Source organism: Citrobacter sp. Cb004 (assembly GCF_030337065.1).
Lineage (GTDB): Bacteria > Pseudomonadota > Gammaproteobacteria > Enterobacterales > Enterobacteriaceae > Citrobacter > Citrobacter braakii.
In genome coordinates, this window is record NZ_JAOWCH010000061.1 from 173,015 (window position 1) to 230,429 (window position 57,415).

At 51.0% G+C, this 57,415-nt stretch carries 56 protein-coding genes and 5 tRNA genes (2 of these 61 cut by a window edge); 29 read left to right on the plus strand and 32 right to left on the minus strand.

Features of this window, described 5'->3' with window-relative positions; genetic code table 11:
• The 4 genes from hutU to hutI form a co-directional block, all read right to left on the minus strand.
• A protein-coding gene (gene hutU, locus OGV65_RS14475; protein ID WP_286455102.1) for a urocanate hydratase crosses the window boundary here: on the minus strand, positions 1-303 show its 5' portion. It extends 1,383 nt beyond the left edge of the window; only the first 303 of its 1,686 coding nucleotides appear in the window; its start codon is at positions 301-303; its stop codon lies off the left edge, out of view.
• A 125-nt stretch (positions 304-428) separates the two neighbouring features.
• The gene (locus OGV65_RS14480) at positions 429-1,148 is read right to left on the minus strand and encodes a histidine utilization repressor (RefSeq protein WP_016152334.1); all 720 of its coding nucleotides are present in this window, start codon (positions 1,146-1,148) and stop codon (positions 429-431) included.
• Between the two features lie 87 nt (positions 1,149-1,235).
• Positions 1,236-2,177 carry a formimidoylglutamase gene (gene hutG, locus OGV65_RS14485; RefSeq protein ID WP_103766055.1) on the minus strand — a complete coding sequence of 314 codons (942 nt, stop codon included), beginning with the start codon at positions 2,175-2,177 and terminating at the stop codon, positions 1,236-1,238.
• Positions 2,174-3,397: an imidazolonepropionase gene (hutI, locus tag OGV65_RS14490; RefSeq protein WP_049269855.1), complete on the minus strand. Its 1,224-nt coding sequence runs from the start codon at positions 3,395-3,397 to the stop codon at positions 2,174-2,176. The genes hutG and hutI overlap by 4 nt, the downstream gene beginning before the upstream one ends.
• A gap of 223 nt (positions 3,398-3,620) precedes the next feature.
• Between hutI and OGV65_RS14495 the strand changes: the two genes are divergently transcribed.
• From OGV65_RS14495 to OGV65_RS14555, 13 genes are all read left to right on the plus strand, one after another.
• Positions 3,621-4,904 (plus strand): putative acyl-CoA thioester hydrolase, encoded by a 1,284-nt coding sequence (locus OGV65_RS14495; protein WP_047502440.1) that lies wholly within the window; start codon positions 3,621-3,623, stop codon positions 4,902-4,904.
• 560 nt (positions 4,905-5,464) lie between these two features.
• The gene (locus OGV65_RS14500) at positions 5,465-6,157 is read left to right on the plus strand and encodes a prepilin-type N-terminal cleavage/methylation domain-containing protein (RefSeq protein ID WP_200107571.1); all 693 of its coding nucleotides are present in this window, start codon (positions 5,465-5,467) and stop codon (positions 6,155-6,157) included.
• Positions 6,158-6,227: 70 nt separating this feature from the next.
• Positions 6,228-8,405 (plus strand): type II secretion system protein, encoded by a 2,178-nt coding sequence (locus tag OGV65_RS14505; protein ID WP_181220645.1) that lies wholly within the window; start codon positions 6,228-6,230, stop codon positions 8,403-8,405.
• A 16-nt stretch (positions 8,406-8,421) separates the two neighbouring features.
• A complete protein-coding gene (locus OGV65_RS14510; protein ID WP_019076325.1) occupies positions 8,422-8,877 on the plus strand; it encodes a TcpQ domain-containing protein in 456 nt (151 codons plus the stop codon).
• Between the two features lie 20 nt (positions 8,878-8,897).
• The gene (locus tag OGV65_RS14515) at positions 8,898-10,340 is read left to right on the plus strand and encodes a type II and III secretion system protein (RefSeq protein ID WP_200046423.1); all 1,443 of its coding nucleotides are present in this window, start codon (positions 8,898-8,900) and stop codon (positions 10,338-10,340) included.
• Positions 10,341-10,347: 7 nt separating this feature from the next.
• A complete protein-coding gene (locus tag OGV65_RS14520; RefSeq protein ID WP_153690590.1) occupies positions 10,348-10,893 on the plus strand; it encodes a hypothetical protein in 546 nt (181 codons plus the stop codon).
• Between the two features lie 4 nt (positions 10,894-10,897).
• Positions 10,898-11,755: a hypothetical protein gene (locus OGV65_RS14525; RefSeq protein WP_153690591.1), complete on the plus strand. Its 858-nt coding sequence runs from the start codon at positions 10,898-10,900 to the stop codon at positions 11,753-11,755.
• Positions 11,737-12,273 carry a hypothetical protein gene (locus OGV65_RS14530; protein WP_103766051.1) on the plus strand — a complete coding sequence of 179 codons (537 nt, stop codon included), beginning with the start codon at positions 11,737-11,739 and terminating at the stop codon, positions 12,271-12,273. The genes OGV65_RS14525 and OGV65_RS14530 overlap by 19 nt, the downstream gene beginning before the upstream one ends.
• Positions 12,270-13,799 (plus strand): ATPase, T2SS/T4P/T4SS family, encoded by a 1,530-nt coding sequence (locus OGV65_RS14535; protein ID WP_407056500.1) that lies wholly within the window; start codon positions 12,270-12,272, stop codon positions 13,797-13,799. The genes OGV65_RS14530 and OGV65_RS14535 overlap by 4 nt, the downstream gene beginning before the upstream one ends.
• Positions 13,783-14,820 carry a type II secretion system F family protein gene (locus tag OGV65_RS14540; protein WP_049282667.1) on the plus strand — a complete coding sequence of 346 codons (1,038 nt, stop codon included), beginning with the start codon at positions 13,783-13,785 and terminating at the stop codon, positions 14,818-14,820. The genes OGV65_RS14535 and OGV65_RS14540 overlap by 17 nt, the downstream gene beginning before the upstream one ends.
• Before the next feature lie 12 nt (positions 14,821-14,832).
• Positions 14,833-15,630 (plus strand): prepilin peptidase, encoded by a 798-nt coding sequence (locus tag OGV65_RS14545; RefSeq protein ID WP_047497801.1) that lies wholly within the window; start codon positions 14,833-14,835, stop codon positions 15,628-15,630.
• Positions 15,631-15,642: 12 nt separating this feature from the next.
• The gene (locus OGV65_RS14550) at positions 15,643-16,419 is read left to right on the plus strand and encodes a M23 family metallopeptidase (RefSeq protein ID WP_286455103.1); all 777 of its coding nucleotides are present in this window, start codon (positions 15,643-15,645) and stop codon (positions 16,417-16,419) included.
• A gap of 14 nt (positions 16,420-16,433) precedes the next feature.
• Positions 16,434-17,819 carry a hypothetical protein gene (locus OGV65_RS14555; protein ID WP_049282665.1) on the plus strand — a complete coding sequence of 462 codons (1,386 nt, stop codon included), beginning with the start codon at positions 16,434-16,436 and terminating at the stop codon, positions 17,817-17,819.
• Between the two features lie 116 nt (positions 17,820-17,935).
• Here the strand turns inward: OGV65_RS14555 and pgl are convergent, their stop codons facing one another.
• Complete coding sequence (gene pgl / locus OGV65_RS14560) at positions 17,936-18,931, minus strand: 6-phosphogluconolactonase (protein ID WP_016156024.1); 996 nt, start codon at positions 18,929-18,931, stop codon at positions 17,936-17,938.
• A gap of 165 nt (positions 18,932-19,096) precedes the next feature.
• On the opposite strand from pgl, the gene OGV65_RS14565 reads away from it, so the two are divergent.
• On the plus strand, positions 19,097-19,915 hold the full coding sequence (locus OGV65_RS14565; RefSeq protein WP_016156023.1) for a pyridoxal phosphatase: 819 nt from the start codon (positions 19,097-19,099) through the stop codon (positions 19,913-19,915).
• Here OGV65_RS14565 and modC read toward each other — a convergent pair whose 3' ends face one another.
• The 4 genes from modC to OGV65_RS14585 all read right to left on the minus strand — a co-directional run bounded on the left by modC (position 19,916) and on the right by OGV65_RS14585 (position 22,790).
• Entirely contained in the window at positions 19,916-20,974 is a 1,059-nt protein-coding gene (gene modC / locus OGV65_RS14570) for a molybdenum ABC transporter ATP-binding protein ModC (protein ID WP_016152328.1), read from the minus strand.
• Between the two features lie 2 nt (positions 20,975-20,976).
• Positions 20,977-21,666, minus strand: coding sequence for a molybdate ABC transporter permease subunit (gene modB, locus OGV65_RS14575; protein WP_286455104.1), 690 nt, complete (start codon positions 21,664-21,666; stop codon positions 20,977-20,979).
• Positions 21,666-22,439 carry a molybdate ABC transporter substrate-binding protein gene (gene modA, locus OGV65_RS14580; protein WP_016152326.1) on the minus strand — a complete coding sequence of 258 codons (774 nt, stop codon included), beginning with the start codon at positions 22,437-22,439 and terminating at the stop codon, positions 21,666-21,668. Before modA ends, modB begins: the two co-directional genes overlap by 1 nt.
• A 201-nt stretch (positions 22,440-22,640) precedes the next feature.
• A complete protein-coding gene (locus OGV65_RS14585) occupies positions 22,641-22,790 on the minus strand; it encodes an AcrZ family multidrug efflux pump-associated protein (RefSeq protein WP_003023026.1) in 150 nt (49 codons plus the stop codon).
• Positions 22,791-22,920: 130 nt separating this feature from the next.
• Between OGV65_RS14585 and modE the strand changes: the two genes are divergently transcribed.
• From modE to galM, 6 genes are all read left to right on the plus strand, one after another.
• Entirely contained in the window at positions 22,921-23,709 is a 789-nt protein-coding gene (gene modE / locus OGV65_RS14590; protein WP_016152325.1) for a molybdenum-dependent transcriptional regulator, read from the plus strand.
• 67 nt (positions 23,710-23,776) lie between these two features.
• Positions 23,777-25,249: a molybdate ABC transporter ATP-binding protein ModF gene (modF, locus tag OGV65_RS14595; RefSeq protein ID WP_286455105.1), complete on the plus strand. Its 1,473-nt coding sequence runs from the start codon at positions 23,777-23,779 to the stop codon at positions 25,247-25,249.
• A 217-nt stretch (positions 25,250-25,466) separates the two neighbouring features.
• Positions 25,467-26,483 carry a UDP-glucose 4-epimerase GalE gene (galE, locus tag OGV65_RS14600; protein WP_016152323.1) on the plus strand — a complete coding sequence of 339 codons (1,017 nt, stop codon included), beginning with the start codon at positions 25,467-25,469 and terminating at the stop codon, positions 26,481-26,483.
• A 9-nt stretch (positions 26,484-26,492) separates the two neighbouring features.
• The gene (gene galT, locus OGV65_RS14605) at positions 26,493-27,539 is read left to right on the plus strand and encodes a galactose-1-phosphate uridylyltransferase (RefSeq protein ID WP_181626319.1); all 1,047 of its coding nucleotides are present in this window, start codon (positions 26,493-26,495) and stop codon (positions 27,537-27,539) included.
• Positions 27,540-27,542: 3 nt separating this feature from the next.
• Positions 27,543-28,691, plus strand: coding sequence for a galactokinase (gene galK / locus OGV65_RS14610; RefSeq protein WP_286455106.1), 1,149 nt, complete (start codon positions 27,543-27,545; stop codon positions 28,689-28,691).
• Positions 28,685-29,725 (plus strand): galactose-1-epimerase, encoded by a 1,041-nt coding sequence (gene galM, locus OGV65_RS14615; RefSeq protein WP_019076309.1) that lies wholly within the window; start codon positions 28,685-28,687, stop codon positions 29,723-29,725. Before galK ends, galM begins: the two co-directional genes overlap by 7 nt.
• Before the next feature lie 50 nt (positions 29,726-29,775).
• Here the strand turns inward: galM and chbG are convergent, their stop codons facing one another.
• The 4 genes from chbG to chbC form a co-directional block, all read right to left on the minus strand.
• Complete coding sequence (chbG, locus tag OGV65_RS14620; protein ID WP_200051428.1) at positions 29,776-30,534, minus strand: chitin disaccharide deacetylase; 759 nt, start codon at positions 30,532-30,534, stop codon at positions 29,776-29,778.
• Complete coding sequence (locus OGV65_RS14625) at positions 30,512-31,903, minus strand: 6-phospho-beta-glucosidase (RefSeq protein WP_286455108.1); 1,392 nt, start codon at positions 31,901-31,903, stop codon at positions 30,512-30,514. Before OGV65_RS14625 ends, chbG begins: the two co-directional genes overlap by 23 nt.
• 73 nt (positions 31,904-31,976) lie before the next feature.
• Complete coding sequence (gene chbR, locus OGV65_RS14630; protein ID WP_047497788.1) at positions 31,977-32,795, minus strand: transcriptional regulator ChbR; 819 nt, start codon at positions 32,793-32,795, stop codon at positions 31,977-31,979.
• A 12-nt stretch (positions 32,796-32,807) separates the two neighbouring features.
• Positions 32,808-34,166, minus strand: a complete 1,359-nt coding sequence (gene chbC, locus OGV65_RS14635) for a PTS N,N'-diacetylchitobiose transporter subunit IIC (protein WP_141874990.1) — start codon at positions 34,164-34,166, stop codon at positions 32,808-32,810.
• Between the two features lie 407 nt (positions 34,167-34,573).
• Between chbC and gpmA the strand changes: the two genes are divergently transcribed.
• A complete protein-coding gene (gene gpmA, locus OGV65_RS14640) occupies positions 34,574-35,326 on the plus strand; it encodes a 2,3-diphosphoglycerate-dependent phosphoglycerate mutase (protein ID WP_003022999.1) in 753 nt (250 codons plus the stop codon).
• A gap of 155 nt (positions 35,327-35,481) precedes the next feature.
• Here the strand turns inward: gpmA and aroG are convergent, their stop codons facing one another.
• A complete protein-coding gene (gene aroG / locus OGV65_RS14645) occupies positions 35,482-36,534 on the minus strand; it encodes a 3-deoxy-7-phosphoheptulonate synthase AroG (RefSeq protein ID WP_204551576.1) in 1,053 nt (350 codons plus the stop codon).
• A 317-nt stretch (positions 36,535-36,851) separates the two neighbouring features.
• Here aroG and OGV65_RS14650 point away from each other — a divergent pair, with 317 nt between their 5' ends.
• Together OGV65_RS14650 and zitB are read left to right on the plus strand one after the other, a co-directional pair.
• On the plus strand, positions 36,852-37,226 hold the full coding sequence (locus OGV65_RS14650; RefSeq protein WP_016152318.1) for a YbgS-like family protein: 375 nt from the start codon (positions 36,852-36,854) through the stop codon (positions 37,224-37,226).
• Between the two features lie 113 nt (positions 37,227-37,339).
• Positions 37,340-38,281, plus strand: a complete 942-nt coding sequence (gene zitB / locus OGV65_RS14655) for a CDF family zinc transporter ZitB (RefSeq protein WP_019076308.1) — start codon at positions 37,340-37,342, stop codon at positions 38,279-38,281.
• On the opposite strand, the gene pnuC is transcribed toward zitB, so the two are convergent.
• The 18 genes from pnuC to cydA all read right to left on the minus strand — a co-directional run bounded on the left by pnuC (position 38,278) and on the right by cydA (position 50,185).
• The gene (gene pnuC / locus OGV65_RS14660) at positions 38,278-38,997 is read right to left on the minus strand and encodes a nicotinamide riboside transporter PnuC (RefSeq protein WP_047497780.1); all 720 of its coding nucleotides are present in this window, start codon (positions 38,995-38,997) and stop codon (positions 38,278-38,280) included. The genes zitB and pnuC overlap by 4 nt on opposite strands.
• Positions 38,998-39,024: 27 nt before the next feature.
• The gene (gene nadA / locus OGV65_RS14665; RefSeq protein ID WP_016152315.1) at positions 39,025-40,068 is read right to left on the minus strand and encodes a quinolinate synthase NadA; all 1,044 of its coding nucleotides are present in this window, start codon (positions 40,066-40,068) and stop codon (positions 39,025-39,027) included.
• A 269-nt stretch (positions 40,069-40,337) separates the two neighbouring features.
• Positions 40,338-40,413, minus strand: a tRNA-Lys gene (locus OGV65_RS14670).
• A 32-nt stretch (positions 40,414-40,445) separates the two neighbouring features.
• A tRNA-Lys gene (locus tag OGV65_RS14675) sits at positions 40,446-40,521 on the minus strand.
• A 149-nt stretch (positions 40,522-40,670) separates the two neighbouring features.
• Positions 40,671-40,746 (minus strand) — tRNA-Lys (locus tag OGV65_RS14680).
• A gap of 3 nt (positions 40,747-40,749) precedes the next feature.
• Positions 40,750-40,825 (minus strand) — tRNA-Val (locus tag OGV65_RS14685).
• Positions 40,826-40,851: 26 nt separating this feature from the next.
• Positions 40,852-40,927, minus strand: a tRNA-Lys gene (locus OGV65_RS14690).
• A 165-nt stretch (positions 40,928-41,092) separates the two neighbouring features.
• Positions 41,093-41,881 carry a cell division protein CpoB gene (gene cpoB, locus OGV65_RS14695; protein ID WP_016156016.1) on the minus strand — a complete coding sequence of 263 codons (789 nt, stop codon included), beginning with the start codon at positions 41,879-41,881 and terminating at the stop codon, positions 41,093-41,095.
• Between the two features lie 9 nt (positions 41,882-41,890).
• Entirely contained in the window at positions 41,891-42,409 is a 519-nt protein-coding gene (pal, locus tag OGV65_RS14700; RefSeq protein WP_003022983.1) for a peptidoglycan-associated lipoprotein Pal, read from the minus strand.
• A gap of 34 nt (positions 42,410-42,443) precedes the next feature.
• Positions 42,444-43,736, minus strand: a complete 1,293-nt coding sequence (tolB, locus tag OGV65_RS14705) for a Tol-Pal system beta propeller repeat protein TolB (protein WP_003022981.1) — start codon at positions 43,734-43,736, stop codon at positions 42,444-42,446.
• Positions 43,737-43,863: 127 nt separating this feature from the next.
• On the minus strand, positions 43,864-45,120 hold the full coding sequence (gene tolA / locus OGV65_RS14710; RefSeq protein WP_016152313.1) for a cell envelope integrity protein TolA: 1,257 nt from the start codon (positions 45,118-45,120) through the stop codon (positions 43,864-43,866).
• A 64-nt stretch (positions 45,121-45,184) separates the two neighbouring features.
• On the minus strand, positions 45,185-45,613 hold the full coding sequence (gene tolR / locus OGV65_RS14715; RefSeq protein ID WP_003022978.1) for a colicin uptake protein TolR: 429 nt from the start codon (positions 45,611-45,613) through the stop codon (positions 45,185-45,187).
• A gap of 3 nt (positions 45,614-45,616) precedes the next feature.
• On the minus strand, positions 45,617-46,309 hold the full coding sequence (gene tolQ / locus OGV65_RS14720) for a Tol-Pal system protein TolQ (RefSeq protein WP_016152312.1): 693 nt from the start codon (positions 46,307-46,309) through the stop codon (positions 45,617-45,619).
• On the minus strand, positions 46,306-46,710 hold the full coding sequence (gene ybgC / locus OGV65_RS14725) for a tol-pal system-associated acyl-CoA thioesterase (RefSeq protein WP_003831439.1): 405 nt from the start codon (positions 46,708-46,710) through the stop codon (positions 46,306-46,308). The genes tolQ and ybgC overlap by 4 nt, the downstream gene beginning before the upstream one ends.
• Positions 46,711-47,040: 330 nt before the next feature.
• Positions 47,041-47,334: a cyd operon protein YbgE gene (ybgE, locus tag OGV65_RS14730; RefSeq protein WP_016152311.1), complete on the minus strand. Its 294-nt coding sequence runs from the start codon at positions 47,332-47,334 to the stop codon at positions 47,041-47,043.
• The gene (gene cydX / locus OGV65_RS14735) at positions 47,334-47,447 is read right to left on the minus strand and encodes a cytochrome bd-I oxidase subunit CydX (protein ID WP_003022970.1); all 114 of its coding nucleotides are present in this window, start codon (positions 47,445-47,447) and stop codon (positions 47,334-47,336) included. The genes ybgE and cydX overlap by 1 nt, the downstream gene beginning before the upstream one ends.
• Before the next feature lie 14 nt (positions 47,448-47,461).
• Positions 47,462-48,601, minus strand: coding sequence for a cytochrome d ubiquinol oxidase subunit II (gene cydB / locus OGV65_RS14740; protein WP_016152310.1), 1,140 nt, complete (start codon positions 48,599-48,601; stop codon positions 47,462-47,464).
• A gap of 15 nt (positions 48,602-48,616) precedes the next feature.
• On the minus strand, positions 48,617-50,185 hold the full coding sequence (gene cydA / locus OGV65_RS14745; protein ID WP_016152309.1) for a cytochrome ubiquinol oxidase subunit I: 1,569 nt from the start codon (positions 50,183-50,185) through the stop codon (positions 48,617-48,619).
• Between the two features lie 1,218 nt (positions 50,186-51,403).
• On the opposite strand from cydA, the gene glmS reads away from it, so the two are divergent.
• The 6 genes in view from glmS to OGV65_RS14775 are tightly spaced (at most 18 nt apart) and all read left to right on the plus strand, a layout consistent with a single transcriptional unit that may run on beyond the window.
• On the plus strand, positions 51,404-51,853 hold the full coding sequence (gene glmS, locus OGV65_RS14750) for a methylaspartate mutase subunit S (RefSeq protein ID WP_016152308.1): 450 nt from the start codon (positions 51,404-51,406) through the stop codon (positions 51,851-51,853).
• Complete coding sequence (gene glmL, locus OGV65_RS14755; RefSeq protein WP_047497777.1) at positions 51,853-53,241, plus strand: methylaspartate mutase accessory protein GlmL; 1,389 nt, start codon at positions 51,853-51,855, stop codon at positions 53,239-53,241. Before glmS ends, glmL begins: the two co-directional genes overlap by 1 nt.
• 18 nt (positions 53,242-53,259) lie before the next feature.
• A complete protein-coding gene (locus OGV65_RS14760; protein ID WP_016156014.1) occupies positions 53,260-54,705 on the plus strand; it encodes a methylaspartate mutase subunit E in 1,446 nt (481 codons plus the stop codon).
• Entirely contained in the window at positions 54,705-55,946 is a 1,242-nt protein-coding gene (locus OGV65_RS14765; RefSeq protein WP_016152305.1) for a methylaspartate ammonia-lyase, read from the plus strand. The genes OGV65_RS14760 and OGV65_RS14765 overlap by 1 nt, the downstream gene beginning before the upstream one ends.
• 3 nt (positions 55,947-55,949) lie before the next feature.
• On the plus strand, positions 55,950-57,320 hold the full coding sequence (locus OGV65_RS14770; RefSeq protein ID WP_016156013.1) for an acyclic terpene utilization AtuA family protein: 1,371 nt from the start codon (positions 55,950-55,952) through the stop codon (positions 57,318-57,320).
• A protein-coding gene (locus OGV65_RS14775; RefSeq protein ID WP_016152303.1) for a DUF4387 domain-containing protein crosses the window boundary here: on the plus strand, positions 57,317-57,415 show its 5' portion. Its footprint extends 219 nt past the window's final position; 99 of the gene's 318 nt are visible here — the first part of the coding sequence; its start codon is at positions 57,317-57,319; its stop codon lies off the right edge, out of view. Before OGV65_RS14770 ends, OGV65_RS14775 begins: the two co-directional genes overlap by 4 nt.

The following is a 57,415-nucleotide window of genomic DNA, read 5'->3' on the forward strand; positions in this document are numbered from 1 at the left end:
CAGTACGCGCGGCGCATTGTCATGGGTTTTGAAAACGCCAACCGGTTTACCGGACTGGACCAGCAGGGTCTCATCGGTCTCCAGTTTGGTCAGCGCGTTGACGATGGCGTCATAACATTCCCAGTCCCGCGCGGCGCGACCAATCCCGCCGTATACCACCAGCTCATGCGGATTTTCCGCCACATCGGGATCCAGGTTGTTCATTAACATGCGCAGCGGCGCTTCGGTCAGCCAGCTTTTGGCCGTTAACGTGGTGCCGCGTGGGGCACGAATATCCTGCTGACGGTACTTGCTATGAGACATGGTAGAGCACTCCTCGCGAACGATCGGACAGATAAGTAACATATACTTGTCTATACAAGTTGTCGCAAGCGTGCTTTTAACAAAAAAGATACAATTTTATTATACTGCGGCAGCAATCACGCTTTTCAGGACATAAACCGCCCTTGCAGGCGATAGCGGGAACCCGGGAAGAGCAAACGGGCATGAGAGACAATAGATGACGCAGACCAGGTTTTACGGCGGATCAGCAGGCAGGGATCGTGTTCTTTGATATTCAGCAGCGCGCACTCTTCGGCACTGGCGCGGACCGCTTCAACAATATGCTCGCCTTCCGTTAAAGGGGCTATCAGCGACAGATAAGCGTGCGGCGTAGTCTGGCTGTAATCCTGCGCCAGATACGCTGGCACAATTTCGGCATTCACGCAGCGATCTTCAATCTGCACCGGCAGTTCGTTCTCGTAGTGCACCATGACAGAGTGAAAAATGGAGGTGCCTTCTTTGACGTTTAACACCAAAGCCTGCTGCGCGCTTGCCTGGGTTCGTTCCAGCGTGATCACCTCGCAGCGGTGCTGATGCTGACGGGCGTTGATTTCATCCGCGATGCTGCGAATTTCAAACAGCGCAGACTGGCCCTTCGGCTCGGCGACAAACGTCCCTACGCCCTGCAAACGAACCAGTAACCCTTCATCCGTTAACTCACGCAGCGCCCGGTTGATGGTCATGCGGCTGAAACCATACTGCGCCACCAGCTCCGCCTCAGAGGGAATGCGATCGTGAGGTTGCCAGATACCGCTGGCAATCTTTTCGCTGATCTCCTGTTTGACCTTTTCGTAAAAAGGTGCCGGAGCAGAACGGGATGGGAGCATGCGTAAGCCTTCCTTAAGCTGAGAATGTGAGTGGGTACAGTTTACAGGCATTACCCGAACCTGATAAGCGTAACGCCATCAGGTATATCAGTGCCACCAGTGCGCGATTTGCCAACCTAATCGCGCCGCAACGCGCGCCGCTCTGCCATCATCGTCAAAGCGTGGATTAAATTCAACCATATCCACCGCCTGCAGTTTACCGCTACGACACAGGGGTTCAATCAGATTCAGCAGCGTCGCCAACGGTACGCCCAGCGCAGCGGGTGCCGACACGCCGGGCATTTCCCACACCGGCAGCACGTCGAGATCGATAGTCAGATAGATAACATCCAGGTTGGCGACAAACTGCGCTAACTGCGCCTGCGCCGTTGCACAGTACAGATCCTCCACCACGGTCACACCGAGCCGTTGCGCCTCATCCCATAAAGCCTGGGTGTTTGCCGCCCGACTGACACCGATACAGGCATAGTGAAATTCACGCTGCTGTTCATCGCAAAGCTGCGCCAGTTGGCGAAACGGTGTGCCGGAAGTAGCCTGATCGGCATGGCGCAAATCGAGGTGGGCATCGAAGTTGACGATCCCCACTTTCGCCTGCGGGAACGCATCCAGCACGCCTGCGCCGTGCGCAAATGCAGTTTCGTGTCCTCCCCCCAGAACAAAGGTACGCATATTCTCCTGCTGACAGCGCTGCACCGCATTGCGTAGCGCCTGCTGTGCGCCCTCAAGATCGGGGGCCTGGGCCACAATATTTCCCAGATCTACCAGCCGATGATGCCCATCGTGGCTGGCTAAATTCGCCAGCGCCTTGCGCAGCACATCGGGCGCTCCGGCGGCTCCCGTCCGGCCCTGATTACGTTTCACGCCTTCGTCGCAGGCAAACCCAAGCAGCGCTATCTGTTCGCGATACATTTCTGGGCTAAATGTCGGGCTCAGCGTGATCGTCTGAAACAGGCGCAGCGCATTCGGCGATTCGGCGCGGTCATCACGTCCCTGCCACAGCGCAGGTGAAACAGGTTGCCAGTGAGTCATACTATTTGTCCTTTGAATACGCGTTGGTAGAGCGGATTACGCCCCGGTTCATACAGGATCTCGACCGGGAGAGTTGCATCCCACACCACAAAATCGGCCACAAACCCGGCCTTCAATTGACCATGAGTGGCATGACGTCCCAGCGCCCGGGCCGCATGTCGGGTGACGCCCGCCCATGCTTCTTCCGGCGTTAAGCCAAACTGAACGCAGGCCATATTCATCGCCCAGTGCAGGCTGATAAACGGGCTGGTACCTGGGTTAAAATCTGTCGCCACCGCCATCGGTACCTGATACTGACGCAGCAACGCCACCGGCGGACGCTGTTGCTCTTTAAGGAAATAGAATGCGCCGGGCAGCAGCACGCCGACCGTACCGCTTTGGCTCATCGCCGCTACGCCCGCTTCATCGAGATATTCAATATGATCGGCGGATAACCCGTGGTAGCGGCTTACCAGCTGTGCGCCACCCAGCAATGACAGCTGTTCAACATGGCCTTTAATCGGGATGCCCAACGCCTGCGCGGCCTGAAACACCCGCTCGCTCTGCGCCAACGAAAAACCCACGCTTTCACAAAACAGATCCACAGTCTCGAACAGCCCTTGTTCCCACAGCTGCGGCAAAATGGTCTCGCACACCAGCGTAATATAGCCGTCAGGATCATCCCGGTATTCTGCTGGAGTCGCATGGGCAGCCAACAGCGTGGGGCTTATTTCAATGATATTCTCCGCCGCCAGCGCCGCTGCCACGCGCAATATTTTCTCTTCTGTCTGCAAATCCAGGCCGTAACCGGATTTTATTTCCAGCAACGTAACGCCTTCTTTGATCAGCTGTTCCATACGCTGATGCGCTAGATGTAAGAGTTGTTCATCACTGGCGCTGCGGGTCGCTGATACCGTGGCATTGATACCCCCGCCCTGGGCGCTTATCTGCTGGTAGGAGACACCGTTTAGCCGCTGCTCCCATTCACCTGCGCGGTTTCCACCAAAGACCAGATGCGTATGACAGTCAATCAGGCCAGGTGTAATTAGCCTGCCCTGCATATCAAAGGTATTGTCATGTGTGAGATAGAGCGATGACTCCGGGACGATATCGCGAATCTTCCCCTGGCGGACGATCAGCGCATGACCCTCTACCAGCCCATACGGGGTGTTACGTTCGGGATCCATGGTCGCCAGACGAACATTGCGCCAGATAACATCATCAGGGAAGAATTGCTGCATTCGACTCACCACTTGTCATAGGTTGTATAGACATTTATTTTTGATTATACGGATGTTGTCAACCTGAAGGACCGTAATTGTTATGTATTTGTGATATAAGAACTCTCCGCGCCGGGCATTACGGCGATAAAAACAACTTTTTACCTTTTAACCTTCCCGTTTCGCTCAACTTAGTATAAAAAAGCAGGCTTCAATGGATAACTTTCAAAGCCCGGAGCAACCTGTGAACATATCATCAGTTTCCCGTCTGGCGCTGGCAATGGCTTTTGGCGTGACGCTGACCGCCTGTAGCTCTACGCCGCCCGATCAAATTCCTTCCGATCAGACCGCGCCAGGTACCTCTTCGCGCCCGATCTTGTCGGCCAATGAAGCGAAAAACTTCGTTGCTGCGCACTATTTTTCCGCGCTGACGCCAAACACCGCGCCGTGGAGCCCTTCTGCTATTTCTCTGCCTGCACAGCCTGACTTCGTGGTTGGCCCGGCTGGGACTCAGGGCGTCACCCATACCAGCATTCAGGCTGCGGTTGATGCAGCAATCATCAAGCGTACTAACAAACGTCAGTACATCGCGATTATGCCGGGCGAGTATCAGGGCACGGTATATATCCCGGCAGCAACGGGAAGTCTGACGCTGTACGGCATGGGCGAAAAACCGCTGGATGTGAAAATTGGCCAGGCTATTGATGGTGACATGAGCACCGCAGACTGGCGTCGTACGGTGAACCCGGGCGGTAAATACATGCCGGGTAAACCGGCGTGGTATATGTTTGATAATTGCCAGAACAAGCGCGGCACAAATATTGGCGTGATGTGTTCTGCCGTCGTCTGGTCGCAAAATAATGGTCTGCAATTGCAGAACCTGACCATCGAAAACAATCTGGGTGACAGCGTTGATGCGGGTAATCACCCGGCCGTTGCGCTACGTACCGATGGCGATAAAGTGCAGATCAATAAGGTCAACATCCTCGGTCGCCAGAATACGTTTTTCGTGACTAACAGCGGCGTACAAAACCGTCTGGAAAACGATCGTCAACCGCGTACTTTGGTAACCAACAGCTACATTGAAGGCGATGTGGATATTGTTTCCGGTCGCGGCGCCGTGGTGTTCGATAACACCGATTTCCGCGTTGTGAACTCCCGAACTCAGCAGGAAGCCTATGTGTTTGCACCAGCGACGCTGTCAAACATCTACTACGGCTTCCTCGCCACAAATAGCCGCTTCACGGCGAGTGGTGATGGCGTGGCGCAGTTGGGCCGCTCGCTGGATGTCGATTCAAACACTAACGGTCAGGTCGTTATCCGCGACAGCGTGATCAACGAAGGCTTTAACATGGCAAAACCATGGGCTGACAGCGTTATCTCGAAGCGTCCTTTTGCCGGTAATACCGGTGCAGAAGATGACAAAGGTGAAATCCAGCGCAACCTGAACGACACCAACTTCAACCGCATGTGGGAATACAACAACCGCGGTATCGGTAGCAAAGTGGTTGCCGAACCGAAGCAGTAATCACAGCCATCAAACCGCTGGCGGGAACACTCCCGCCAGCCCCCTTCACCGCTTTCAACGTCTTTTCTTCACACAGGTAATATTTTCACCAACGCAGGTTTAAATTGATCGCGTGAATCAATCTATTTATAGCCATAATAATTCGAGTTGTATGAAGGCAAGCCCAGGCGCTTACCTAAGTAAGTTACAGTAACGTTTAACTGGACAAATATTGTTTTGCCGCTAAACTCACTTTTTAACCTAAAATAGATAAAAAGCCAAGCCATATTAATTTTAATATATGAGCATTGTCAATATATATCACTCTCCGGAAAAGGAAGATTACCGTAACTTTTTCTAAAAATAAATCAAAAAACCCGTTACGATATTTTCAATATATAATATATATATTGTGAAATTTTATTCAAAAATAACTCATCAGACCAGTCACCTTTATTCCTAATTATCCCATCACAGCTTTTAGCTTCTGGTGATTTACGAAAAATGCCGCATATAATCTTTTGGCACAGTGAGTGCAGGGTTAATTTTTTACAGCAACTAATATCTAAGGATTTATGGATATGAAAAGCATGATTCATTCATGGAAAAGGAAATCAGCGCAGTATCGTGAGCTGAAAAAGCAGAAAGGCGTAACGCTGCTTGAAATTATCATTGTACTGGGCATTATCGGTATTATCGCCGCAGGTGTGATTATTCTGGCACAGCGTGCGTTTAAAGCGCAGGATATTTCTGGGATTATTGACAATACCAACTCCGTTCGTGTTGCAATGAGTGAAGCGTATAAAGACCAGGCAGAATATCCAGTCCCGACAAATAGTATCACTGGTTTGACGAAAGCAAATATCGCCACTGAAGATAGCGATACCCCAATTTCTACCCTGGTGAAAATGGGTAAAGTTGATGTACCAGAAGCCTTTAACGGAATTTCCAGCGATGCGTTTGAAATTGGTGCGGCAAAAATCGCTAGCACTGGTACAAATAAAGGTTTCTATCTTGTTATTAACGGTCTGGAAGTAGAAGACTGTCGTAACCTTGCATCGCAGATAGGTGCCCAGTGGGATTACGTTGCAAGCAGTACAGCAATCGCAGGCGCAGAAGCTGGTGCTGGTGTTATTGACATGAGTGGAGCCGTTAGTTCGACTGTTCTGAAAACCCTCTCAACGGATAACCTGAATCCGACAAACATTGCGAATGCAGACTTCTGTAACGCTACGCCTGAGGGTGCCAGTGCTTTAATCCTGGGTAGTCGCTAATACGCTTATATTTTATGTAGTACTTGTTCTGCCCCCTGAAGGGGGCAGTTTTGCTAAATGGATTTAATAGATGATAAGTAAGCGCAACGCTAATATTTACGAACGTCAGGCAGGCGTCACCCTTCTTGAAATGATTGTTGTGCTTGCCATTATCGGCATGTGCCTGATGACTTATGCCAATTATAAACTAAAAGAAGCCCAGCAAAGTCACCAACTGATTGTCGCTGATATGATCGCCCGTGATATTTCCGGCGTGATGAGATTTGTGGCACAAGACAAACTGGCTACCACAAATAGCGCACAACAAGCCAACCCACTGTACGGAAAAAATACTCACGTCAATATCGCGAATTATGATAACCGCGTTACTAACAGGACATTACAGGATTCACCCGACACGGATGATAATAATTTTTATTCCGGTTGGTCTGCTGCTGTGTCAACACAAACCGATGTATCGCCCACCCGGGGTTCTCGCTATCTGTTTCTGGGTAGCGAATGTAGAAATGGCAATATTGAGAAAGGGAAACTGCCCTTCAAGCTTACGGAGTCTATGCTGCCGTGTGAACTGCGCCCTGGCGCCGAATCGCTGGAGTTAGTGCTGGAACGCGTGGACTTCGTCAACAACAGTCGCACCAGCGGGTTGGGCATTGAACGTGTCGACTTCTATCTCGTCTACCAGACAGATGCCGAGAACGAAGGTCTCCATTTTGCCGGATTTATTAAGCCGCTGGAAAAAGCGCTGAAAAGTGTCGATCTCGGTTATCTGCAGGCGGTGGTGTTTGAAATCGAGGGTAACGGTAATTTTAACCTGGTAACAACGGCCTCAGGCCAACCGCTGCAGATGGGTGACGTTCCCAATCATATGAGCAGGCTTGATACGAATAAACGTTACGGCATTCGCTTAAGCTTAGACAAAAACAGTGAAGATATTACTGCCGATGGTTCTGTTCCGGCTGCCAAGCTGTGCTGGAACGATGCCAAAGGCGAGGCCGGACCGTGTATTACGGCGATTGATGAAGACCGCCTGCTGATTACCAGCAGCGATGCAACGGGCAAAGATAAAAACGAACCGGCGATGTGCTGGAGCAGAGAGCAAAACAAGAGCACGCTGTGCCTGGCGGCAATGAACAGCAACGGCGTCAATCCGGATGGCAGGCTTAATCCAGACGGCACGCCGTATAATCCGGACGATCGCATTCTGCATCTGCGTACCAGCGCGGATAAAACAGACGGTAGCGAAGTGGATCCTGCTTCGCCGAGCTCGCTCAAAGGCACCACCGGCACGCTGTACGCCAATATCGTGATGGAAAATACCTCGCGCAAGCATCCGGAAAAATGGTATGTGGCTTACAATGGAACTGATGCTGACAGGCTTAAAAACGGTATCCAGGATGATGATGATACCAGTAGCTTACCTAATCAATTTGCAGATGCTTTCCATGGTCAGTATGAGCTGGTGACGCCCACCACCACCTTTTATCAGTCATTCAAAAACGATTACCCGCAGGGTAAAGGTCCGACAGGAGCTGATCCTGTTTATACAGCCGCAAATGATAGTACAAATTACAACAAGCTCTTAAGTGAGCCGGGCGTGATTCGTTTACCGTTGCAAACGTGTCCTAAAGTAACCGGTATCGATAAAGACCGTAAAACCAAGCTGCGTAGCCTCTATCCCCGCCTGTCGGTCGCCATATCATCTGTCGCGGCAGATGAGGATGATGGGGCAAACAAAACCGGTGGCTATTTCGACTATACCCAGCAGGGGGCAACCCGGACGAATAGCTACAAGAGTCAGAACGATCCGAAACCTGTGGGCGCGGTAGCCGCTGTGGCGATCCAGGCCAACATCGTGGTGAACAAAGATATTGTCTCTGCCAACGTCCCGGATAAAGTGAACGTAAACGGAATCTTTGAAGACTGGATCGCGGAGAAATGGTTTAAAGGCACAGGTAATAATCTGGACGAGCCCTTCTGGTTAATCAGCGCCGCGTCGGCAACAATTACCCCAGGTGGCAAAAAAGATGTGAATAAAATAAACCCACAGTCTCTCTCGGTGGTAATTAACCAGTGGTGCAGCACAATCCCGCAGGGGGGAATGATTTCATCCGAAGGTTACGCCTGGACTGAGGCGGAGCCGAATAAGTATGTGCTCCATTCTCTTGTTGCGGAAGATAACGATCTTAAATTTTATAAAGAAAACGGTGATGAACTTAAGATTCCGGACCATGAAAGAAACACCTATTAATCATTGGAAGAGTAAGATGAAAAAAACATGGATAATTGGGGCTGCCGTGTCCGCATTATTAGGCAGCCAGGGAAGTTTTGCCGCCAGCGCGCCAGCCGGGCAAAAAATTGACGCAGGGATGTTAACCACCACGCCAGTGAAAGAAAGTACAACCACGCCGCGAAATCCCTTTTCCGGAGATGATACGGTGAAAAGCGTCGCGCCTGTCAGTGCGCCAGTGGTGGAAATAAAAATTGATTTACTGGAAGAGGAGTTATTAAGCCAGCAACTCTCAAAATGGGCGCAGCAAAATGGCTATAAGTTGCTCTGGAACAGCTCAACTGATTTTGTTATTTACAAGGCAATTCATTTGCAGGGTAAATCAACACAGGATGTGCTGGTTAAGCTTGGACAAGTATTTACGTCAGAAAACTACGGGCTGGTGATAAAAGACTACCAGGCGAATAACGTACTGATCATTGATGAGCAGTAATTAAGCAAGGGAATAATGCTATGAAAATTAAAGTTTCGCTTCTGGCGTTGACGCTGGCTCTTCAGGGTTGTACGTCTATTGATACCAAGTACGATAAAAGTATTGTCCCGCAGGAAACCGGCAACCCGACCACTGCGGATGAAATGAAAACGACCGGTTATATGAAATATAACGAGCCTTATCTGGGCAAAAAGGTTGAATATAACTCCCGTAAACAGGCGCTGCTGCGTAAGCAAGTGAGTATTCAGTCTTACGAGCCTACCGATCTGGCGACAATTCTTGAGGCGGTGACCGCGCAAACCGGTATTAGCTACCGTATTAATACTTCCGTTCCCGGTGGAAAATCGGATGCGGGGGAACCGGAGTTCCGTAGCGTTAAATTCAACGGAACGTTTGAGGAATTTACCCGCTATATTTCCGCGCTGTATGACGTGAATCCGCTGCTGGATAACAACGGCGTACTGGTCGTCTCTTATTTCCAGAACTATGTGCTGAAGCTCGATTTTTACGGCGAAGACAACAAGTTTGAGACCAGTCTCGATCTGTCCGGTAATGAAGCCACTTCCGGCGGCGGTCTGAAAGGCAAAGCCGAAACTAAATTTGAATCCAGCTTCTGGGACGACGTTGAGGATATGGCGGATAAATTCGTCTCCAGCGGCGTTTACAGTATTTTCAAAGACGCCTCGATTCTGACGATCACCGCGCGTCCTTCGGAATATCAGGCGCTGAATGAGTCACTGAAAAAATTTCAGGCGGATAACACCCGTCAGTTTGTCGTGACTTACAAAATATTCACCCTTGATAAGCGCAAAACGAAAGAGCTGGGCGGTGGGGTCAATATGACCTTCAACGATGGGACCTCCTCTTTTGGTATCGACAGCTCAGAAATGCTGATGAAGCTCTCCGGCGGCTTAACCGCAGGCTGGACCAATCAGCATATGAATATCAGCTCTCAGTTGGATGCCCTGTACGAACTCACCGGCAGTAAGGTGATCCAGAGCGGTTCGTTTATTACCCGTAATAACATCCCTATTCCGCTCAACATGACCACGTCGCAATATTATGTCTCCAGCCGTACCAGGGAACAAGATTCCAATACAGGAGACGTCAGTACGGAGGTGGAAACCACGGAACTGGTCACCGGCACCAGCTTTATTCTTACCCCGCGTATCTTAACCGACGGGCGAATTGAAGTGGCCAGCGGCTTTACCAAGCGCTACCTCAACTCAATCGATACCTTTGATGAAGTTCAGTTGCCGTCGGTAAGCACGACGGAAATGTTTAACATTTCCACAATTACGCCGGGTAGCCTGTTGCTGGTCAGCAAATACGAAGCGAAAGAGGATTCTGACGGTCAGGGATGGTCGGTGCTGGCAGGCTCAGTTACCAACAACGAACATGTCGAAACCGTGGTGATGGTAGTCGGTATTGATAATTACCGTGCCCCAACGCAGACCCGATGAGGGCATCATGCTTAAGCACTTATCAGAAAATCGGGTATTAATTGATCTGGTCTGGAGCTACGAGCCCACCTCTCACGAACCTTATTATCTTGACTGGCTGGCACATATACGGCGAACCCATCGCCAGTTAACGATCTTGTCGGATGAAGGGGAAATGGTTACGGGTTTCTGTACTAAACACTCCACCTTATATGAGCCTTTCGCTCTGTGGATGAAAGCCCTGTACGGTAACGGTATTTATTACTATGAGCAGGCGGAAAGCTACTATTTCCTGATTATCTCGCACGGTGCTCCCGTTTCGGGCAGCGATCGTCTGGTCTCCAGACGCTTCTGGATGAAGCTGAAAGAGCAACTGAAAGAATCGCCACAGTATGCGGATCTACCGTTAATTCAGTTAACGGAACAGCACTTTGAGGCGGTGATTGAAGGCTGTACTGAACATCAGCGGCGGCAGAAAAAACGGCGACAGATGATGATCGGCGCTCTGTTAGCAGGCGGCATCGTATTTTTACTGGTGTTTATGACACTGCTGAAATTATTTATAAAAGGATGAGAACGTGGCGGTCTCTGAAAATATCTATTTCTGGAAACGTCGTAATATTATAGGGGGCGGTTCTACCGGGCGAGGAGGTAATATTATCGTCTGGGTCGTTACGCTACTGATTTTATTAGCTGGCGGCGGCGGGGCGGGCTATTACTATTTTATCTGGAAACCGGAGCAGGAACGATTGGCCAGAGTCCAGGCTGAACAGGCTGCCCGCCAGCAAAAAATCAAAGCTATCGAAGATTTTTATCGCAACTCGCTCACGGGCGGCAGCATTTCTGATGCCAGCCTGCTGCTGGAGCAGCTCTTGCTAGCGAATAAAAAACTGTCGCAGGTGGGCTTTGCGCCAAAAAGTATTGAATGTACCAGTACGGGCTGTTCACTCAGCTATGCGCTAAATCCAGGACGGATATTTAGCGTGGCCGATATTAATCTCTGGGGCAAAACCTGGTCGCCCAGTTTTTCAAAAAACACGCTGGACTATACGGGCATTGAGTCCGGGATGAATAAACACCCATGGCTCATCGCGTGGCAGAGTAAAAACACGGTCAATCTGCCGGTCTGTACCGATGTATTAAGTTATATCAGCACCTGGAACTCATTAGGCGGACGAAATACCGAACTGGTATTAACGGGGATGCCCTCCTCTGCCGTCGGGCAAAATGAAAGCGCGCTGAAAAGTGCGGTAACGTCATTCGGCATGCTGTTCGCCGGTTGGACGATCACCTCACCGACCAAAATGGATTTCTCAGGCGTGTCGTTGGTGTTGAATAAACAACCCTTTGCCGACGCGTTTATTATCAAATCAATCGTATTCAATGAAAACTCAACGCTCGTTACCGGAGGACTGGCATGCAAAAAGGGAAATTAATCATTGCGGGAATAGTGTTGACGCTTTCACCTGCTCTTTACGCCGCAGATACGGCAGAAATCATCCCCGCGCAGCAGGTTGTGCAAGCGGAAGGCACGCCGCCGTTAAGCGACGTATCGCCGATGCAGGATCACGTTGTTGAGATGATAGAAAAAGATTTCAACTTCGAGAGCCAGTACCGCGAGCTGGCGAATCAGCTTGCGCTGGAAAAAGTCCGCAGCGAGCTGCGTAAGCTGCGCGGTGAGAAAAAGGCGGATAGCGCAGCGGTTATGCCGATGAGCACCGCCAGCACAATGGATGATATTAGCGCTTCCCCAGGAGCAACGTCAGAATCTGCGCCAGGGCTGCGGCCGCTGCTGATTTCCGAAATCGCGGGTCAAAAACGCGTGGCGATTGCCGGCGCCGACGGCGGCGTGAAGATGGTGCCGCTGAATCAGCGTTTTAGCTACGGCGGTTATGACTATATTGCGCGTCATAACAAAGCAAATGACGTGACGGTCGAGGTTGTGGGTAAGTGATCGATTATATCCAGTTTAACGAGGAGAACATTCATTCTCAGGAGTGGCAATTCCAGGAGTATGACGGCGATATTCTGGTTGCTGAGCATGCGGATGAAGCCTGGTTACTGGTATCCACGCCTTTGATTGATAATCTGGCGCCAATGCAGGCGGTGTGCCACCGCCTGCAGGTTTCCCATAATATTCAGGTTAAGGGAATAGCGCAGGTTACTGAGAAAAATTATTACCTGATCGTTGAACAACTGCTGTCGGCGGGAAGTAAGCTGCTTGAGCAGGAAAGCAGTAATACACAGCTTGCGCTGGAAGAGATGCTGAAAAAGGCCGTGGCGTTAAAGGCCAGCGACCTGCATATCACCCGTAATGATATGGTGGCGAATATTGAGCTGCGCATTAACGGCGTGCTTTGTCCGTTTATACAGATGAAGGCGTCACGCTGCGATGAGCTGGTGTTCGTGCTCTACAACGTTGAGGCAAGCACCCGCGACACCACCTGGAACCGCAATATTGCGCAAAACGCCAATATCCTCTATTCGCTGGCGGGGAAAAGCTACCGCTTCCGCTATGCGCACTATCCGATATTTGGCGAGACCAGCGATTGCTATCACGCGGTATTGCGTATTATTCCATCGGGTCTGGACAGAGCCAGCGTCGCGAGCCTGGATAAGCTTGGCGTTTCCGATGAGGAAATTAGCGACCTCAAAAAGATCCTGAGTAACCCCTACGGCGCATATATTATTGCCGGAACAACCGGTTCGGGAAAATCCACTACCCTGAAAAATCTGATGGAGTGGATGCAGATCAACCGCTATGACAATCGCGGCTGTTTTCTGACCGTAGAAGATCCGGTCGAATATCAGATCTATGGCGCGACGCAAAGTTCGGTATTAAGCGGCGAGTCAGGAGGATTCCATTCGGCGATCAAATCCTCGCTGCGTCGCGACCCGGACGTACTGATGGTGGGGGAAATTCGCGACAATATCTCTTCTAACGCGCTGGCCGGGGCGGTGGAAAGTGGTCACTACTGCTTTACCACCGTGCACGCAGGCAACATCGTTTCGTTATTGCAACGCTTATCCGCGCTCGGTATTACCAGCGATAAGCTTTCAACGCCGGGCTTTATTGCGGGCTTACAGTGCCAGAAGCTAATACCTGTACTGTGCCCGCAGTGTAAAACGTCGTTACGGACCGCCGCCATTAAGGGACGCGAGTTCCAGCTTTATGAAAAAAACGCTGAAGGCTGTCCGGCCTGCAAACACACGGGTATTGGCGGACGCCAGTTGGTGATGGAGTATTTGCTGCCAGTGTATGACGAGCTGGAGGCCATTGCTGAACAGAAGTGGCTTAAAGTTTATACCGTCTGGCGCGCGAAGCGATTAAAACAGACCGGCCTGAGCGAAGGATTCGAAATTAAAGAAAAAACGATGGCGGCGGTACTTCAGGGACGCGTGTGCGCGACCTGGTTTCAAATGGAATTTGGGCAAGTCGTTCAGGAAGAGCTGGAGGTAATAGTTGAAAAAATTCGGTAAGAAACAGCGTATTTATCTTTATCAGTTTTGCGCAGACATGATTAACGCTGAACTTCCGCTATATGACGCGTTGCAAAAATTACGCGCGGAAGGGGAAAAACTGCTCGGCAAAGGATTTGCTAAACGTCTGGAAGAGCTAACTGCGAAAATGGCGAAAACCACCTCCATTGCGATGGTTTTCGAGGGGCTGGTCCCTGAATCTGAACTGAGCGTGATTAACGCGGCGGAGCGCAGCGGCAGCCTGGCCGACGGCTTTATCACCCTGGTAAACGTGATTAATTATAACGACGAGCTGCGCAAGAAAATCGTCGGCGCCATCACCTTCCCGCTCATTATGCTGGTCCTGTCGCTGGTGGTAATAGGCGGTTATGCCTATAAGGTGTTCCCGGCTTTTGAAGGCGTTGTACCGGTTGAAAAATGGCCTGGCGTCACCAGCGCGCTCTATATTTTTGGGATGGCGCTGTGTAAAGGGCTGTGGATATATATCCTCATTGGTTTTATTGCGCTGGTTACCGTGATCAAAATAGCAATGGGCAAAATGACCGGGAATATTCGTAATCAGTTTTTTGATCGAATTATGCCGTTCTCAACGTATAAGCAGTTGACTGCCTCTATTTTTCTCAACAACCTGGCGCTGATGTTAAAAAACGGCATTCCGCTCAATGATGCACTCAGCATTATTAACCTGAACTCCAGCCGCTGGCTGCGCTGGCACCTGGCCGGGATGCAGAAGAAAATGGCGGCGGGCGTCAGCTATGGGGAGGCGCTCAACTCGGGTTTACTGAACACGGAAACGCTGCTTAATATCAGCCTTTACGCCGCGCTACCTTCGTTTAATGAGGTGCTGCTGGCGGTATCGAATAAATCACGTGAACACATTCGGGAATATATCACTAAACTTTCCGGGTTATTAAAAGCGCTCTCCACGCTGATATTAGGCGGTTGCGTAATATGGGTTTTTGCCGCGTTGTTTTCGCTCAGCGACAAGCTGGCGGCGATGGGCGCCAGCGGTTCTTTTTAGGAAAATTAAATCATGGATCTATTAATGCCATGGATGGTGGCTATTTTTATCCCACTTGGATTGCTGTTTGGCAGCTTAGCCAACGTGATTATTTATCGTCTGCCGCTGATGCTTGGCGTAATAGATGAGGATGATTCAGAAGGGGCGGCGGTTAATTTGTGGTGGCCGCCGTCGCACTGCCCTGCCTGTAAATCGGATATTAAGCCCTGGGATAATATTCCGGTTCTCAGTTGGCTGTTACTGAAGGGCAAATGCCGCCAGTGCGGCATTGCGATCCCGGTTATTTATCCGATTTCTGAACTGGCGATGGGGTTGGTATGGGGGGCGCTGGCCTGGTTTTACCTGCCGCAATGGTCTCCTCAGCTCGCGCTGGCATATGCGCTGTTGTTTATGGTGCTCTACAGCGCGGCGGTTATCGATTTTAAACATCTGATTCTGCCGGACGCGCTGGTCTTCACCGTGCTCTGGGGCGGGCTGCTGCTTGCCGCATCGGGCTACTCCATGGTGCGGGTGAAGGACGCAGTTTACGGCGTCGCCGCCGCCTGGCTGCTGCTGTGGGGCGTGATGAAGCTGTGGGAGACGTTGTGCAAACGCGACGGTCTGGGCTACGGCGACGTCAAGCTCTACGCCGCCTGCGGGGCATGGCTTGGCTGGCAGCGCCTGCCGGAATTACTCTGCTTTTCGGCGCTGGCCGGGCTGCTGTTTTACGTCTGCGTGCGGTTCTTTTATACGCAAGAGGATGACAAACATCGCTTTTATATTCCGTTCGGTCCGGCTATCGCGCTGGTCGCGTTTTTACTGCTGCTCTGACGGGGGTCGATCGTGTCGTGTCTGATATGGAGCGTATGGCTAACAATAGCGCCGCTGGCGACGACCAGCTGCGAGCAGGCCTGGCAGCAGGCTTTCGTTCCGTCATTACAGGTGGCGCAAGTGTGGTCAGAAGAGAACCTGCAGATATCGTCCAGCGCTGCGGCGGTGGTTGATGATAACGCGCCGGTACGCTTTATCTGGCCCGTGGCGAAGCGCCAGATCAGCTCAGGATTTGGACAACGCCTGCACCCTGTGCTGGGGCGCATGATGCAGCATAAAGGGATGGATATTCCTGTGCCATTCGGCAGCAGCGTGCATGCAATTGCCGACGGCGAAGTGGTGGAGAGCGGCTACGGTCGCGGCACCGGATACTTTATCACTCTCCGTCATGCGGACGGCTGGCTGAGCCGCTATTTTCATCTCGCCTCTGCGCGGGTGCGTAAGGGCGAAAAGCTGACGGCGGGCGAAGAGATCGCCGCATCCGGCAGCAGCGGTTTTAGCACAGGTCCGCACCTGCATCTGGAAATAGCCTGGCGAGGCGTGGCGCTCGACCCACAGCCCTTGCTGAACAACACCCCGCTGCTGGCGCGCGCCGGGCGTACGTCCACGGAAGAAAAATCCGACGCTCAGCCTCGGGTCGTGCTGGTTTCTCAGGGACCGGGCGGAACACGGATTACCGTCCGGTTTAACAACAAAACGCGCACCGTGGCACCAGGTAGTATGGTGTTTGGCGACTATCAGGTCGTGCTGTTGCGCAGTGGTAAATATCAGATTATTTCCGCTGTATAACAAGGAGCTACACAATGGAAAAAAAGAAAAGGATCGCTTTATCGGCGGGGTTGCTGGCGGCAGCGCTGCTTTTTAACCCTGGTGTGTTGGCAAGTGACGACACTCAGGAGCCAGAGAACAGCAAAGGGCATTTTGGCTTTCTGCCTCCGCAGCCACCGCTGAAACTGCCGGGATCACATTATTTTCTCGTTAAGGTTTCGAGTGATTTTAGCCGCCTGGGACAGACAGCGGGTATTAACTATCAGATCACAGGCGTGAATGTTTACTGGAAAACGAAGGGAATCGATCAGGAGCGGGGGCGTCCGAATGCTTCTTTTATTGGACCAAATCTGCCAAATTGTTCATTTGGAGTCGAAGCCCCATGTGACGTTACTTTGGCTAATGCTGAAGTTGGAAGTGAGGACCGCAGCACTGGTGGAAAACTGGATGAAATGGGATCAACAGAGCATCTGGAAGGGTTAGTATGGGTTTATTCTAACCATTTAGTCAACGATAGCACGATAGGCAAACCCGACCACCTCGACGATAATAGGTGTCCCGATCTAGTGACAAATCCAGATTTAGATCATACTTTTAATGGCAGGAGTACGCGATTTTTTCGGGGTTTTTATTATGGATTCGAAGACTGTGGAAATGGCGTAGAAAACAGCCCAGGAACCACGCGCACACCTCGACCTGATGGCACCTATGATGTTACAGTTAATCCAGATAACGATGTCCACCTTTCTGCTATGTTCAATTCGCAAGATTCAAATATCTGTAATGATGCAGGTCCATTATATTGTGGTGGCTCTGGCAATACCCCCAGCGGCTATATCTATATCCCCAGTAATAATCTGAAGTATATGGTTATTGAGGTAATGGGGTTTGAAGCTCATAGTTACGATATTCATGCTTTTCCCATTATAGCGTTTAAATACACCAACGAAGATCCTGACGATCCTGAAAATTATAAGATGGAATTTGTCTCGACGCAGGACAAGGTGGGGCAAGGGGAACCTGTCAGTTATATGGTACCATTTTATAATAAAGGTTTTAGCTCTTACAAAAACCTAAATCCATTTGAGTCCGACCTCCACTGGAATGAGGAGGAAAACAACATCGACGGGAAAAAAGACACGTTTGTCGGTTACGGCGACTATGGTCCCCTTTTGGATTTCAAAAATATTGACTATCTGGAGGTGAGCATTAAATCTCTCGATCATATGGTGTTAAATGGTCCCTCCGATATGCCAAAGGGTAACGTGCACAATACGCAAGGTGGTGTGGGGGTTAGACTTCACAAATATGACTGGAAATGTTCAGAAGGCCCTGAAGTAGTCCCTGACGGAACAGAGCTTAATGGGGCAACAGAAGAGGAATACCTTAAGGCTAATTGTGCCTACAAGACGCGGTATTAATAGCTGACCGGCGGCGTCTGCGCCGTATAAATAAATTAGTTTCCCCGCGAGGTTCACACGGATGTGAACCTCGCTTTTTATCTTTGAACAGGCTTTTCCTGTTCTGACTGGTGGCGTTAGTACGCGTTCACCACGACCCACATCGGGCCCTGCCCTACCGCATAACGCCCCTTCTCTGCCAGCAGCCCCTGCTCGCCAGCAATCTCATACACCGCGATATGGTGCGATTTTTGCCCGGCGGCAATCAGGTATTTACCGCTGTGATCGATATTAAAACCGCGCGGCTGAACTTCAGTAGGCTGGAAACCCTCTTTGGTCAGCACGCTGCCATCTTCAGACACGCTAAAGATCGTAATCAGGCTGGCGGTGCGGTCACAGGCGTACAGATGACGACCATCCGGTGTAATATGAATATCCGCTGCCCAACGGGTATCAGTGAAATCAGCAGGCATCATATCCAGCGTCTGCACACATTCAATCTTGCCGTACGGATCTTTCAGCGCCCAGACGTCAACGGAGCTGTTCAGCTCATTCACACAGTAGGCAAATTGCTTATTCGGATGGAACGTCATATGACGCGGGCCAGCACCTTCAACGGTGGTCACTTCTGCCGGTTCCTGCGCCACCAGATGTCCATCATCGCTTACCTCAAAGAGACAGATACGATCCTGTTTCAACGCCGGAACCCACAGGATACGGTTATCCGGTGAGATGTTGGCCGAGTGGCAGCCGTCCAGACCTTCAACCACGTCAACCTGTTCCACCGGCAGGCCATCTTCCAGACGCGTGACGCTCACGCTCCCGGCGTTATAAGAGCCGACAAACACGAAACGTCCCTGATGATCGGTAGAAATATGCGTCGGGCTACCCGGCAGCGCAGACTCCGCCGCGAAGGTCAGCGCACCGTCATCAGGCGCAATGCGGTAAGCCAACACGCGAAACTCCGGGCGCACGCCAACATAGAGGTAGCGCTTATCCGGGCTGACGACCATCGGCTGTACCTGACCCGGCACATCAACCACCTGCGTCAGCGTCAAAGAACCATCATGATTCAGGCTCCAGACGTGGATTTGCTGACTTTCAGGGCTGGCGGTATAAACGGTTTGCTTCATGAATACTCCTTTGCTTTTTGGCAGGTGGCTGCAATTGCCTGACACACGCCTAAGGTAGACGCTTTTAACGGTGAATGCTTAATTAAGGCGCAGAATTTTGTCCGGCTCCCGTCTCGGTGTACCATTCCAGCAGACAAAATTCTCAACCTTAATCTGGAAATAACTATGACCGCACGCGTGATTGCCCTGGATTTAGACGGTACCCTGTTGACCCCGAAAAAAACCTTGCTGCCATCCTCTCTTGAAGCGCTCGCGCGCGCCAGAGAAGCAGGATACCAACTTATCATTGTCACAGGTCGCCATCACGTTGCTATTCATCCTTTTTATCAGGCACTGGCGCTGGATACACCTGCAATTTGCTGCAACGGCACCTACTTGTATGATTATCAGGCAAAAAAGGTACTGGAATCCGATCCACTTCCGGTAAACCAGGCATTACAGCTGATCGAAATGCTGGATGAACATCAGATCCACGGGCTGATGTATGTGGATGAGGCCATGCTGTATGAGCGCCCAACCGGGCATGTGGTGCGTACCGCTAACTGGGCGCAAACCCTGCCGCCGGAACAGCGCCCGACCTTCACCCAGGTGCCTTCGCTGGCGCAGGCTGCACATGACGTTAACGCCGTCTGGAAATTTGCCCTCACCGACGAAGATATTCCGAAACTGCAGCAGTTTGGTAAGCATGTTGAACAGCAGTTGGGGCTGGAGTGTGAATGGTCCTGGCACGATCAGGTCGACATTGCCCGTAAAGGCAACAGCAAAGGGCGACGCCTTACCCAGTGGATTGAAGCACAGGGCGGGTCAATGGAAAACGTCATTGCCTTTGGTGACAACTTTAACGATATCAGCATGCTGGAAGCTGCAGGTACCGGCGTGGCGATGGGTAATGCGGACGACGCGGTCAAAGCCCGCGCCAACATCGTAATTGGTGACAACACCACCGACAGCATCGCGAAATTTATTTACTCCCACCTGCTGTAATCACGCGGTAATCGACACGCTCTTAATTTGCGCGTACAGCCACAGGCCAGGTTTGATACCCAGTTCATCCCTGGCCCACGGGCTGATCCTCGCCCACAGCGTTTTACCGCCCACTTCAAGCTGAACCTCCACCTGACCATTATCGTCATAGCACTGCGCGACTTTCGCCCGCAGCACGTTACGAATACTGGTCTGCTGCGGCGGTTGAAGCACCAGCGAAACATCAGATGCCTGAATACGAATACGCAGCGCAGTTTGCAGCGGTTGATCCAGCTTATTGACCCATAGATGCTGATCGCCAAGCGCCAGTGCAGTCATTGCGTAATGTGGATGATGTTCCAGCACGCTGACTTTCAGAATGCTGCTTTGCTGTTCCTTTGGTAGCCACGGGTGCATCACGCTGCTGCCCCAGACATCTTCCAGCGAACCGAACGCTTTGACCTGCCCGTTTTCCAGCACCATCACTTTGTCTGCCAGGTGCAAGATTTCATCGAGCGAGTGGCTGACGTACAGCATCGGAATATTAATTTCACGCGCCAGGCGTTGCAGGTAAGGCAACAGTTCGCGCTTACGCGGGATATCCAGTGAGGCTAACGGCTCATCAAGCAACAACAGTTCCGGCGCGGTAAGCAGCGCCCGACCGATGGCTACGCGCTGTTTTTCACCGCCAGAAAGCCCGCCGGGCAGACGGTCAAGCAGCGATTCAATGCCCAACAGGGCCACCAGCTTATCAAACTGTCCGGCCATACTTTTCGCCATACCGTAACGCAGGTTGCCGCGCACTTTATAATGCGGAAACAGGCGCGCATCCTGGAAAACATAGCCCACCCGGCGTTTTTCGGGCGTTAAACAGATACCGTTCTCGACGTCGTTCAAAACCCGTCCGTTAAGCACGATGCGCCCGGACTGCGGCTGCGTCAGGCCGCTGATGGCGTTAATCAGCGAGGTTTTACCCGCACCGGAAACGCCAAAAATAGCGGTGATCCCACTGGCTGGCAGCGTTTCGTTGAGCGTCAGGCAATGCGTCCCCAGCGTTTGGGAGAAATTAAGTTCCAGCATGATTACCGCCCCGTCCGTTCACGGCTAATACGCGCCAGCCATTCAGAAATCAGCAGTGAAATCAGCGCTAACACAATAGAAATGATACATAACCTTGCCGCCGCGCTTTCGCCGCCAGGGGTCTGGATCAGGGTATACATCGCCGATGGGATAGTGCGGGTTTCGCCAGGAATATTGGAGACAAAGGTAATCGTTGCGCCAAATTCCCCGAGGGAACGCGCGAACGCCAGCACCGTACCGACAATAATGCCGGGCAGCATCAGCGGTAAAGTAATCGTCACAAATACGCGCCAGCGTCCAGCGCCCAGCGTGCGGGCCGCCTGCTCCAGCTTGACATCGACACCTTCCAGCGCCAGACGAATAGCCCGTACCATAAGCGGGAAAGACATCACCGCCGCAGCCAGTACCGCACCGCGCCAGCTAAAGGCAAAGGTGATGCCAAACCAGTCATACAGCCATTCGCCAATGAATCCGCGGCATCCCATGGCGACCAACAGCAGATAGCCCACCACAACCGGCGGCAGTACCAGCGGCAAATGCAGCACGCTGTCGAGCAGCGCTTTGCCCGGGAACTTGCATCGCACAAGCAGCCAGGCAAAGAAGATCCCAAACGGCAGACTAAACAACACAGCCAGGGAAGAAACTTTCAGGCTCAGTATGACGGCCTGCCATTCAGGATCGGTCAGTATCATTACTTGGTCGTAAATCCATAACGTTTAAAGATTTCAGCAGCCTGCGGTCCTTTCAGGTAATCATAGAACGCGCTGACCGTTGCGTTTTTGTGCCCATCAACAATTGCGATAGGGTATTCCACTTTTTTGTGTGAATCTTCCGGGAAAGTCGCAACAACTTTTACGCCCTTGCTGGCGACAGCATCGGAACCATAGACGATCCCCAGCGGCGCTTCGTTACGCTCTACCAGCGCCAGCGCACCGCGCACATCTTCGGCAGGTGCCAGTTTCGGGGCCAGGGTATCCCATGCCCCCAGTTTTTGCAGCGCTTCTTTAGCATAAATGCCCGCCGGAACATGTTCCGGATCGCCAACGGCCAGACGCCCACCATTTAACAAACGGGTCCAGTTGGTTTTGCTGTCGATGGTGAAGTCTTTCTGCGCACTGTCTTTCGGTGCGACAACCACCAGGCTGTTACCCAACAGCGTTTCACGCGTTGCGGTATCAATCGACTTTTTGTCTACTGCGTAATCCATCCATTTCTGATCGGCAGAGATAAACAGATCGGCCGGAGCGCCTGCTTCAATCTGTCGCGCCAGCGTGGAAGAAGACGCAAAAGAAGAGACAACGTCAACGTTCTTCTCTTTTTTGTATTGCGTCGCAATATCCTGCATCGCGTTAGTCAGTGAAGCCGCTGCGAAAACAGTAATTTTTCCTTCATCCGCCAGCGCATGCCCGGCAACAGTAAGAGAAAGTGTTGCCCCGGCAAACAAGCGTAACCATGTACGTGCCATCTGTAACTCCTTTGAGTTTCGTTATGTAGTCGCAAATATAACGAGTAAACCAGGATTTTCCCAGTGGTTATTGATACCAATTTGAGGTTACACGAAGAAAATATCGGCATGGAAAGCAGGATCTTGAGAAACGGTAGACAGAGAAAACGGGTTGGAAGGCGTAAAAAATATAAACGCCCGACTGAGCGGGCGTTTGGGGAATCAATGATTCTGTCTGGACTGGTCTTTTTGACCGATACCGGAGAAAATGTTGAACACTTCACCCAGTCCGTAAATCAGACCCAGAATGATGGCCATTACCACAGGTACCATGATTACGGCGAATACCAGACTTTTCAATAACTCTAACATGGTCAACTCCAGATGTAGTCCTTAGCTGTATTCTAACCACATAACGCAGAAAAGCACTCCCCTTTTGTGCGGTCGACTTTGCTCAGGCACGGTTTTCCGTCACAATACCCTCTTTTGCCAGGAGCTTGTGATGCAGGCCGAAATCCTTCTTACGCTGAAACTTCAGCAAAAACTGTTTGCCGATCCCCGTCGCATTTCTCTGCTTAAGCATATTGCGCTTTCCGGCTCCATCAGTCAGGGCGCGAAGGATGCAGGTATTAGCTACAAAAGCGCCTGGGATGCGATTAACGAAATGAACCAACTCAGCGAGCAAACGCTGGTTGAGCGCGCCACAGGCGGCAAAGGCGGCGGCGGCGCGGTATTAACGCGCTACGGCCAACGCTTAATTCAGTTGTATGATTTGCTGGCGCAGATCCAACAAAAAGCCTTTGATGTTTTGAGCGATGACGATGCGCTACCGCTCAATAGCCTGCTGGCGGCTATCTCTCGATTTTCACTGCAAACCAGCGCCCGTAACCAATGGTTTGGCACAATCACCGCCCGCGACCACGATCAGGTCCAGCAGCATGTCGACGTCCTGCTGGCCGATGGCGAAACGCGCCTGAAAGTGGCGATCACTGCGCAAAGCGGCGAGCGTCTGGGTCTTGAGGAAGGCAAAGAAGTACTGATTCTGCTGAAAGCGCCGTGGGTAGGAATCACTCAGGACGACGCCATCGCTCAGGCCGCCGATAACCAGTTGCAAGGCACGATTAGCCATATTGAACGCGGTGCGGAACAGTGTGAAGTGCTGATGACGTTGCCAGACGGCCAGACGCTGTGCGCCACCGTTCCGGCCCAAGACGCCGCAACGCTGCAAGAAGGCGCTAACGTCACCGCCTGGTTTAATGCTGACAGAGTGATTATCGCCACGCTGTGCTGAGTAGATTGACATCAGCCTGAAGAACACGTATCCCTGTTATTAATCGCTGCAAATAATGGGATACAAAATGTCATCGTTGCAAATTTCGCAAGGCACGTTTCGTCTTAGCGACACAAAAACGCTCCAGTTAGATGCGTTGACGTTAAACGCGGGTGATAGCTGGGCGTTTGTTGGCGCTAACGGGAGCGGGAAATCCGCGCTGGCCCGCGCACTGGCGGGAGAGCTGCCGCTTCTGAAAGGCGAGCGTCACTGTCAGTTCACGCGTATAACCCGACTCTCCTTTGAGCAGCTACAAAAGCTAGTCAGCGACGAGTGGCAGCGAAACAACACCGATCTTCTTAGTCCCGGTGAAGACGACACCGGGCGCACCACCGCCGAAATCATCCAGGATGAGATCAACGATCCCGCCCGCTGCGCTGCGTTGGCGCAGCAGTTTGGCATTTCTTCCCTGCTCAACAGGCGTTTCAAATACCTTTCCACCGGTGAAACACGTAAAACCCTGCTCTGTCAGGCGTTAATGTCCGCGCCGGATTTACTGATCCTTGATGAGCCCTTTGACGGGCTGGACGTGGCGTCACGCCGTCAGTTAGCAGAACTGCTCGCTGAGTTGCATCAGGCCGGCTTTACGCTGGTGCTGGTACTTAACCGCTTTGATGAAATTCCCGAGTTCGTGCAGTTTGCTGGCGTACTTGCCGATTGCACACTGACAGAAACCGGCGCAAAAAACGACCTTCTGCAACAGGCATTAATCGCTCAGCTTGCCCATAGCGAGCGGCTGGAAGGAATTCAGTTACCTGAACCGGACGAGCCTTCGGTGCGCCGTACGTTGTCAGATAATGAGCCGCGAATTGTGCTTAACGATGGCACGGTCTCGTATAACGATCGCCCTATCCTTCACCATTTGAGCTGGCAGGTAAATCCGGGGGAACACTGGCAAATCGTCGGCCCCAACGGAGCGGGAAAATCAACTCTGCTCAGTTTAATCACCGGCGATCACCCCCAGGGCTACAGCAACGACCTGACCCTGTTTGGCCGTCGCCGTGGCAGCGGTGAAACTATCTGGGATATCAAAAAACACATCGGCTACGTCAGCAGCAGTCTGCATCTGGATTATCGGGTGAGTACCACAGTTCGCAACGTTATTCTCTCTGGTTATTTTGATTCAATCGGCATCTATCAGGCCGTTTCCGACAGGCAGCACAAGCTGGTGCAACAGTGGCTGGATATCCTTGGCTTCGATAAACGTACCGCGGATGCGCCATTTCATAGTCTTTCCTGGGGACAGCAGCGGCTGGCACTGATTGTTCGCGCGCTGGTTAAACACCCGACGTTGTTGATCCTTGACGAGCCTTTGCAAGGGTTAGATCCGCTCAATCGCCAACTGATTCGCCGTTTTGTGGATGTGCTAATCGGTGAAGGTGAAACTCAACTGCTGTTCGTCTCTCACCACGCCGAAGATGCCCCAGCCTGCATTACCCATCGACTGGAGTTTGTGCCCGAGAACGACATCTACGCCTATCGACTAACATCTCTGCGTTAGTTTTCATTGCAGGGCGTTTATCACGCCCTTTTTTTCTGCTTTTTTTCAGACAAACGCTGAAATAACAACCCAACATAATGATTTATAATAGAAAAATCATTACAAATGCGTGAAACCCACGGAGTGTAAACGATTCCACTAATTTATTCCATGTCACACTTTTCTCATCTTTGTTATGCTATGGTTATTGCATACCATAGGCTTAACGGAGCGAATTATGAGAGTATTGGTTACAGGTGGTAGCGGTTACATTGGAAGCCACACTTGCGTGCAGTTGTTGAAAAACGGTCACGAGGTGGTGATCCTGGACAATCTCTGCAACAGCAAACGCAGCGTTTTGCCCGTCATTGAGCGTTTAGGTGGCAAGCAGCCGACCTTCGTGGAAGGGGATATCCGTAACGAAGCGCTGATAACCGAAATTCTGCACGATCATGCCATTGACACGGTCATTCATTTTGCGGGTTTAAAAGCCGTTGGAGAATCCGTTGCCAAGCCGTTGGAGTACTATGACAACAACGTCAATGGCACCCTGCGTCTGGTGAATGCAATGCGCGCCGCCAACGTGAAAAACTTCATTTTTAGTTCCTCCGCGACCGTCTATGGCGATCAGCCGCAAATTCCTTACGTTGAAAGCTTCCCCACCGGCACGCCGCAAAGTCCGTACGGCAAAAGCAAGCTGATGGTAGAACAAATCCTGACCGACCTGCAAAAAGCACACCCCGACTGGAGTATCGCCTTACTGCGCTACTTTAACCCGGTTGGTGCTCATCCGTCGGGCGATATGGGGGAAGATCCGCAAGGTATTCCCAACAACCTGATGCCTTACATCGCACAAGTTGCCGTGGGCCGCCGCGAGTCCCTTGCCATATTTGGCAACGACTACCCAACTGAAGATGGCACCGGCGTTCGCGACTACATCCACGTGATGGATCTCGCCGACGGCCACGTCGTCGCAATGGAAAAACTGGCGGGCAAACAGGGTGTGCATATTTACAACCTCGGAGCAGGCATCGGCAGCAGCGTACTGGACGTGGTCAACGCCTTCAGCAAAGCCTGCGGTAAACCCATTAATTACCATTTCGCCCCGCGCCGTGATGGCGATCTTCCAGCTTACTGGGCAGATGCCAGCAAAGCCGATCGCGAGCTTAACTGGCGCGTGACCCGCACACTGGATGAAATGGCACAAGACACCTGGCACTGGCAGTCACGCCACCCGCAAGGATATTCGGATTAAGGACCAATCATGACGCAATTCAATCCTGTCGATCATCCACATCGCCGTTTTAACCCGCTCACCGGGCAGTGGATCCTCGTATCACCGCATCGCGCCAAACGCCCGTGGCAAGGGGCGCAGGAAACCCCGTCTAAGCAGGTACTGCCTGCACATGACCCGGACTGTTTCCTGTGTGCTGGCAATACGCGCGTTACCGGTGATGTAAATCCGGATTACACCGGGACCTATGTTTTTACCAATGATTTTGCGGCGCTGATGTCCGATACCCCGGACGCGCCGGACAGTCACGATCCGTTGATGCGTTGCCAGAGCGCGCGCGGTACCAGCCGCGTAATTTGCTTCTCGCCCGATCACAGCAAAACGCTGCCAGAACTCAGCATCCCTGCGCTGACAGAAATCGTAAAAACGTGGCAGGAGCAGACCGAAGACTTAGGGAAAACCTATCCCTGGGTGCAGGTATTTGAGAATAAAGGCGCGGCGATGGGGTGCTCGAACCCGCACCCGCACGGTCAAATTTGGGCCAACAGCTTTTTGCCCAACGAAGCTGAACGTGAAAATCGCCTACAGAAAGCATACTTCGCCGAACAGGGCGCGCCGATGCTCGTTGATTACGTCCAGCGTGAACTGGCAGACGGCAGCCGTACGGTCGTTGAAACTGAGCACTGGCTGGCGGTTGTCCCTTACTGGGCCGCGTGGCCGTTCGAAACGCTGCTGCTGCCGAAAGCGCATGTGCTGCGTATTACCGATTTGACCAACGAGCAGCGTGCTGACCTGGCGCTGGCGTTGAAAAAACTGACCAGTCGTTACGACAACCTGTTCCAGTGCTCATTCCCCTACTCCATGGGCTGGCACGGTGCGCCGTTTAACGGTGAAGAAAACGAACACTGGCAGTTGCACGCGCACTTTTACCCACCGCTGCTGCGTTCCGCGACCGTGCGTAAATTTATGGTCGGTTATGAAATGCTGGCAGAAACCCAGCGAGATCTGACCGCAGAACAAGCGGCTGAGCGACTGCGTGCGGTCAGCGACATCCATTTTCGCGAATCCGGAGTGTAAATAATGAGTCTGAAAGAAAAAACACAATCTCTGTTTACAGAAACGTTTGGCTACCCTGCCACCCATACTATTCAGGCACCGGGTCGTGTAAACCTGATCGGCGAACATACCGATTATAACGACGGCTTCGTTTTGCCCTGCGCCATCGACTATCAAACCGTCATCAGCTGCGAGGCACGCGACGATCGAAAAGTACGCGTCATCGCCGCTGATTACGACAATCAGGTTGATGAGTTCTCTCTCGATGCGCCGATTATCGCCCACGATAGCCAGCAGTGGTCAAACTACGTGCGTGGCGTGGTAAAACATCTGCAAAAGCGCAATAACGCCTTTGGCGGCGCGGATCTGGTGATCAGCGGTAACGTTCCGCAGGGTGCGGGCTTAAGCTCTTCTGCCTCACTGGAAGTCGCTGTTGGTACGGTATTCCAGCAGCTCTATCATCTGCCGCTCGACGGCGCGCAGATTGCCCTGAATGGCCAGGAAGCTGAAAACCAGTTTGTCGGTTGTAACTGCGGCATCATGGATCAGCTGATCTCCGCACTTGGCAAGAAAGATCATGCGCTGCTGATCGACTGCCGTACGCTGGGCACCAAAGCCGTTTCTATGCCTGAGGGCGTAGCGGTGGTGATCATCAACAGCAACTTTAAACGCACGCTGGTCGGCAGCGAATACAACACCCGTCGCGAACAGTGTGAAACCGGCGCGCGTTTCTTCCAGCAGCCAGCGCTGCGTGATGTCAGCCTCGAAGCGTTTAACGCTGTCGCCCACGAGCTGGATCCGATTGTTGCCAAACGCGTGCGCCACGTCATCACGGAAAATGCGCGTACCGTTGAAGCCGCACAGGCACTGGAAAAAGGCGACCTGCTGCGCATGGGCCAGCTGATGGCGGAATCTCACGCCTCAATGCGCGATGACTTTGAAATCACGGTGCCGCAAATTGATACGCTGGTAGAGATTGTCAAAGCGACCATCGGTGATAAAGGCGGTGTGCGGATGACCGGCGGCGGCTTCGGCGGCTGCATCGTGGCGCTGATCCCGCAAGATTTGGTTCCTGCCGTACAGCAGGCTGTCGCCACACAGTACGAGGCAAAAACCGGTATTAAAGAAACATTCTACGTCTGCAAACCTTCACAAGGAGCCGGACAATGTTAAACGAAATCCCCGTGCAGGCTCCGGACGGTCAACCGTTTCGCCTGCTCACCCTGCGCAATGACGCAGGGATGGTAGTCACGCTCATGGACTGGGGCGCGACCCTGCTCTCTGCGCGTATTCCGCTTAGCGATGGTAGCGTGCGCGAAGCATTACTCGGCTGCGCCAGTCCGGAACAATACCCGGAACAGGCTGCATTTCTGGGGGCTTCGATTGGCCGCTACGCGAACCGTATCGCCAACAGCCGCTATACCTTTGCTGGCGAAACCGTTGAATTACTGCCAAGTCAGGGCAATAACCAACTGCACGGCGGACCAGACGGTTTCGACAAACGTCGCTGGCAGATAGTCAATCAGAATGACCGTCAGGTGCTGTTCGCCTTAACGTCTGACGATGGCGATCAGGGCTTCCCAGGCCATCTTTGCGCCACCGCGCAGTATCGCCTGACGGATGATAATCGTATTTCGATAACTTATCGTGCCACGGTCGATAAACCCTGCCCGGTGAATCTGACGAATCACGTCTATTTTAACCTCGACGGCGATAAAACGGATGTGCGTCAGCATAAGCTGCAAATTCTGGCGGACGAGTACTTACCGGTTGACGAAATGGGTATCCCGCATGATGGACTGAAATCCGTCGCCGGTAGCACGTTCGATTTCCGCACCCCTAAAATCATCAGTAGCGAATTTCTGGCCGATGACGATCAGCGCAAGGTGAAAGGTTACGATCACGCCTTCCTGCTTCAGGCACAGGGCAACGCGCGTACGCCGGTCGCTCAGTTGTGGTCACAGGATGAAAAACTGCAAATGGTGGTCTACACCTCGGCCCCGGCATTGCAGTTTTACTCCGGTAACTTCCTCGGTGGTACGCCTTCCCGCGGGCCAGAGGCCTACGAAGACTGGCAAGGCCTGGCGCTGGAAAGTGAATTTCTGCCGGACAGCCCGAACCACCCTGAGTGGCCACAGGCGGATTGCTTCCTGCGTCCGGGTGAAGAGTATGCCAGCGTGACGGAATATCAGTTTATTCCAGCCTGATGTCGTCCTCAATGTAAAATGCCCGGCGATGTAAACCGCCGGGTAATTCATCACAGATCGCGATAGGTTCCCAGCCGGAATCCCAACTCCACCACTGCACGTTGCAGTGCAGGCGAAGTCAGTACCTCCAGTTCATCCAGTCGCGGAAAACAATAACTGCTGGCCATGCCTGTTTTGTCGATAAAAGCAGGATGACACATCAGCTCGACAGATTGTTCATCACCCAGTGTTGCCCGTCTTAGCGCTTCAAGAACGAAGCGATCAGAGACATTTTCAGCATAAAAATCATTGATAAAGCGTTCAACTCCGCTTACCCCTTGTACCGGGATATTTTGCTGCCGGATCGCCTGCCAGTCGAGGCGTACTGGTACGCCTTTTTTACGTGCAAAATCTGACACATGCTGCCAGACCTGAGGAATAAAATGGACATGATGATGGCTATCAATATGGGTTGGCTGACGCCCAAAAAGCGAGACAAAGCGGTCAAACTGCTGGTGTAATTCAGCCACAATATCCTCATCCGCCAGTGAGCCCTGTTTTGCTACCTCCCACACCCATTTCCCTAAATTACCTTCTCTCACCAGGGAAGGCATCGCGGACAGTGGCCTGCCATAACTGAGAACAAAATGTAAACCAACACCTAGCAAGGGATAATCAGCGCTGATCTCCGCCGCATGTTCGATACCCCCAGCATTCATCATTGCTGTCGTTGAGGTAACTAAGCCATGGCGATGTGCCTCAATAATGCCGTAATTTACCCCCGGGCTTAGTCCAAAATCATCGGCATTAACAATCAATAATTTCATCATGTCGCTGGTCCTTTGGTTGATTGTCTGGTTGCAGGAATAAGTGAAAAGCATCAGCAAACTGGGGCAAATACTGTTGATTAGCCAGCAGCATTTCCCGCGCCAAAACTTCAGCGCCCAGGTCTGAATTCACCAATGGATTAAGATTCAACGCCAGCAAAATGTCGTTAAACTGACCGCTCAGGGATGCATGTGAAGCAGCGATTTCAAACGCTTTTATGGTGTGGATCAACCCCAGTACTTTCTCATCAAAATGCGTAATACGCGGGTGCGGTGTAGCGCCATGCTTACCCAGCAAACAGGTCATTTCTACAGCCCAATCCGCTGGGATATTATCAATATGTCCATGATGCGGTACATTGATATAATGTTCAGTTTGCTTATCGTTATAAATAGCATTAATTACTTCGCAAGCCGCATCTGAATAGTAAGCTCCCCCACGGGCTTCAAGTTCCGCAGGTTTAGTATCCAACTGAGGATTTTTATAGATTTCAAATAGCTGTTTTTCCAACTTCTGAACTATCTGTGCGCGAACGTTACCTTTGTAATACTCACCTATTTCTATCGCCAACATCTCTTTATGTTTGAAATAATAGAGAAGATATGAACACGGTAGTAAATTAAGTGAACGCAACAAACCTTCACTAAACGGTAGACTATAAATATTTTTGACCGAACTGCCGCCAATCGTTCCCGAAGCAACCCGTTCCATTACCTCAGCAAAACGTGATTGCCCATTTACCCAAACATCACGAATGAAAACCAAATGATTCAACCCAAACAGATCAAGAGAAACGTCATCTTGTTTGGTTAACGCCAATAGATCTTCTAACAACATCCGCATTCCTATCGGGACATTGCAGACACCAATAAAACGTTTAAAATCGGTATAGCGATATACAGCTTCTGTTACCATTCCTGCAGGGTTGGTAAAGTTAATAATCCAGGCCTGAGGACAAATATTCTGTACATCTTGCACAATATCTAAAATAACAGGTATTGTACGTAGCCCCTTGAATAGCCCACCGGCACCATTGGTCTCTTGCCCCAGATACCCCTGTGACAACGGTATACGCTCATCCTGTTCACGTGCTTTTAGCTGCCCAACTCGAAATTGTGTAGTAACAAAATCCGCATTATGTAACGCTTCCTGCCGGTTAAGACTTTTATGGATGGTCATCGGCACGCCCGCCTTCGCCACCATACGCTGGCATAACGCGAAAATGATATCGAGTTTGGCTTGACCTTCTTCAACATCCACCAGCCATAACTCGCTGACAGGTAACTCGTGATAGCGCTTAATAAATCCATCGAGCAATTCCGGAGTATAGCTACTGCCTCCCCCAATGGTGACTACTTTTAATTTTTTCATTTCGACTCCTGAAAGCAGTCTCCTGCAATCTGTTGTTATTTACTTAACTCACTAGCGCCTGATACCAAAAGTGCTAATGATTGGTGTTGACCAACTGCCTGCGATAATTACCCGGCGTAAATGATGTCAATTTTTTAAAATTATTAATAAAAATCCCTGGGCTACTGAAACCTGCTTCAAAAGCAATATCCGTCACAGAAAAATTAGTTGTCTCCAACTGCTTCTTACAATAATCAATACGAATATCATTAATTATTTGCCCAGGTGTTTTCTGGTAATAACGATTTGTTGCACGCGTAAGATACGATTGGGTTTTTCCGGAGAGTCTGACCATATTATTTAATGCCTGATCTGCAAACATTGATTTTTTGTGCATTTCTCTTATCAGTTGAGATAACCAGCCGGGCACGGAATCTGACCGTGGATTGTCTTCATAATGCTGTAGCCGATTGACGATATAAAAAGTAAGTAATTTATTGAATTCATCGCACTCGCTCTGATGTACGCCCAACGTTGATAATGTAGATTCTATGCAGGTCAAAAATGCATTTGACATCGTATAACGTTGTGATGCCACAAAACATGAGGGCAGCATATTCAAATAATGTTCATCAAAATAGCACTTACTGACTCCCATATTTAAAATGCGAGTAACACCGTAATCATAAAAAGTTTGATGATATGACCCCACAGGAATAAACACAAAATCACCACGCTCCATTATAACGTGTTTACCATTAATCTCCTGACAACAACTTCCCGTCAGCACAAGGGTAAACTCATAATAATCATGCTGGTGTAATCCACTAATACTCTCCGTTTTATCAAGGATAAAGAAGTAAAAATCCTTACCCTTTAAAAACTGATTTTCATGAACGGTGTTAATTTCCATGGTAGTTCCTCATTAAAACTTCAAAGCATTAGCGATATCTTCCTCGCTCTCTTCCTCATCAATAACGTTTTGCGCTTTATTAGCAATCACAACAAATGGCAGATAAATTATCGTTGCCATGGCAAGATTCACTAATGCCATAATCAAAGCAGCAACACTACCATTTGAATTGAAAAATGCTCCCAGTCCAGGCGGCATCGTCCACGGTGCAAAGTTTGTGGATGGAGGGATAATACCTAATGAATACACCAGCAGGGTGATTCCCGCCAGGATTGGCTGAATAAGCACAAAGGGGATCATCAACACTGGATTCATAATGATTGGCAAGCCAAATAAAATAGGCTCGTTAATATTAAAGAGTCCCGACGGCAGCGCCATTTTGGCCACCTGACGATAATCCGCACGGCGCGAGGCAATAAAAATGGCAACAATCAGACCAAGCGTCGCTCCCGTTCCCCCAAGGTAAACATACGATTCCAGCATTGGGCCTGTCCAAAAGTGGAAGCTTTTACCCGCGGCCAGTGCTGCATCGACAGAACCAAAATGGGTGTAGGTCTCCATGTTTTCCATTCCCCACGGGCCGAGGATACCGCTATTCAGCGCAGTTAGCGCCAGGCCTCCGTGCACGCCGAAAAACCAGAGTAATGAATTAAATATGACATATGCCCATCCCACAATACTGCCAAGTGACGCCAGTGGAGTGGAGATCGAATTAATAATCACCTGGTGGAAATGGGTACCCGCCAGAGAAAGCCCCCATGACATGAGCCCCATAATTAAAAGAATGATGAAACCGGGGAGCAAAGCAGTAAATGAACGAGAGACTGACTCCGGTACGCTATCAGGTAGCTTGATAACCCATTGACGGCGGATAATAAAAGCAAACATCTCAGCAACGACCAAACCTATTACAATCCCTGAGATAATATTCGCGCCGCCAAGCCAGTTTGCGCCAATGGCACTCGCCTGCTCTACGGTAAATGGTGTTACGGTCATAAAAGACGCGATTGATAATAAGCCAGCGGCCAGAGCATCGACTTTACGCTCTTCAGCAAGTGCCATACCAATAAAAAATGGTGTCATTAATGACATTATCCCCAGCGTGCCGTTATAAACGCTGCCACCAATGACTTTTAATTGTTCCAGAGAAACAATTGTTCCTCCATCCAGTCGCACCCCCATTGACCAGAAGAATGATCCTTCACCAAAATTAAGTAGCACATTGTTAATAAGAACAAACATTGCCCCAACCAGCGTTAAAGGCATTAACCTGATAAAGCCATTTTTAATGGCATTGACATGTACCTGTTTTCCCAGTTTTACGGCAACAGGTAAGATCACCCTTTCCAGAGAGCTTATTGCACCTGACATGATAAATATCCTCAAATATGAAATCTGATAAGGAAATGAATTATTGTGAAATTCTTTGACGGAAAATTAATCGTTCGAACATTTACTCAGAAATTATGAATAGCATACTTGAAGACATTCAAAGGCAGTAATGAGTAAGGTACTTGAATTCCGTTTGATTGACTTTTTGGTATGAGGATTTTCACATTTTGAACAATTTTCAGGCTCTGCATTCACTGAAAATCTCGCCCCTTTTCTCTCGGGTGCTCAGTCACTCACCTTGCTCTCCCTAAACAACCTCTCATTTACATGTTTCTTACATTAATGACTAATTTTCGCTATTGTATAAGGATAAGCATTGCCGCTGACGGATTACGGCAATATAATGAGAATTATTATCATTCGATATGATTTATAGGAGTGAATGTATGGCTGTAACTAAGCTGGTTCTGGTACGTCACGGTGAAAGTCAGTGGAACAACGAAAACCGTTTTACCGGTTGGTATGATGTTGATCTGTCCGAGAAAGGCGTGGGCGAAGCAAAAGCGGCAGGAAAACTGCTGAAAGAGGAAGGCTACAGCTTTGATTTTGCTTATACCTCCGTGCTGAAACGTGCCATCCACACCCTGTGGAACGTACTGGACGAACTGGATCAGGCCTGGCTGCCGGTTGAGAAATCCTGGAAACTGAACGAACGCCATTACGGTGCGCTGCAGGGTTTGAACAAAGCAGAAACCGCGGAAAAATACGGTGATGAGCAGGTTAAGCAGTGGCGTCGCGGCTTTGCGGTTACCCCGCCGGAACTGACCAAAGACGACGAGCGTTACCCGGGTCACGATCCGCGTTATGCGAAGCTGACCGACAAAGAGTTACCAGTTACCGAAAGCCTGGCGCTGACCATCGATCGCGTTATCCCTTACTGGAATGAAACCATTCTGCCGCGCATGAAAAGCGGTGAGCGCGTAATTATCGCCGCTCACGGTAACTCTCTGCGTGCGCTGGTTAAATACCTTGATAACATGGGCGAAGATGAGATCCTTGAACTGAACATCCCGACCGGCGTACCGCTGGTGTATGAGTTCGACGAAAACTTCAAGCCGATCAAACACTACTATCTGGGTAACGCTGACGAGATCGCAGCAAAAGCGGCGGCCGTTGCGAACCAGGGTAAAGCGAAGTAATTTTCGCGGTAAGTTAAAGAAAAAGCGTGGATTTCTCCACGCTTTTTTTATTTCGACACGACCAGAAAATGTAGGCCGGATAAGACATCGCCCCATCCGGCAGTCTGCAACGGAATGCCTGATGGCGCTACGCTTCTCAGGCCCAGGGGACTTGGTTAACCGCGACGCGCTTTTACCGCATCCGCCAGTTGACGCAACACCGCATCGGTATCTTCCCAACCAATGCATGCGTCGGTGATGCTCTTACCGTAGGTCAGCGGCTCACCGCTATCCGGATTCTGATTACCTTCCACCAAATGGCTTTCGATCATCACGCCAATAATTGCTTTTTCGCCACCGGCGACTTGTCCGCAAACATCTTTCGCAACATCCATCTGCTTTTTGAACTGCTTGCTGGAGTTGGCATGGCTGAAGTCGATCATCACTTGTGCAGAGAGTCCTGCTTTGATCAGGCCTTCTTTCACGTCCGCAACGTGCTGAGCGCTGTAGTTCGGCTCTTTGCCACCGCGCAGAATGATATGGCAATCGCCATTACCACTGGTATTCACGATCGCTGAATGACCCCATTTGGTGACAGACAGGAAGCAGTGCGGTGCCCCTGCAGCGTTGATTGCATCAATCGCCACTTTGATGGTGCCATCGGTACCGTTTTTAAAACCAACCGGGCAGGACAGACCCGATGCCAGCTCGCGGTGCACCTGAGATTCTGTTGTACGTGCCCCAATTGCGCCCCAGCTCATCAGATCGGCGAGATATTGTGGGGTGATCATATCGAGGAATTCACCCGCAGTCGGCAATCCGCTGTCGTTGATATCCAGCAGCAGTTTACGCGCAATGCGCAGCCCATCATTGATCTGGAAGCTGTTGTCCATGTGCGGGTCGTTGATAAGCCCTTTCCAGCCAACGGTGGTACGCGGTTTTTCAAAATAGACGCGCATGACGATTTCAAGCTCACCTTTTAACGCTTCGCGCAGCGCCAGCAGACGAGTGGCATACTCTTTGGCAGCTGCCGGATCATGAATAGAGCACGGCCCAATCACCACCAGAAGGCGATCGTCGCTCCCTTTCAGAATTTTATGAATCGCCTTACGGGCATGAGCCACCGTATTGGCGGCATTTTCAGTAGCGGGGAATTTTTCCAGCAGTGCGACTGGTGGTAATAACTCGTTGATCTCTTTAATGCGTAAATCGTCGTTCTGATAATTCATGATTATTCCAGCGTTGCCATACTTATATAAATGAATGCAATCCCTCCAATCTATATCTTCAGTCATAAAGTGTAAACGGGGTTTTACACTTTGGACGGATTAATCCTGGAATTGGCCAAAAAAACGCAATAAAGTAGCGAAAAACGAGATCCAAACTACAATTTCTAACTGTAACAGCTTTAATTTTCATAGATTTCAAGATTCTATGCTGGTTTTAATTTCCATAGCAAAACGATTAACCACATATTAATGATGTAACTGGCACATGCACTGTTGGAAGACGTTATCCGACATATCGACCTTAACAGGAGCATATTATGCATATGACAAAGCTGGCTTCACTCTTCCTTACCGCTACACTCAGCCTCGCCAGCGGCGCGGCACTGGCTGCTGAAAGCAACGCGCAGTCCAATAACGGTCAGGCAAATTCCTCGGCTGATGCAGGACAAGTCGCCCCAGACGCCCGCGAAAACGTGGCGCCAAATAATGTCGACAACAGTAACGTGAATTCAGGTGGCACAATGCTGCACCCGGACGGTTCATCAATGAACCATGAAGGGATGACCAAAGATGAGATGCACAAAAACACTATGTGTAAGGACGGTCGCTGCCCTGATGTGAATAAGAAGGTTGAAACCGGAAACGGCATCAACAATGATGTTGACACAAAAACTGATGGCACCACGCAGTAACGCTGAAATTAAAGCTAATAACGGGAGAGCAATAGCTCTCCTTTTTAATTTTATCATCCCAAAAACGGTATGATGGCATACAGTAAAGATGAGAATAACAAAGGGATGGCATAATGGCGCACGCACATACTCATACTTCCTCTGAACAACCCAAGGACAATAATGCCCGCCGACTGATGTTCGCATTCTGCATTACAGCCGGATTTATGTTGGTTGAAGTGGTGGGTGGCATACTTTCTGGTTCACTGGCCTTGCTGGCCGACGCCGGGCACATGCTCACGGATGCTGCGGCGCTGCTTTTCGCGCTGCTGGCCGTCCGGTTTTCCCGTCGCCCGCCCACAATACGACACACCTTCGGCTGGCTGAGGCTCACAACGCTGGCCGCATTTGTTAATGCCATCGCATTGGTCGTTATCACCATTTTAATCGTCTGGGAGGCGATTGAGCGCTTCCAGACGCCTCGCCCCGTGGCTGGCGGCATGATGATGGTTATTGCTGTCGCGGGTCTACTGGCCAACGTGCTCGCTTTTTGGGTTTTACATCGCGGCAGTGAAGAGAAAAATCTGAACGTCCGCGCCGCGGCGCTGCATGTGATGGGCGATTTACTTGGCTCGGTCGGGGCTATCATCGCTGCGCTGATTATTATCTGGACAGGCTGGACACCCGCGGACCCAATTCTCTCGATTCTGGTTTCCGTACTGGTGCTGCGTAGCGCCTGGCGATTGCTAAAAGATAGCGTTAATGAATTACTGGAAGGTGCCCCGCTGACGCTGGATATCGCCGCACTGCAGCGCCATCTCAGCCGGGATATTCCTGAAGTCCGCAACGTTCACCATGTCCATGTCTGGATGGTGGGCGAAAAACCGGTAATGACGCTGCATGTTCAGGTGATCCCGCCACACGATCACGATGCGTTGCTGGAGCGTATTCAGCATTTCCTTATCCATCACTACCAGATTGAACACGCCACAATCCAGATGGAGTATCAGCCGTGCAATGGGCCGGACTGTCACCTGTATCAGGGCGTGTCCGGCCATTCACATCATCACCATTAATGAGAAAGCGCGTGGGAACCCCGCTCACGTGCACTGTTAATCCACATCCTGCTACCGTTCAGGGCGATAACCGTCAGGATCATATATTCCAGCGACATGGCATATACGCCTTGCAGGGCAAAGATCACCACGCTAATGACGTTAATGATCACCCACAGCAGCCAGTTTTCAACGTATTTGCGCGTCATCAGTATCATCGCTGCAATCGACAGCACCATCATGCAGGAGTCCCAGAACGGGAATGCATCGGGTTGTAGTTCAGGCACAACAACATGTAATCCCAATGCCTGCATAATATTCACTGCAATGCCTGTCAGGAACGCAAAGACCGGATCGATATAGATCGACATCAGGCCGATCGCCACCACGCAAGCCGCCAGCCAGCCGATCGCTTTTGGAAGCGGTAGCCAGCGAATTTTCAGTTCCGCTTCATGCTGGTTGGTTTGCCGGGACCAGGCATACCAGCCGTAGATATTTGCGGCAAAGAAGAAAACTTGCAGCAACAAGCTGGCATAGAGCTGGATCTGAAAGAAGATAATTGCAAACAGCGTGACGTTTATCAGACCGAAGAAGTAATTGCTGATTTTCTCAAGGCTCGCCAGGCCAATACACAGCAACCCGGCGATCGTTCCCACGGCTTCGATCCACGACAAATCGTAACCACCCGCGCCAATCGGAATATGTACCAGAATGTTCTGCGTGCTAAAAAAGTCCATCTTTTCCCCCAGAGCAAAAATAAATAATTACGCTCGAAGTGTAGCCGCAAATTCCAACATACGGTTTAACGGCAACAGCGCCCCTTCTCTCAGCGAGTCCTCAACATGTATCTCATGAGCCGCGCCGCCATGTTCCAGGCCCTCAGCAATCGCTTTCAGGCCATTCATCGCCATCCACGGACAATGCGCACAGCTGCGACAGGTTGCCCCCTCGCCAGCCGTCGGAGCTTCAAGCAGCTCTTTATCCGGAACGGCCTGCTGCATTTTGTAAAAAATGCCCCGGTCAGTCGCCACAATCAACTGCTTATGCGGTAACGATTTAGCCGCGTTGATGAGCTGGCTGGTTGAGCCAACCGCATCTGCCATATCAACGATAGACTGAGGGGACTCCGGGTGCACCAGCACCGCGGCATCAGGGTAAAGCCCTTTCATGCGTGTTAAAGCCTGGGTTTTAAACTCGTCGTGGACGATACAGGCGCCCTGCCAACAGAGCACGTCTGCGCCGGTCTGTTTTTGCACGTAGTTGCCCAGATGTCTGTCCGGAGCCCAGATGATTTTTTCACCTAAACTATCAAGATGTTCAATAAGTTCAACCGCGATACTGGAAGTCACGACCCAGTCCGCACGTGCTTTAACGGCAGCAGAGGTATTGGCGTAAACCACCACGGTACGATCCGGATGCGCGTCGCAAAATGCGCTGAACGCGTCAATCGGACAGCCCAGATCTAATGAACATTCCGCCTGTAAGGTCGGCATCAGGATGGTCTTTTCCGGGCTGAGAATTTTGGCAGTTTCTCCCATAAACCTCACGCCCGCAACCAGCAGCGTAGAGGCAGAATGCTTTGCACCGAACCGCGCCATCTCCAGAGAATCAGAAATACAGCCCCCGGTCTCTTCCGCTAACTGCTGAATTTCAGGATCGGTGTAATAATGCGCGACCATAACGGCATCACGCTCTTTCAGCAGGCGCTTGATTTTTTCACGATAAAATTGCTTTTCATCCACACTTAGCGGTACTGGCTTCGGCGGAAACGGATAAATTGCTGCTTCTGGATCAAACATCACGCTCATCTTGCTTTCTCGTTTCACTGGCTTAACGAAATAACCGATTAAAAGCGTGACGCACGCCATATTCGGTTTGATTTGTTTTGTATGCTAAACAAGATAGCGGATTGGCGCAGAAAAGTCACAATAATTGCGTGTGATGAATGCCGGATGGCGTCTGACGTCTTATCCGGCCAACGCGAGTAGTGTCGTCTGTAGACTGATAAGCAAAGGACATCAGGCAATCTTATAAATCGCAGATAGCAAAAAGGCGCCTTTAGGGCGCCTTTTTACACTGGTGGGGCGTGCAGGATTCGAACCTGCGACCAATTGATTAAAAGTCAACTGCTCTACCAACTGAGCTAACGCCCCCGTATGGGGTTTACTGCTTCAATTATTCAGGATGGTGGGTCGTGCAGGATTCGAACCTGCGACCAATTGATTAAAAGTCAACTGCTCTACCAACTGAGCTAACGACCCGCTCGGATGTCACCTGAAAAATTTTTTACTCGACACCAATATAAGAATTGGTGGGGCGTGCAGGATGACTCGACTTCGTCTCGCCCTAGCGGGCCGTTGCTAAAGCAACGTTATCCTTCACGTTTAACACTTGAGTACAATGTTAAAGTTGGTGGGGCGTGCAGGATTCGAACCTGCGACCAATTGATTAAAAGTCAACTGCTCTACCAACTGAGCTAACGCCCCGAGTGGTGGGTGATGACGGGATCGAACCGCCGACCCCCTCCTTGTAAGGGAGGTGCTCTCCCAGCTGAGCTAATCACCCGATACTACGCTGGATACTGCATTAAGTGGTGGGGCGTGCAGGATTCGAACCTGCGACCAATTGATTAAAAGTCAACTGCTCTACCAACTGAGCTAACGCCCCACTTTTTTCGCCGCTTTCGGGCTGTTTGATATCCCTTGGCAACGGCGGCATATATTACTGATTTCAGATTTTAGCGCAACAAAAATTTCGATGTAAATAACTCAACTGCTTAGGAATCACACGACACGACCAGAAATAACACGATTTCTGGTCGCATGGTGGTCATTACATCGCGCCAAGGCGTTTTTGCGCTTGTTTTGCGCCATCAGTGCCAGGATATTTAGTGATAACCTGCTGATAAACCGCTTTAGCTTTTGCTGTGTCACCTTTGTCCTGCATGATGACGCCGACTTTATACATCGCGTCTGCAGCCTTAGGTGATTTTGGGAAGTTTTTAACTACCGAAGCAAAATAGAACGCAGCATCATCTTTTTTACCCTTGTTGTAATTCAACTGACCCAGCCAGTAATTCGCATTGGGCAGGTAAGTAGAGTCCGGGTACTTTTTGATGAAGTTCTGGAATGCTTCAATCGCGTCATCCTGGCGGGATTTATCCTGCACCAGAGCAATCGCTGCATTGTAATCGGTATTCGCATCGCCAGTTTGCACGGGAGCCCCTGACGTTGCTGCAGCTCCCGCATCAGGTGCAGGGGTTGCCGCCCCACTCTGATCGCCACCTGTAGACTGTGCCGCAGGCGCACTACCGCTGCCAAGATTATTCATCTGCAGCAATATCTGCTTCTGTCGCTCAACAACCTGATTCAGTTGATATTGATTTTCCTGAATTTGACCACGCAGGGAATCGATATCGGACTGATTATCGGAGAGTTGTTGCTGGAGTTGGGTTAAAAGCTGACTGTGAGCGTTAGAAATACGCTCGAGTTGAGTGACACGGTCTTCGACCGAGCCTGAGCCGACACTACTGATTGGCGCCTGTGCAAAAGCGGCCCAAGGGGCCGCTATGCCAACCAGTAACGACAGACTCAACAGGTGATGTCTGAAGTTACTGCTCATGCAATTCTCTTAGTAAACCAGTACGGCGCGACGGTTTTTGGCGTAAGCCGCTTCGTCATGACCCAGTACTGCAGGTTTTTCTTTACCGTAAGAAACGATGGAGATCTGGTCAGCAGAAACGCCTTTACCCTGCAGGTACATCTTAACGGCGTTCGCACGACGCTCACCCAGGGAGATGTTGTACTCAGGAGTACCACGTTCGTCCGCATGACCTTCTACGGTGACTTTGTAAGACGGGTTGCTACGCAGGAAGTTAGCGTGAGCATCCAGCATTGCAGCGAAGTCAGAACGGATATCGTACTTGTCCAGATCGAAGTAAACGATGTTGTTCTGCTGCAGCTGTTGCATCTGAAGACGCGCTTGCTCTTCAGAAGACATGTTGCCGCTGCCGTTTGCATCCATACCAGTGCCGGCACCCAGCATGCCTTCGCTGCCGTCATTGCTGGCGTTCTTGTTAGAAGAACACGCTGCAATAGCCATAACAGGCAGAGCAATCATCAGCCCTTTCAGCACTTTGTTCAGTTGCATTTCAATGATTCCTTTATTAATCAATTATTTATTATCACAGATACGGCGACCAGGCAGGGAATTTAACCTGACCATCAGTTGCCGGAAGACGCGCTTTGAAACGCCCATCTGTAGAAACCAAATTCAGCACGGATCCCATCCCCTGAGAAGAGCTGTAGATTACCATAGTGCCGTTAGGTGCCAGACTTGGCGTTTCATCCAGGAACGTTGACGACAGGACTTGTACGCCACCCGCTACCAGATCTTGTTTGGCAATGTGCTGCTGACCATTGGCTGAGCTTACCATTACCATAAACTTACCGTCGCTGCTCACATCCGCATCCTGGTTTTGCGAACCTTCCCAGGTAATACGCTGCGGAGCACCGCCGTTGACGTTAACTTTATATACCTGCGGACGACCGGCCTGGTCAGAGGTAAAGGCCAGGTTTTGGCTGTCCGGGAACCAGGTAGGTTCCGTGTTGTTGCTGCGACCATCCGTCACCTGACGGATCTGACCGGAACCAATGTCCATGACATACAGGTTCAGGCTACCGGTTTTAGACAGGGCAAACGCCAGTTTGCTGCCATCCGGAGAAAACGCAGGTGCACCGTTGTGACGTGGGAACGACGCTACCTGACGAACCGCGCCATTAGACAACGTCTGAATAACCAGCGCAGAACGACCGCTTTCGAAAGTGACGTACGCCAGTTTTGAACCGTCCGGAGACCATGCCGGAGACATCAGCGGCTGCGGAGAACGGTGTACCACGAACTGGTTGTAGCCATCGTAGTCGGATACACGTAATTCGTACGGGAACTGGCCACCGTTCGTCTGAACAACATAAGCGATACGGGTACGGAATGCACCTTTAATACCGGTCAGTTTTTCAAACACTTCGTCACTTGCAGTATGGCCCGCGTAACGCAACCACTGCTTGTTCACTTTATAGGTGTTCTGTGCCAGTACGGTACCCGGTGCGCCACCGGTATCTACCAGTTGATAAGCAACGCTGTAGGAACCATCCGGATTAGGCGTAACCTGACCTACTACCACGGCATCAATACCCAGCGCAGACCATGCGGCAGGTTGAACTTCCTGTGCGGTACCCGGCTGCTGCGGCAGGCGAGAACGGTCTAACGGATTAAATTTACCGCTGTTACGCAGGTCAGCGCCTACGATACCACCGATATCTTCAGGTGCAGCACCCGGCCCTGCCCACTGGAAGGGGACAACACCAATCGGGCGTGCCGAGTCCACCCCCTGGGTGATCTCGATACGTACTTCTGCGTGCAGCACCGCTGCCCACAGCATCAGAAAACCAAATGCTACTCGTAATGCCTGCTTCATCATATCTCCCTTATCTGGACGGAAAGCCCACGATAATTTAGCAGAATGTTAACAAACTCAAATACACAAAACTACCAGAACGCTGTCTCAACCTTAGACCGTTTCCCCTGAATTCTCAGGGACGTTATTACAGTTTAAAGTCCAGCTTGGCATCTTTTACTTTTTCATAAACAGCCTGGCTAGGCGGTTTAGGAATTCTGGCTGTTTTCGCAGCCGTCAGCGCAGCCTGACACAATGCCGGATCTCCGCCCTCTTCGGTCACATCCAGTAACAGACCATCGGGTGCTAACTTGATATGTAATACGCAAGATTTACCCGCATACAAATCGGCACCATACAGACGGCTCTGGATCGCATTACGAATTTGAGATGCGTAAGCACTGATATCAGCGCCAGATGCACCGCCATTTGCACCACTTGTACCACTATCTTTCGCCGGTTGACCGTTTCCTTTCGCTCCACCACCCGATTTCGGTGCATTCTTACCGGAGCTTAAGTCACCCAACAAGTCGTCAACGCCAGAGGCTGCAGCTGCTTTTTCGGCCGCAGCCTTTTTCGCAGCCGCCGCTTTATCTGCCGCAGCTTTCTTATCGGCAGCGGCTTTCTCGGCTGCAGCTTTTTTGTCTGCTGCTGCTTTTTCCGCTGCGGCTTTCTTATCAGCCGCAGCCTTTTCAGCAGCGGCAGCTTTCGCGGCAGCGGCTTTTTCTGCTTTCTCCGCAGCAGCTTTCTCGGCTGCTGCTTGCTTGGCGGCTTCAGCCTGAGCTTTCTTCGCAGCGTCTGCGGCAGCCTTAGCAGCTTGTGCTTCGGCAATTTTCTTCGCATCAGCGGCGGCTTTAGCGGCTTCAGCCTCTGCTTTTTTCTGTGCGTCCGCAGCGGCTTTCTTCGCGGCATCTGCCGCTTGTTTCGCCTGAGCATCAGCTTTGGCCTTCGCGTCTGCAGCAGCCTTCGCCGCAGCTTCTTCAGCCTGTTTCTGTTGCTCTTGCGCTTTCGCGGCGGCGGCTTCGGCCTGTTTCTGCTGTTCCGCCTGTTCGCGCACTTTTTCCTGCGCGGCTAAACGTTCTTTTTCAAGTTGCTTCAGTCGCTCTTGCTCGGCCGCCTGCTTCTCGCGAAGTTCCTCAGCTTGCTGCTGCGCCTGTTTTTCACGCTGCTCTTCTGCACGTTTAGCACTTGCCTGCTGTTGCTGCTGCCTGTCGTACTGTTGCACAACGGCGCCAGGATCGACCATAACGGCGTCGATGGACGAACCGCCACCGCCGCCGGCTGAAGCATCAATGTGCTCATCGAACGAACTCCAGATCAGCGCTGCAAATAAAATGACATGCAGCACCGCTGAAATAATTATCGCCCTTTTGAGCTTGTCGTTTTGTTCGGTTGCCTTTGACACTCTCGGTTCCCAAAAAACTGTTCGCCTGTTACGCGCTATCTTTCAAGCCAGCAAAACGCAGTCATCAGATTGGCTGCGTCATCAAGCCAACCGATTTTACGCCTGCACTGTGTAACAAGTTCAGCGCTTTAATTATTTCATCATAAGGCACGTCTTTCGCACCACCGATTAAAAAGACCGTTTTCGGATTGGTCTGCAGGCGACTTTTCGCTTCCGCGATAACCTGCTCCGGCGGCAGTTGATCCATACGATCTTTCTCAACGACCACGCTGTATTGCCCTATCCCGGAAACTTCAATAATGACCGGCGGTTCGTCGTTACTGCTGACAGCTTGCGATTCGGTCGCATCCGGCAGGTCGACTTCCACACTCTGCGTAATAATCGGCGCGGTTGCCATAAAGATCAGCAACAGCACCAGTAGTACGTCGAGCAGCGGTACAATATTGATTTCGGACTTGAGTTCGCGACGACCTCGTCCACGCGTTCTGGCCATGGCTTACCCCTTGTTGCTCTCGCTAACGGTAAACGCCTGGCGGTGCAGAATCGCGGTGAACTCTTCCATAAAGTTGTCGTAATTCAGCTCCAGCTTGTTCACGCGCTGATTCAGTCGGTTGTAAGCCATAACCGCCGGGATTGCCGCAAACAGACCGATAGCCGTTGCAATCAACGCTTCCGCGATACCCGGTGCGACCATTTGCAGCGTTGCCTGTTTTACCGCGCCTAACGCGATAAATGCGTGCATGATCCCCCAAACGGTACCGAACAGACCGATATACGGGCTGATGGAGCCGACGGTGCCAAGGAATGGAATATGCGTTTCCAGCGTTTCCAGTTCACGGTTCATCGAGATACGCATCGCACGGGATGCCCCCTCAACGACCGCTTCCGGCGCATGACTATTCGCCCGATGCAGACGCGCAAACTCTTTGAATCCGCTGTAGAAAATTTGTTCCGAGCCCACCAGGTTATCACGACGCCCCTGGCTTTCCTGATACAGGCGCGACAATTCAATGCCGGACCAGAACTTGTCTTCAAATGCTTCAGCTTCACGTGAAGCAGCATTAAGAATACGGGTCCGCTGGATAATAATGGCCCAGGATGCGATTGAGAAACCAATCAAAATCAACATGATAAGTTTAACCAGAAGGCTTGCCTTCAGGAACAAATCAAGGATATTCATGTCAGTCACTGCTTAAACTCCGCGACAATAGACTTGGGAAGCGCACGAGGCTTCATTTTGAGTGGATCAACGCAAACAATCAGAACTTCGGCTTCATTCAGCACGGTGTTCTCTGCGTTGACAATGCGTTGCGTGAAAACCAATGAGGTGCCACGCATTGACGTAATTTCGGTTTGGACTTCGAGCATATCGTCGAGCCGGGCAGGCGCAAAATACTCCAGCGTCATCTTGCGCACCACAAAGGCTACACGTTCGGCCAACAGGACCTGCTGACTGAAGTGATGATGACGCAGCATTTCTGTGCGTGCTCTTTCGTAAAAAGCGACGTAGCTGGCGTGGTAAACCACCCCACCGGCATCGGTGTCTTCATAGTAGACACGAACCGGCCATCGAAACATATACTTGTTCATTCTTACTGCCTCTTTGTTGGCTTCGCCCACTCACACCGATCGCTTAACTTTGTAAGCGCCAGGTGACTCGCGTTCTTGCCGCCGCGATGCTTCAAGAATGTCGTTGTATATCGCGCTGTATTCACTTTACATCCCGGTAATGCAATTAAGTTGCGTCCTGATGGTCCAGTGTCGCCACCGCACACAACTCCAGGGCACAACCTTAGGTTAATGCTTTCAAACTTCGCTACTATACGCGCGGGAATGGTGGTTTGGAATGGGGGAAAGTAAACGGAGAGTAAAAATTTATGGGCTTATGCAAGCCCATAAATATTTAAGGATGTTTCTTATTCAAAAGAAGAAGAAAATCAGACCAACAACCAGGACGATATCCGCGATTAACGGGCAGAAAATGCCCTGCCAGTGTACGGCGCGAGGACGAAAACCAACGCCGTGAATGATTCCTGCGCAGACCGCCCACATCAGCAGGAGACCATGCCAGATTTCCAGCTCACTGGTTTTGGCCGCGAAACGTGACGGATCCCAGAATATGCAGCCAGCCAACACGATTGCCAGCACAAAGGAAAGCGCCCGCAAGGGGCGCTTGTCCATCGCGTTATACTGCATCGCGATAATGTTGGTCATCAGCTATCTTCTTGTCCGGCTTTGCCTGATTCAACGTGCTCAAGCGCCAGCGCTGTGATTATCCCAAATGCACAGGCAAGAAGCGTTCCCAAAATCCATGCGAAATACCACATTTTAAGCTCCTTACTTAGTACAGAGAGTGGGTGTTGCTTTCAATATCTTCTTTGGTGATGCGTCCGAACATCTTCCAGTAACACCAGCCGGTGTACAGCAGAATGATCGGAACGAACACACAAGCTACATACGTCATCAGATTCAGCGTCAGCTGGCTGGACGTTGCATCCCACATGGTCAGACTTGCGTTCATCATGGTGCTGGATGGCATCACAAACGGGAACATTGCGATACCAGCCGTCAGGATGATGCAGGCTAACGTCAGTGAAGAGAAGACGAACGCCCATGCCCCTTTCTCCATACGAGAAGTCAGGATGGTCAACAGCGGCAGAACCACGCCCAGTGCAGGAACCAGCCACAGGATAGGTGCATTGTTAAAGTTCACCATCCATGCGCCAGCCACGCGAGCCACTTCTTTGGTCAGCGGGTTAGAGGCGGCATGATGATCCAGTGCTGAGGTCACAACATAACCGTCAATACCGTAAATCACCCACACACCAGCCAGCGCGAAGCAGACCATAGTGACCAGTGCCGCAACCTGCGACGTTGCACGCGCACGCAGATGCAGTTCACCTACCGTACGCATCTGCAGATAGGTCGCGCCCTGGGTGATGATCATCCCAACACTCACGACACCCGCCAGCAGACCAAACGGATTCAGCAACTGGAAGAAGTTACCGGTGTAGTACAAACGCATGTAGTCGTCTACGTGGAACGGAACCCCTTGCAGCAGGTTGCCGAACGCCACGCCAATAACCAGCGGTGGAACGAAGCTACCAATGAAGATGCCCCAGTCCCACATGTTGCGCCAGCGCATGTCTTCAATCTTGGAGCGGTAATCAAAACCGACCGGACGGAAGAACAAAGACGCCAGTACCAGGATCATCGCCACATAGAAACCGGAGAACGCAGCGGCATACACCATCGGCCAGGCAGCGAACAGTGCGCCACCCGCGGTGATGAGCCAAACCTGGTTACCGTCCCAGTGCGGGGCGATGGAGTTAATCATAATTCGACGCTCGGTATCATTACGACCGAGGAAACGGGTGAGCATGCCCACCCCCATGTCGAAGCCATCAGTGACCGCGAAACCAATCAGCAGAATGCCAACCAGCAGCCACCAGATAAAACGCAATACTTCATAATCGATCATTTGACGACTCCTGTCTTAGCGTGCCGGCTGAGAAGTCACAGTGGACTGCTCGTAGTGATAACGACCGGTTTTCAGGCTACTCGGCCCAAGGCGTGCGAACTTGAACATCAGATACAGTTCAGCCACCAGGAACAGGGTATACAGGCCGCAAATCAACAGCATCGAGAAGATGAGGTCGCCAGCGGTCAGCGAAGAGTTCGCTACGGCTGTTGGTAACACTTCACCAATCGCCCACGGTTGGCGGCCGTACTCTGCAACAAACCAACCGGATTCAATGGCAATCCACGGCAGAGGAATCGCATACAGCGCGGTGCGCAGCAGCCATTTTTTCTCACCGATACGGTTACGAATCACGGTCCAGAAGGACACTGCGATGATTGCCAGCATCAGAATGCCGCACGCCACCATAATACGGAAAGCGAAGTACAGCGGCGCAACGCGAGGAATAGAATCTTTCGTTGCCTGCTGAATTTGCGCTTCGGTCGCGTCGGTGACGTTATCCGTATAGCGTTTCAGCAGCAGACCATAACCCAGGTCTTTCTTCATGCTGTTGAACTGGTCGCGAACGGCCTGATCGGTAGTTCCTGCACGCAGTTCTTCCAGCAGTTGATACGCTTTCATCCCGTTACGGATGCGCTCTTCGTGCTGCACCATCAGGTCTTTCAGACCAATGACCGGTGTATCAACAGAGCGGGTGGCAATGATGCCCAGCGCATAAGGAATTTGAATCGCAAAATGGTTTTCCTGCGCATCCTGGTCCGGAATACCGAACAGGGTAAAGGAAGCCGGTGCAGGCTGCGTTTCCCATTCTGCTTCAATAGCAGCAAGTTTGGTTTTCTGCACGTCGCCCATTTCGTAACCGGATTCATCACCCAGAACGATAACAGACAGAATAGCAGCCATACCAAAGCTGGCGGCGATTGCAAAAGAACGTTTAGCAAACGCGAAGTCACGACCGCGCAGCATATAGTAGGAGCTGATCCCCAGAACGAACATCGCGCCACAAACATAACCAGATGCCACAGTGTGAACAAATTTCACCTGTGCTACCGGGTTGAGCACCAGTTCAGAGAAGCTCAGCATCTCCATGCGCATGGTTTCAAAGTTGAAATCCGCGGCGATTGGGTTTTGCATCCAGCCGTTCGCAACCAGAATCCACAGTGCGGACAGGTTAGAACCCAGAGCCACCAGCCAGGTGACGCACATATGCTGGACTTTACCCAAACGGTCCCAGCCGAAGAAGAACAGACCTACAAAGGTGGATTCGAGGAAGAAGGCCATCAAACCTTCAATCGCCAGCGGCGCACCGAAAATATCCCCTACATAGTGGGAGTAGTAAGACCAGTTAGTCCCGAACTGGAACTCCATGGTCAGACCGGTTGCCACACCCAGAGCGAAGTTGATACCAAACAACTTGCCCCAGAACTTGGTCATATCTTTATAAATCTGTTTGCCGGAAAGGACGTAGACCGTTTCCATGATGGCCAGCAAGAACGCCATACCTAGCGTCAGTGGCACAAACAGGAAGTGGTACATCGCGGTCAAGGCAAACTGTAAGCGCGACAGTTCGACTATATCTAACATCATGACTCCTTGCTCATCGCATGAAGACTCCGAGAGTGAACCCCGTTAGAAAGGGTCACACGCATGCCCCAATACAAATTTATCTGCTTCCCTCCGCCGCTGCTCTTTCTTCTCAATTGAAGAAAGGACAATGATGAAAGGTTACAAACATGTTAATAAAACACTCAAATTGATCCCGCAATTATATTACGCCGTAAAATCCTTACAATAAACAGGTTTTTATCGAGGTAAATTTGCATTTTTCGATAGTGATCAATTTATAGCTAATTTATCACTTTCAGACCAATTTGATCTGCAGCAATTTAACCTCTTTTGAGGCTGTTTACCAAGTTTTAAACATTGATTTAAATCAATTTTCAAATTTAATGTTAATAGTGTTTAACAGTCAGGCGACTAGTGAACGCCATGTTAACGGTATGTTTTTCAATGAGTAATTGCCGTTACTACAAATGATAGGATATTTATTTAAATCTACACGATCTTTTAACCCGCCCGACTGACAAAATTGCCAGCAGATTAAGAGTCACTATTGCCGGGTAGCTCACAGTTTTTTGTTTAGCAAGTCATGGAATTGTTATTTCATACAAATTATTCATTTAAATTTTACTTATAATTAACACCAAGATGTAACTATCTCAAATGGAAGCGAAAGCGTCCCTCATTGACAGACGCATTGGGTTTGACGTCCTCAGCACAGCGCAGGCGTTTCGCTTAAAGCATCACTGAAAGTTATCACTCACTTCTCTTTTTCTCTTATGTGGCAACGTTTAAATATGCCACAAACAATTCATTATCATTTTTATCTTAAATTTAACAAAATATAATTATGTCATATAAGATTAAAAAATAAAAAACCGTTATCCCGTTCACAAGTTATTTAGTAAAGATAAATTTTTTAAATTATAAAAAATGACGCATGAATGAGGCGCACAACAAAATAAGATTTCGATCACAAACATGGCAAGTCATTTATTCGTCATTTTCCTGGTAAATTAAAAATTGCCGCAGAAACAAAATTCAACCACCTGATAAACAAGGATTTTTACAAATAAAAAATATAACAATCATTTTGCGCAGGATATTTTGAAAATAGATCAATTGCTTCCTTTTCCGCTTACACAGAAACTCCGACCCTATTAAGAGGTTGTCACAAGCCATGTTCTAAATATTAGAAAATAATTTTCACTTATTGACCATCAGCCCTACAGAGGATTACCCATGAAGAAATCTACACTTGTTATTGGCGTCATCGGTGCTGACTGCCATGCAGTAGGTAATAAAGTTCTGGATCGCGTTTTTACTGCTCATGATTTTCACGTAATCAACCTCGGGGTGATGGTGAGCCAGGATGAATATATTGATGCCGCGATTGAAACAGGCGCCGATGCCATCGTGGTGTCCTCTATCTACGGTCATGGCGACATTGACTGCCTCGGGTTACGTGAGCGCTGCATCGAACGCGGCCTCGGCGACATTCTGCTGTACGTCGGCGGCAACCTGGTAGTTGGTAAACATGACTTCGGCGATGTGGAAGTGAAGTTTAAGGAGATGGGTTTTAACCGCGTCTTCGCACCAAGCCACGACCTGGAAGATGTCTGCGCGCTTATCACCAATGATATTCGCCAACACAATGGCCTCGAGCAGCGTTGCCTGGAAGAGGCTATCTGATGCAAACAGTTTCTGTCGATATCGGCTCGACATGGACCAAGGCTGCCCTCTTCGCCCATGAAGGCGAGGAATTAACCCTGGTAAACCATGTCCTGACCCCAACCACCACACATCATCTGGCAGACGGTTTTTTTGCCAGCCTGAATCAGGTGCTGAACGTTGCCGATGCTCGCCCGTTACTGAAAAGTGGTGAAGTGCAGTTGAAATACTCCTCCTCGGCCAAAGGTGGACTCGCCGTTGCAGCAATGGGGCTGGTGCCTTCCATTACGCTGGAATCAGCAAAAGTTACCGCCCATTCGGCAGGAGCGAAAATCGCGCAATATTATTCGTACAAACTGAACCGGCATGACATCCAGGAGCTGGAATCATCACCGCCAGACATTCTGTTGTTTACCGGCGGTACAGACGGTGGCGAAGAAAGCTACGGCCTGGCGAATGCGCACGCGCTGGCAGGCTCAACGCTTGATTGCGCCATTATCTACGCCGGAAATCGGGACATTCAGGACGAAATACAAACGATTCTGGGACATAAAGATCTGACCACGGTAGACAACATTCTGCCTGATCTCGATCACCCAAATCCGTTTGCCGCGCGCCAGGCGATTTGCGATGTGTTCTTGTCACGCATTGTCAAAGGTAAAGGTCTGGACGTCATCGTCGGCGAAACCGGTGAAGAGCCAATGCCGACGCCATGGACGGTATATGAGTTAGTCAAAGCCATTAGCGATTACGACAGCGCATGGAAGGAATTCATGCTGATTGATATGGGCGGAGCCACCACGGATGTCTATTCGGCCAGCGCGAATACCCTCTCCCCCGATACCGTCCTGCATGGTGTTCCTGAACCGTTCGTCAAACGTACCGTTGAAGGCGACCTGGGAATGCGCGTTTCCGCCGTCGTGGTGGGAGAAAGCACGCAGGATATGGTGAAAGTCATCTTCGCCCAACAACCGCAGCGCGAGGAAGCGTTTTACCGCTACCTGCGTCATCTGGTTGGGCAACCGGATTACCTGCCGCTCAGCGAGGAGGAGAAATATTTCGACACCCTGCTGGCAGGTTTGTGCGTGGGCTATGCCGCTGAGCGCCACGCGGGCACTAAAAAGCAGGTTTGCACCTGCGTGGGTAACGTGGATTTACAGATGGGTCGCGATCTCACCACCGTACGCAAAGTCGTCGGTTCAGGGGGATGGCTCTCTCGCGCCAGCCAGTTCGATATCCATAGCTGGCTCAAATACCGGGAGCTGGACGACCAGGGTAAAAGAATTTTGTTACCGAATCAGTTTGAGTATTACCGCGATTCAAATGGCCTGCTCCCGCTACTGGCAAACGTCGCCAGGCTGTACCCGCAAGCCGCTGCTCGCACCAGCATTCAGTGTTTAACCCTATAAAACTTAAGGCAGCTACGAATGGAACTTCGAAATAAAAAATTGACCCATGACGAATTCATGACCGAAAGGCATCAGGTATTACAAACCTGGGAAACCGGCAAAGACGTTGAGAACTTCGAAGATGGCGTGAAGTACCAGCAATCAATTCCGGATAAAAAGCGCTTCTCCCTTGCTCTGCTGAAGGCCGATCAGGAAGGGAAAACCCTGAGCCAGCCGCGCGCAGGCGTAGCATTAATGGATGAGCATATTGCGCTGCTCAAAACATTGCAGGAAGAGTGCGACCTCCTGCCGAGTACTATCGATGCCTATACCCGTCTGAACCGCTATGAAGAAGCCGCCGTCGGGATCCAGAAATCTATCGAAGCAGGTACTTCTAAGCTGAATGGTTTACCGGTCGTCAATCACGGGGTTGCTGCCTGCCGTCGTATGACTGAAGCGCTGGAAAAACCGATCCAGGTTCGTCACGGCACGCCGGATGCGCGCCTGCTGGCAGAAATCGCCATGGCCAGTGGCTTTACCAGCTACGAAGGCGGCGGCATCTCCTACAACATTCCTTACGCTAAACGTGTCACTCTGGAAAAATCCATCCGCGACTGGCAGTACTGCGACCGCCTGATGGGCCTGTACGAAGAGAACGGTATTCGTATCAACCGTGAACCGTTTGGCCCACTGACCGGCACCTTGATCCCGCCGTTTATGTCCCACTCGGTGGCGATTATCGAAGGTCTGTTGGCTCTGGAACAAGGCGTGAAGTCAATTACCGTTGGCTACGGCCAGGTCGGTAGCCTGACGCAGGATATTGCAGCGATTCAGGCGCTGCGCGAACTTTCCCACGAATATTTCCATAACCATGGCTTCGACGATTACGAACTGAGTACCGTTTTCCACCAGTGGATGGGCGGATTCCCGGAAGATGAAGCAAAAGCCTTCTCCGTTATCGCCTGGGGCGCAGCGGTTGCCGGTATGTCAGGTGCCACCAAAGTGATCACCAAAAGCCCGCACGAAGCGTTCGGTATCCCAACGGCGGCAGCGAACGCCCAGGGTCTGAAAGCTTCGCGCCAGATGCTCAACATGGTCAGCGACCAGAAATTCCCGCAGTGCGCTGCCGTGGAGCAGGAAGTTGATCTGATTAAGAGCGAAGTCCGCGCGGTGCTGAAGAAAGTCTTCGAACTGGGCAATGGCGACATTGCGCGCGGTACGGTGCTGGCCTTTGAAGCAGGCGTACTGGATGTACCTTTCGCGCCCGCCGCCTGTAACGCCGGTAAGATCCTGCCTGTTCGCGATAACACAGGCGCCATCCGTATTCTCGAAGCCGGTGCCGTTCCGCTGCCGAAAGACATTCTCGCCCTGCACCACGACTACGTCGCAGAGCGCGCGCATTTCGAAGGCCGCAAGCCTTCTTTCCAGATGGTCATTGATGACATCAACGCCGTATCCCACAGTAAATTAATAGGAAGACCATAATGAAAATTAAACAGGCCCTTTTCACAGCTGGCTACTCCTCATTTTATTTTGACGATCAGCAGGCCATCAAAAACGGCGCCGGTCATGACGGGTTTATCTATACCGGCGCTCCGGTAACGCCTGGATTTACATCTGTTCGTCAGGCGGGTGAATGCGTATCCGTACAGCTGATTCTGGAAAACGGCGCGGTAGCGGTGGGCGATTGTGCAGCGGTGCAATATTCAGGTGCAGGTGGACGCGATCCGCTGTTCCTGGCTGAAAACTTCATTCCGTTCCTTAACGATCACATCAAACCGCTGCTGGAAGGCCGTGACGTTGATTCGTTCCTGACCAACGCCCGTTTCTTTGACGAACTGCGTATTGACGGCCATCTGCTGCATACCGCCGTACGTTATGGTCTGTCTCAGGCGCTGCTCGACGCGGCGGCACTGGCTACCGGTCGTCTGAAAGCAGAAGTGGTTTGTGATGAATGGCAACTGCCGTGCGTCCCGGAAGCCATTCCATTATTTGGCCAGAGCGGCGACGACCGTTATATCGCCGTCGACAAGATGATCCTCAAAGGTGTGGACGTCCTGCCGCATGCGCTGATCAATAACGTAGAAGAGAAGCTGGGCTTCAAAGGCGAAAAACTGCGTGAGTACGTCCGCTGGTTATCAAACCGCATCCTGAGCCTGCGCACCAACGAAACCTATCACCCGACGCTGCATATTGATGTCTACGGCACCATCGGTCTGATCTTCGATATGGATCCGGTGCGTTGCGCCGAATACATCGCCAGCCTGGAAGCCGAAGCTCAAGGCCTGCCGCTGTACATTGAAGGCCCGGTAGATGCCGGTAACAAGCCGGATCAGATCCGCATGCTCACCGAGATCACTCAGGAGCTTACCCGTCTGGGTTCCGGCGTGAAAATTGTTGCGGATGAATGGTGTAACACCTATCAGGATATCGTGGACTTCACCGACGCGGGCAGTTGCCACATGGTGCAGATCAAGACCCCGGATCTGGGCGGTATTCACAACATCGTCGATGCGGTGCTGTATTGCAACAAACACGGAATGGAAGCCTATCAGGGCGGTACCTGTAACGAAACGGAAATCAGTGCGCGTACCTGCGTACACGTCGCGCTGGCTGCGCGTCCAATGCGCATGCTGATCAAGCCGGGTATGGGTTTCGATGAAGGTCTCAACATCGTGTTTAACGAAATGAACCGCACCATCGCGCTGTTGCAAACTAAGGATTAAGAGATGGCACGCACATTTAAGATCTTATCGCCTACGGCTATCCTGGGTTATGGCTTCCCGGAAGAAAGTTTTCGTAAAGCCATGGAAGAGTCACCGGATCTTATTGCTGTTGACGCAGGTTCCTCCGATCCAGGCCCCCACTATCTGGGGGCGGGTAAACCCTTTACCGACCGGGCCGGTGTGAAACGCGATCTGCGCTATATGATCGTGGCAGGCGTGAAGAACAACATCCCGGTAGTGATCGGCACGGCCGGTGGTTCTGGCGCAGCTCCGCATCTGGAGTGGTGTCGCCAGATAATCCATGAGATCGCACAGGAAGAAAAACTGTCCTTCTCAATGGCGTTAATCCCGTCTGATGTCGACAAAGAAATCGTTCATCAGGCGCTGGATAACGGCAAAATCACCGCGCTCGATTTTGTGCCTGAACTGACTCACGATGCAATTGAAGAGAGCACCTACATTGTCGCGCAGATGGGCGTCGAGCCTTTTCAGCGTGCGCTCGAAGCTGGCGCGCAGGTGGTTCTGGGCGGACGTGCCTACGATCCGGCCTGCTTCGCCGCGCTGCCAATAATGCAGGGCTTTGATGAAGGTCTGGCACTTCATTGCGGGAAGATCCTTGAGTGTGCTGCCATTGCCGCCACCCCTGGCTCCGGCTCAGATTGTGCGATGGGGATCATTGATGACAACGGCTTTACGCTGAAGGCGTTCAATCCCAAGCGTAAGTTCACTGAAACTTCCGCTGCGGCGCACACCCTGTATGAGAAGTCCGATCCGTACTTCCTGCCAGGACCAGGCGGCGTGCTGAACCTGAAAGCGTGCACCTTTACCCAGGTTAACGAGGGCGAAGTGTATGTCAGTGGTTCACGTCATGAAGAAACACCGTATGCGTTGAAACTGGAAGGCGCGCGTCAGGTTGGCTTCCGTTGCCTGACCATCGCCGGAACGCGCGACCCAATTATGATTGCCGGGATTGACACCATTCTCGAAGAGGTACAGGCAAGCGTGGCGCGTAACCTCTCTCTGAATGACGACAGTATCCGCATGACGTTCCACCTGTATGGTAAGAACGGTGTGATGGGCAACCATGAACCGATGAAAACCGCCGGTCATGAGCTGGGGATTTTACTGGATGTCGTTGCGCCGACGCAGGATATCGCCAACAGCGTTTGCTCGCTGGTACGCTCTACCCTGCTGCACTACGGCTATGAAAATCGCATTGCGACTGCGGGCAACCTCGCCTTCCCGTTCTCGCCATCTGATATTCAAAGTGGACCGGTGTATGAGTTCTCGATCTATCACCTGATTGAAGCGAGCGATGCGCTGCGATTTGATTTCCACATTGAACAGGTGACGCCAGAAGGAGTTCAGGCATGAAACACTCAATTTGTTCACTGGCGCAGGTTATTCGCTCCAAAAACGCCGGACCGTACGAACTGGTTTTAGATATTTTATTTAAAACCAGGGAAGAC

What these genes read in the sequence shown, in the direction of transcription:
- chbR (WP_047497788.1), bottom strand. Translation starts at nt 32,795, where the DNA reads ATGGAAATTAACACCGTTCATGAAAATCAGTTTTTAAAGGGTAAGGAT.
- OGV65_RS14760 (WP_016156014.1), top strand. Translation starts at nt 53,260, where the DNA reads ATGGAACTTCGAAATAAAAAATTGACCCATGACGAATTCATGACCGAA.
- chbC (WP_141874990.1), bottom strand. Translation starts at nt 34,166, where the DNA reads ATGTCAGGTGCAATAAGCTCTCTGGAAAGGGTGATCTTACCTGTTGCC.
- OGV65_RS14565 (WP_016156023.1), top strand. Translation starts at nt 19,097, where the DNA reads ATGACCGCACGCGTGATTGCCCTGGATTTAGACGGTACCCTGTTGACC.
- galK (WP_286455106.1), top strand. Translation starts at nt 27,543, where the DNA reads ATGAGTCTGAAAGAAAAAACACAATCTCTGTTTACAGAAACGTTTGGC.
- pnuC (WP_047497780.1), bottom strand. Translation starts at nt 38,997, where the DNA reads ATGGACTTTTTTAGCACGCAGAACATTCTGGTACATATTCCGATTGGC.
- cydB (WP_016152310.1), bottom strand. Translation starts at nt 48,601, where the DNA reads ATGATCGATTATGAAGTATTGCGTTTTATCTGGTGGCTGCTGGTTGGC.
- ybgE (WP_016152311.1), bottom strand. Translation starts at nt 47,334, where the DNA reads ATGACCAACATTATCGCGATGCAGTATAACGCGATGGACAAGCGCCCC.
- cpoB (WP_016156016.1), bottom strand. Translation starts at nt 41,881, where the DNA reads ATGAGCAGTAACTTCAGACATCACCTGTTGAGTCTGTCGTTACTGGTT.
- cydX (WP_003022970.1), bottom strand. Translation starts at nt 47,447, where the DNA reads ATGTGGTATTTCGCATGGATTTTGGGAACGCTTCTTGCCTGTGCATTT.
- OGV65_RS14555 (WP_049282665.1), top strand. Translation starts at nt 16,434, where the DNA reads ATGGAAAAAAAGAAAAGGATCGCTTTATCGGCGGGGTTGCTGGCGGCA.
- hutG (WP_103766055.1), bottom strand. Translation starts at nt 2,177, where the DNA reads ATGACTCACTGGCAACCTGTTTCACCTGCGCTGTGGCAGGGACGTGAT.
- OGV65_RS14515 (WP_200046423.1), top strand. Translation starts at nt 8,898, where the DNA reads ATGAAAATTAAAGTTTCGCTTCTGGCGTTGACGCTGGCTCTTCAGGGT.
- cydA (WP_016152309.1), bottom strand. Translation starts at nt 50,185, where the DNA reads ATGTTAGATATAGTCGAACTGTCGCGCTTACAGTTTGCCTTGACCGCG.
- OGV65_RS14500 (WP_200107571.1), top strand. Translation starts at nt 5,465, where the DNA reads ATGAAAAGCATGATTCATTCATGGAAAAGGAAATCAGCGCAGTATCGT.
- modA (WP_016152326.1), bottom strand. Translation starts at nt 22,439, where the DNA reads ATGGCACGTACATGGTTACGCTTGTTTGCCGGGGCAACACTTTCTCTT.
- tolB (WP_003022981.1), bottom strand. Translation starts at nt 43,736, where the DNA reads ATGAAGCAGGCATTACGAGTAGCATTTGGTTTTCTGATGCTGTGGGCA.
- OGV65_RS14530 (WP_103766051.1), top strand. Translation starts at nt 11,737, where the DNA reads ATGCAAAAAGGGAAATTAATCATTGCGGGAATAGTGTTGACGCTTTCA.
- gpmA (WP_003022999.1), top strand. Translation starts at nt 34,574, where the DNA reads ATGGCTGTAACTAAGCTGGTTCTGGTACGTCACGGTGAAAGTCAGTGG.
- galE (WP_016152323.1), top strand. Translation starts at nt 25,467, where the DNA reads ATGAGAGTATTGGTTACAGGTGGTAGCGGTTACATTGGAAGCCACACT.
- OGV65_RS14650 (WP_016152318.1), top strand. Translation starts at nt 36,852, where the DNA reads ATGCATATGACAAAGCTGGCTTCACTCTTCCTTACCGCTACACTCAGC.
- OGV65_RS14510 (WP_019076325.1), top strand. Translation starts at nt 8,422, where the DNA reads ATGAAAAAAACATGGATAATTGGGGCTGCCGTGTCCGCATTATTAGGC.
- OGV65_RS14585 (WP_003023026.1), bottom strand. Translation starts at nt 22,790, where the DNA reads ATGTTAGAGTTATTGAAAAGTCTGGTATTCGCCGTAATCATGGTACCT.
- aroG (WP_204551576.1), bottom strand. Translation starts at nt 36,534, where the DNA reads ATGAATTATCAGAACGACGATTTACGCATTAAAGAGATCAACGAGTTA.
- galT (WP_181626319.1), top strand. Translation starts at nt 26,493, where the DNA reads ATGACGCAATTCAATCCTGTCGATCATCCACATCGCCGTTTTAACCCG.
- OGV65_RS14520 (WP_153690590.1), top strand. Translation starts at nt 10,348, where the DNA reads ATGCTTAAGCACTTATCAGAAAATCGGGTATTAATTGATCTGGTCTGG.
- pgl (WP_016156024.1), bottom strand. Translation starts at nt 18,931, where the DNA reads ATGAAGCAAACCGTTTATACCGCCAGCCCTGAAAGTCAGCAAATCCAC.
- tolR (WP_003022978.1), bottom strand. Translation starts at nt 45,613, where the DNA reads ATGGCCAGAACGCGTGGACGAGGTCGTCGCGAACTCAAGTCCGAAATC.
- modE (WP_016152325.1), top strand. Translation starts at nt 22,921, where the DNA reads ATGCAGGCCGAAATCCTTCTTACGCTGAAACTTCAGCAAAAACTGTTT.
- nadA (WP_016152315.1), bottom strand. Translation starts at nt 40,068, where the DNA reads ATGAGCGTGATGTTTGATCCAGAAGCAGCAATTTATCCGTTTCCGCCG.
- OGV65_RS14505 (WP_181220645.1), top strand. Translation starts at nt 6,228, where the DNA reads ATGATAAGTAAGCGCAACGCTAATATTTACGAACGTCAGGCAGGCGTC.
- OGV65_RS14625 (WP_286455108.1), bottom strand. Translation starts at nt 31,903, where the DNA reads ATGAAAAAATTAAAAGTAGTCACCATTGGGGGAGGCAGTAGCTATACT.
- zitB (WP_019076308.1), top strand. Translation starts at nt 37,340, where the DNA reads ATGGCGCACGCACATACTCATACTTCCTCTGAACAACCCAAGGACAAT.
- hutI (WP_049269855.1), bottom strand. Translation starts at nt 3,397, where the DNA reads ATGCAGCAATTCTTCCCTGATGATGTTATCTGGCGCAATGTTCGTCTG.
- pal (WP_003022983.1), bottom strand. Translation starts at nt 42,409, where the DNA reads ATGCAACTGAACAAAGTGCTGAAAGGGCTGATGATTGCTCTGCCTGTT.
- ybgC (WP_003831439.1), bottom strand. Translation starts at nt 46,710, where the DNA reads ATGAACAAGTATATGTTTCGATGGCCGGTTCGTGTCTACTATGAAGAC.
- OGV65_RS14545 (WP_047497801.1), top strand. Translation starts at nt 14,833, where the DNA reads ATGGATCTATTAATGCCATGGATGGTGGCTATTTTTATCCCACTTGGA.
- modF (WP_286455105.1), top strand. Translation starts at nt 23,777, where the DNA reads ATGTCATCGTTGCAAATTTCGCAAGGCACGTTTCGTCTTAGCGACACA.
- modC (WP_016152328.1), bottom strand. Translation starts at nt 20,974, where the DNA reads ATGCTGGAACTTAATTTCTCCCAAACGCTGGGGACGCATTGCCTGACG.
- glmS (WP_016152308.1), top strand. Translation starts at nt 51,404, where the DNA reads ATGAAGAAATCTACACTTGTTATTGGCGTCATCGGTGCTGACTGCCAT.
- OGV65_RS14765 (WP_016152305.1), top strand. Translation starts at nt 54,705, where the DNA reads ATGAAAATTAAACAGGCCCTTTTCACAGCTGGCTACTCCTCATTTTAT.
- glmL (WP_047497777.1), top strand. Translation starts at nt 51,853, where the DNA reads ATGCAAACAGTTTCTGTCGATATCGGCTCGACATGGACCAAGGCTGCC.
- modB (WP_286455104.1), bottom strand. Translation starts at nt 21,666, where the DNA reads ATGATACTGACCGATCCTGAATGGCAGGCCGTCATACTGAGCCTGAAA.
- OGV65_RS14480 (WP_016152334.1), bottom strand. Translation starts at nt 1,148, where the DNA reads ATGCTCCCATCCCGTTCTGCTCCGGCACCTTTTTACGAAAAGGTCAAA.
- chbG (WP_200051428.1), bottom strand. Translation starts at nt 30,534, where the DNA reads ATGATGAAATTATTGATTGTTAATGCCGATGATTTTGGACTAAGCCCG.
- galM (WP_019076309.1), top strand. Translation starts at nt 28,685, where the DNA reads ATGTTAAACGAAATCCCCGTGCAGGCTCCGGACGGTCAACCGTTTCGC.
- OGV65_RS14770 (WP_016156013.1), top strand. Translation starts at nt 55,950, where the DNA reads ATGGCACGCACATTTAAGATCTTATCGCCTACGGCTATCCTGGGTTAT.